General features: G+C 74.3%; 48 protein-coding genes. 24 read left to right on the plus strand and 24 right to left on the minus strand.

All coding sequences use genetic code 11. The features are described 5' to 3' along the window. Window positions 1-126: 126 nt before the first annotated feature. Entirely contained in the window at window positions 127-954 is an 828-nt protein-coding gene (locus AB0L29_RS01200; RefSeq protein ID WP_365822010.1) for an SAM-dependent methyltransferase, read from the minus strand. Between the two features lie 408 nt (window positions 955-1,362). Here AB0L29_RS01200 and AB0L29_RS01205 point away from each other — a divergent pair, with 408 nt between their 5' ends. From AB0L29_RS01205 to AB0L29_RS01215, 3 genes are all read left to right on the plus strand, one after another. Continuing rightward, a complete protein-coding gene (locus tag AB0L29_RS01205; protein WP_365822012.1) occupies window positions 1,363-3,090 on the plus strand; it encodes a tetratricopeptide repeat protein in 1,728 nt (575 codons plus the stop codon). Window positions 3,091-3,233: 143 nt separating this feature from the next. After that, the gene (locus AB0L29_RS01210; RefSeq protein WP_365822014.1) at window positions 3,234-4,028 is read left to right on the plus strand and encodes an SDR family oxidoreductase; all 795 of its coding nucleotides are present in this window, start codon (window positions 3,234-3,236) and stop codon (window positions 4,026-4,028) included. Window positions 4,029-4,163: 135 nt separating this feature from the next. Next, window positions 4,164-5,045, plus strand: a complete 882-nt coding sequence (locus tag AB0L29_RS01215) for a universal stress protein (RefSeq protein ID WP_365822016.1) — start codon at window positions 4,164-4,166, stop codon at window positions 5,043-5,045. A 292-nt stretch (window positions 5,046-5,337) separates the two neighbouring features. On the opposite strand, the gene AB0L29_RS01220 is transcribed toward AB0L29_RS01215, so the two are convergent. Then, a complete protein-coding gene (locus AB0L29_RS01220; RefSeq protein ID WP_365822018.1) occupies window positions 5,338-6,030 on the minus strand; it encodes a GAF and ANTAR domain-containing protein in 693 nt (230 codons plus the stop codon). Between the two features lie 339 nt (window positions 6,031-6,369). Between AB0L29_RS01220 and AB0L29_RS01225 the strand changes: the two genes are divergently transcribed. From AB0L29_RS01225 to AB0L29_RS01240, 4 genes are all read left to right on the plus strand, one after another. Continuing rightward, entirely contained in the window at window positions 6,370-7,842 is a 1,473-nt protein-coding gene (locus AB0L29_RS01225; RefSeq protein WP_365822020.1) for a Y4yA family PLP-dependent enzyme, read from the plus strand. Beyond that, entirely contained in the window at window positions 7,839-9,158 is a 1,320-nt protein-coding gene (locus AB0L29_RS01230) for a pyridoxal-phosphate dependent enzyme (RefSeq protein WP_365822022.1), read from the plus strand. The genes AB0L29_RS01225 and AB0L29_RS01230 overlap by 4 nt, the downstream gene beginning before the upstream one ends. 5 nt (window positions 9,159-9,163) lie before the next feature. After that, window positions 9,164-10,381: an aminotransferase class V-fold PLP-dependent enzyme gene (locus AB0L29_RS01235; RefSeq protein WP_365822023.1), complete on the plus strand. Its 1,218-nt coding sequence runs from the start codon at window positions 9,164-9,166 to the stop codon at window positions 10,379-10,381. Between the two features lie 94 nt (window positions 10,382-10,475). Continuing rightward, window positions 10,476-11,240: a class I SAM-dependent methyltransferase gene (locus tag AB0L29_RS01240; RefSeq protein ID WP_365822025.1), complete on the plus strand. Its 765-nt coding sequence runs from the start codon at window positions 10,476-10,478 to the stop codon at window positions 11,238-11,240. 37 nt (window positions 11,241-11,277) lie between these two features. Here the strand turns inward: AB0L29_RS01240 and AB0L29_RS01245 are convergent, their stop codons facing one another. Beyond that, window positions 11,278-11,607 (minus strand): antibiotic biosynthesis monooxygenase, encoded by a 330-nt coding sequence (locus AB0L29_RS01245; protein ID WP_365822027.1) that lies wholly within the window; start codon window positions 11,605-11,607, stop codon window positions 11,278-11,280. Between the two features lie 199 nt (window positions 11,608-11,806). Between AB0L29_RS01245 and AB0L29_RS01250 the strand changes: the two genes are divergently transcribed. Further along, window positions 11,807-12,283, plus strand: coding sequence for an SRPBCC family protein (locus AB0L29_RS01250; RefSeq protein ID WP_365822029.1), 477 nt, complete (start codon window positions 11,807-11,809; stop codon window positions 12,281-12,283). Window positions 12,284-12,367: 84 nt separating this feature from the next. On the opposite strand, the gene AB0L29_RS01255 is transcribed toward AB0L29_RS01250, so the two are convergent. Continuing rightward, window positions 12,368-13,531, minus strand: a complete 1,164-nt coding sequence (locus tag AB0L29_RS01255) for a S1 family peptidase (protein ID WP_365822031.1) — start codon at window positions 13,529-13,531, stop codon at window positions 12,368-12,370. Between the two features lie 219 nt (window positions 13,532-13,750). Between AB0L29_RS01255 and AB0L29_RS01260 the strand changes: the two genes are divergently transcribed. The 4 genes from AB0L29_RS01260 (at window position 13,751) to AB0L29_RS01275 (ending at window position 16,663) form a co-directional block, all read left to right on the plus strand. Continuing rightward, a complete protein-coding gene (locus tag AB0L29_RS01260) occupies window positions 13,751-13,978 on the plus strand; it encodes a DUF2945 domain-containing protein (RefSeq protein WP_365822033.1) in 228 nt (75 codons plus the stop codon). Between the two features lie 83 nt (window positions 13,979-14,061). Then, window positions 14,062-14,544, plus strand: a complete 483-nt coding sequence (locus AB0L29_RS01265) for an MSMEG_6728 family protein (protein WP_365822035.1) — start codon at window positions 14,062-14,064, stop codon at window positions 14,542-14,544. A gap of 224 nt (window positions 14,545-14,768) precedes the next feature. Then, window positions 14,769-15,599 carry a PP2C family protein-serine/threonine phosphatase gene (locus AB0L29_RS01270; protein WP_365822037.1) on the plus strand — a complete coding sequence of 277 codons (831 nt, stop codon included), beginning with the start codon at window positions 14,769-14,771 and terminating at the stop codon, window positions 15,597-15,599. Window positions 15,600-15,658: 59 nt separating this feature from the next. After that, window positions 15,659-16,663, plus strand: coding sequence for an MASE1 domain-containing protein (locus AB0L29_RS01275; protein WP_365822039.1), 1,005 nt, complete (start codon window positions 15,659-15,661; stop codon window positions 16,661-16,663). A 145-nt stretch (window positions 16,664-16,808) separates the two neighbouring features. Here AB0L29_RS01275 and AB0L29_RS01280 read toward each other — a convergent pair whose 3' ends face one another. The 3 genes from AB0L29_RS01280 to AB0L29_RS01290 all read right to left on the minus strand — a co-directional run bounded on the left by AB0L29_RS01280 (window position 16,809) and on the right by AB0L29_RS01290 (window position 19,359). Beyond that, window positions 16,809-17,969, minus strand: coding sequence for an oxygenase MpaB family protein (locus AB0L29_RS01280; protein ID WP_365822041.1), 1,161 nt, complete (start codon window positions 17,967-17,969; stop codon window positions 16,809-16,811). A gap of 69 nt (window positions 17,970-18,038) precedes the next feature. Continuing rightward, the gene (locus AB0L29_RS01285; protein ID WP_365822043.1) at window positions 18,039-19,094 is read right to left on the minus strand and encodes a polyprenyl synthetase family protein; all 1,056 of its coding nucleotides are present in this window, start codon (window positions 19,092-19,094) and stop codon (window positions 18,039-18,041) included. Then, complete coding sequence (locus AB0L29_RS01290; RefSeq protein ID WP_365822045.1) at window positions 19,084-19,359, minus strand: polyprenyl synthetase; 276 nt, start codon at window positions 19,357-19,359, stop codon at window positions 19,084-19,086. The genes AB0L29_RS01285 and AB0L29_RS01290 overlap by 11 nt, the downstream gene beginning before the upstream one ends. Before the next feature lie 258 nt (window positions 19,360-19,617). Between AB0L29_RS01290 and AB0L29_RS01295 the strand changes: the two genes are divergently transcribed. Further along, window positions 19,618-20,511 carry an oxygenase MpaB family protein gene (locus AB0L29_RS01295; RefSeq protein ID WP_365822047.1) on the plus strand — a complete coding sequence of 298 codons (894 nt, stop codon included), beginning with the start codon at window positions 19,618-19,620 and terminating at the stop codon, window positions 20,509-20,511. A 223-nt stretch (window positions 20,512-20,734) separates the two neighbouring features. On the opposite strand, the gene AB0L29_RS01300 is transcribed toward AB0L29_RS01295, so the two are convergent. The 4 genes from AB0L29_RS01300 to AB0L29_RS01315 are packed head-to-tail and all read right to left on the minus strand — an operon-like array spanning window position 20,735 to window position 25,720. After that, the gene (locus tag AB0L29_RS01300) at window positions 20,735-21,751 is read right to left on the minus strand and encodes a DUF5914 domain-containing protein (protein ID WP_365822049.1); all 1,017 of its coding nucleotides are present in this window, start codon (window positions 21,749-21,751) and stop codon (window positions 20,735-20,737) included. After that, window positions 21,748-22,755 (minus strand): phytoene/squalene synthase family protein, encoded by a 1,008-nt coding sequence (locus AB0L29_RS01305; RefSeq protein ID WP_365822050.1) that lies wholly within the window; start codon window positions 22,753-22,755, stop codon window positions 21,748-21,750. Before AB0L29_RS01305 ends, AB0L29_RS01300 begins: the two co-directional genes overlap by 4 nt. Then, complete coding sequence (gene crtI / locus AB0L29_RS01310; RefSeq protein ID WP_365822052.1) at window positions 22,752-24,293, minus strand: phytoene desaturase family protein; 1,542 nt, start codon at window positions 24,291-24,293, stop codon at window positions 22,752-22,754. The genes AB0L29_RS01305 and crtI overlap by 4 nt, the downstream gene beginning before the upstream one ends. Next, window positions 24,290-25,720: a polyprenyl synthetase family protein gene (locus AB0L29_RS01315; RefSeq protein WP_365822053.1), complete on the minus strand. Its 1,431-nt coding sequence runs from the start codon at window positions 25,718-25,720 to the stop codon at window positions 24,290-24,292. The genes crtI and AB0L29_RS01315 overlap by 4 nt, the downstream gene beginning before the upstream one ends. A gap of 288 nt (window positions 25,721-26,008) precedes the next feature. On the opposite strand from AB0L29_RS01315, the gene AB0L29_RS01320 reads away from it, so the two are divergent. Genes AB0L29_RS01320 through AB0L29_RS01330 form a run of 3 tightly spaced genes read left to right on the plus strand, consistent with a single transcriptional unit; the run spans window position 26,009 to window position 29,594 of the window. After that, on the plus strand, window positions 26,009-27,202 hold the full coding sequence (locus AB0L29_RS01320) for a lycopene cyclase family protein (protein ID WP_365822055.1): 1,194 nt from the start codon (window positions 26,009-26,011) through the stop codon (window positions 27,200-27,202). 44 nt (window positions 27,203-27,246) lie between these two features. Further along, window positions 27,247-28,035 carry a methyltransferase domain-containing protein gene (locus AB0L29_RS01325; protein ID WP_365822057.1) on the plus strand — a complete coding sequence of 263 codons (789 nt, stop codon included), beginning with the start codon at window positions 27,247-27,249 and terminating at the stop codon, window positions 28,033-28,035. Then, a complete protein-coding gene (locus AB0L29_RS01330; protein WP_365822059.1) occupies window positions 28,032-29,594 on the plus strand; it encodes an FAD-dependent oxidoreductase in 1,563 nt (520 codons plus the stop codon). The genes AB0L29_RS01325 and AB0L29_RS01330 overlap by 4 nt, the downstream gene beginning before the upstream one ends. Window positions 29,595-29,684: 90 nt before the next feature. Here AB0L29_RS01330 and AB0L29_RS01335 read toward each other — a convergent pair whose 3' ends face one another. Further along, complete coding sequence (locus AB0L29_RS01335) at window positions 29,685-30,569, minus strand: NAD(P)-binding domain-containing protein (protein ID WP_365822061.1); 885 nt, start codon at window positions 30,567-30,569, stop codon at window positions 29,685-29,687. A 129-nt stretch (window positions 30,570-30,698) separates the two neighbouring features. Between AB0L29_RS01335 and AB0L29_RS01340 the strand changes: the two genes are divergently transcribed. After that, window positions 30,699-31,727: a helix-turn-helix domain-containing protein gene (locus tag AB0L29_RS01340; RefSeq protein ID WP_365822062.1), complete on the plus strand. Its 1,029-nt coding sequence runs from the start codon at window positions 30,699-30,701 to the stop codon at window positions 31,725-31,727. Between the two features lie 104 nt (window positions 31,728-31,831). Then, window positions 31,832-32,329, plus strand: a complete 498-nt coding sequence (locus AB0L29_RS01345) for a hypothetical protein (protein WP_365822673.1) — start codon at window positions 31,832-31,834, stop codon at window positions 32,327-32,329. A 93-nt stretch (window positions 32,330-32,422) separates the two neighbouring features. On the opposite strand, the gene AB0L29_RS01350 is transcribed toward AB0L29_RS01345, so the two are convergent. Next, window positions 32,423-35,698, minus strand: coding sequence for a family 78 glycoside hydrolase catalytic domain (locus AB0L29_RS01350; protein WP_365822064.1), 3,276 nt, complete (start codon window positions 35,696-35,698; stop codon window positions 32,423-32,425). Window positions 35,699-36,073: 375 nt separating this feature from the next. Between AB0L29_RS01350 and AB0L29_RS01355 the strand changes: the two genes are divergently transcribed. Further along, on the plus strand, window positions 36,074-36,355 hold the full coding sequence (locus tag AB0L29_RS01355) for a zinc-ribbon domain-containing protein (RefSeq protein WP_365822066.1): 282 nt from the start codon (window positions 36,074-36,076) through the stop codon (window positions 36,353-36,355). Window positions 36,356-36,966: 611 nt separating this feature from the next. On the opposite strand, the gene AB0L29_RS01360 is transcribed toward AB0L29_RS01355, so the two are convergent. Next, entirely contained in the window at window positions 36,967-37,479 is a 513-nt protein-coding gene (locus AB0L29_RS01360; RefSeq protein ID WP_365822068.1) for an N-acetyltransferase, read from the minus strand. 676 nt (window positions 37,480-38,155) lie between these two features. Here AB0L29_RS01360 and AB0L29_RS01365 point away from each other — a divergent pair. Further along, window positions 38,156-39,217: an N-acetylmuramoyl-L-alanine amidase gene (locus AB0L29_RS01365; RefSeq protein ID WP_365822070.1), complete on the plus strand. Its 1,062-nt coding sequence runs from the start codon at window positions 38,156-38,158 to the stop codon at window positions 39,215-39,217. Window positions 39,218-39,271: 54 nt separating this feature from the next. Here AB0L29_RS01365 and AB0L29_RS01370 read toward each other — a convergent pair whose 3' ends face one another. The 4 genes from AB0L29_RS01370 to AB0L29_RS01385 are packed head-to-tail and all read right to left on the minus strand — an operon-like array spanning window position 39,272 to window position 43,857. Next, a complete protein-coding gene (locus tag AB0L29_RS01370; protein WP_365822072.1) occupies window positions 39,272-40,636 on the minus strand; it encodes a GH1 family beta-glucosidase in 1,365 nt (454 codons plus the stop codon). Window positions 40,637-40,695: 59 nt separating this feature from the next. Then, window positions 40,696-41,535, minus strand: a complete 840-nt coding sequence (locus tag AB0L29_RS01375; protein WP_365822675.1) for a carbohydrate ABC transporter permease — start codon at window positions 41,533-41,535, stop codon at window positions 40,696-40,698. Window positions 41,536-41,542: 7 nt separating this feature from the next. After that, a complete protein-coding gene (locus AB0L29_RS01380; protein ID WP_365822074.1) occupies window positions 41,543-42,544 on the minus strand; it encodes a sugar ABC transporter permease in 1,002 nt (333 codons plus the stop codon). Beyond that, window positions 42,541-43,857, minus strand: a complete 1,317-nt coding sequence (locus AB0L29_RS01385) for a sugar ABC transporter substrate-binding protein (protein WP_365822076.1) — start codon at window positions 43,855-43,857, stop codon at window positions 42,541-42,543. The genes AB0L29_RS01380 and AB0L29_RS01385 overlap by 4 nt, the downstream gene beginning before the upstream one ends. Before the next feature lie 193 nt (window positions 43,858-44,050). Between AB0L29_RS01385 and AB0L29_RS01390 the strand changes: the two genes are divergently transcribed. Next, the gene (locus AB0L29_RS01390) at window positions 44,051-45,364 is read left to right on the plus strand and encodes an ROK family transcriptional regulator (protein WP_365822078.1); all 1,314 of its coding nucleotides are present in this window, start codon (window positions 44,051-44,053) and stop codon (window positions 45,362-45,364) included. Between the two features lie 21 nt (window positions 45,365-45,385). Here AB0L29_RS01390 and AB0L29_RS01395 read toward each other — a convergent pair whose 3' ends face one another. From AB0L29_RS01395 to AB0L29_RS01415, 5 genes are all read right to left on the minus strand, one after another. Further along, entirely contained in the window at window positions 45,386-46,228 is an 843-nt protein-coding gene (locus AB0L29_RS01395) for a class II glutamine amidotransferase (RefSeq protein WP_365822080.1), read from the minus strand. Between the two features lie 189 nt (window positions 46,229-46,417). Beyond that, the gene (locus AB0L29_RS01400; RefSeq protein WP_365822082.1) at window positions 46,418-47,506 is read right to left on the minus strand and encodes a lytic polysaccharide monooxygenase; all 1,089 of its coding nucleotides are present in this window, start codon (window positions 47,504-47,506) and stop codon (window positions 46,418-46,420) included. Between the two features lie 164 nt (window positions 47,507-47,670). Next, window positions 47,671-49,560 (minus strand): glycoside hydrolase family 3 N-terminal domain-containing protein, encoded by a 1,890-nt coding sequence (locus AB0L29_RS01405; protein WP_365822084.1) that lies wholly within the window; start codon window positions 49,558-49,560, stop codon window positions 47,671-47,673. 124 nt (window positions 49,561-49,684) lie between these two features. After that, the gene (locus tag AB0L29_RS01410; protein WP_365822086.1) at window positions 49,685-50,815 is read right to left on the minus strand and encodes a cellulose binding domain-containing protein; all 1,131 of its coding nucleotides are present in this window, start codon (window positions 50,813-50,815) and stop codon (window positions 49,685-49,687) included. Between the two features lie 371 nt (window positions 50,816-51,186). Further along, complete coding sequence (locus AB0L29_RS01415; protein WP_365822088.1) at window positions 51,187-52,209, minus strand: LacI family DNA-binding transcriptional regulator; 1,023 nt, start codon at window positions 52,207-52,209, stop codon at window positions 51,187-51,189. 122 nt (window positions 52,210-52,331) lie between these two features. Here AB0L29_RS01415 and AB0L29_RS01420 point away from each other — a divergent pair, with 122 nt between their 5' ends. The 3 genes from AB0L29_RS01420 to AB0L29_RS01430 all read left to right on the plus strand — a co-directional run bounded on the left by AB0L29_RS01420 (window position 52,332) and on the right by AB0L29_RS01430 (window position 54,163). Next, a complete protein-coding gene (locus tag AB0L29_RS01420) occupies window positions 52,332-52,499 on the plus strand; it encodes a hypothetical protein (protein ID WP_365822090.1) in 168 nt (55 codons plus the stop codon). Between the two features lie 357 nt (window positions 52,500-52,856). Next, window positions 52,857-53,165 carry a transposase gene (locus tag AB0L29_RS01425; protein WP_365822092.1) on the plus strand — a complete coding sequence of 103 codons (309 nt, stop codon included), beginning with the start codon at window positions 52,857-52,859 and terminating at the stop codon, window positions 53,163-53,165. Between the two features lie 260 nt (window positions 53,166-53,425). Next, window positions 53,426-54,163, plus strand: coding sequence for a dienelactone hydrolase family protein (locus AB0L29_RS01430; RefSeq protein ID WP_365822094.1), 738 nt, complete (start codon window positions 53,426-53,428; stop codon window positions 54,161-54,163). A 341-nt stretch (window positions 54,164-54,504) separates the two neighbouring features. On the opposite strand, the gene AB0L29_RS01435 is transcribed toward AB0L29_RS01430, so the two are convergent. Continuing rightward, window positions 54,505-55,563, minus strand: a complete 1,059-nt coding sequence (locus AB0L29_RS01435) for a YihY/virulence factor BrkB family protein (RefSeq protein WP_365822096.1) — start codon at window positions 55,561-55,563, stop codon at window positions 54,505-54,507. Between the last annotated feature and the right edge of the window lie 10 nt (window positions 55,564-55,573).

Here is a 55,573-nt window from a genome sequence, read left to right on the forward strand (position 1 = left end):
GCGGCGCCCCCCGCCGCGCGGCGCCCCCCCCCCCCGCGGCGCCCGCCCCCCCCCCCGCCGCCGCGCCGCCCCCCCCCCCCCCCCCCGGTCCGGCGCGGTTGGTGTGCCGGACGGGGCCGGCGTCGCTCAGCCCCGCGGCGGAATCCGTCCCACTCCGCCGAACTCGATCCATTCATGGGTGAGCTGACGGGGCACGACCTCCGTGTCCGGACGCCAGCCGGACACCTCCACGAGCCCGGGTTCGAGGATCTCCAGCCCCTCGAACAGCTCGGCGACGTCCTTCTCCTCGCGGACGCGGCCCCAGTGGCCCTGGGTCGCCTGGTCCATGAAGTTGGTGACGAAGTCGCGGACCTCGGGGTCCTCGCTGACCAGCTGGCACATCACCATGAAGCTGCCGGGCGCGAGCCGTTCCCGCACCCGGCGGGCCACCGCGAGCGGGCCGTCGGTGTCGCTGTCCGGGATGCAGTGGAACACCGAGTTGAACAGCACGCACACCGGCTGGGAGAAGTCGATCAGCCGCTGGGTCTCCGGGTGCCCGAATATCCCGTCGGTGTCGCGCAGGTCCGCCTGTATGACGACGGTGCGCTCGTCCTGCTCCAGCAGCGCACGGCCGTGGACCAGCACCATGGGGTCGCTGTCGACGTAGACGACGTGCGTGCTCGGGTCGATGCGCTGGGCGACCTGGTGCACGTTGTCCTGGGTGGGCAGCCCGGATCCGTGGTCGAGGAACTGCCGGATCCCGTACTCCTGGGTGAGGATCTTGACCACCCGCTGCAGGAAGCGCCGGTTGTTCAGGGCCAGACGGCGCGTGCTGGGCACGACCTTGTCGAGTTCCTCGCACGCCGCGCGGTCGGCGGCGTAGTTGTCCTTGCCGCCCAGGTAGTGGTCGTACATACGCGCGGCCGTCGGCACGCCGGCGTCGATCCGCGTGGACAGCTGCTTCTCGGTGGGCATCGTTCCCCCTGCTTGGCGCCGCGTCAACTGGACTGGCATGACAGGGAGTACATCCTAGGGAGCCGGACTCGGCAGGTGCCAGTCCATCGCGCGAGCAGACCCCGGCGAACGGCACGGCACGTCCGTTCCCCGGGCGGAGGCAGAGGCAGAGGCGGAGGCGGAGATGGAGGCGGAGGCGGGGACGGGCGAGCGGTTGCCGGGGCGCGTCCGGCGGCCGGTCCGTGCCGCCGGGCGGCCCGCGTCCGCCGCCACGCCCCCGCGTGATCCGCGCGCACTCCACGGCGCGCTTTCCGGCCGAGACCGAGTGGCGGAAAACTGTCAATCCGGTCATTCCCGGCGACATGCGCGAACCGACTATTCTCGTTCTTCACGGCCCCCGGAGGCATGCGTCGCGACGGGAGAAGACCCATGGACGACTACTACGACCTCGGCTCGTACACCCGTCCCGTGACGACGAGGTCCGCCGCGGCCCAGCTCTGGTTCGACCGCGGCCTGATGTGGACGTACGCGTTCAACCACGAGGAGGCGGTCGCCTGCTTCGAGAAGGCGGCCGAGGCCGATCCGGACTGCGCCATGGCCCACTGGGGCATCGCCTACGCCCTCGGCCCGAACTACAACAAGCCCTGGGAGGCCTTCGACGACGACGAGCGGGCCCGCACGGTGGAGCGCACCCACGCCGCGGTCGAACGGGCACACCACAGGGCCGTGCGCGGGACCCCCGTCGAACGGGCCCTCGTCGGCGCCCTGCGGGCCCGCTATCCGCAACCGCGGGCCGTCGAGGACTGCTCCGTCTGGAACGAGCCCTATGCCGCGTCCATGCGCGCGGTCCACGGCCTCGCACCCGACGACCCCGACATCGCCACGCTCTACGCCGACGCCCTCATGAACCTCACCCCGTGGCGGCTGTGGGACCTCAGGACCGGCCGGCCCGCCGAGGGCGCCCGGACGCCGGAGGCGAAGACCGTGCTGGACAGGGCCCTCGGCACGGACGCCGGGGCGCGGCACCCCGGGATCCTGCACCTGTACATCCACCTGATGGAGATGTCCCCGACGCCCGAGGCGGCGCTGCCCGTCGCCGACCGGCTGCGCGGGGCGGTGCCCGACGCGGGCCACCTCCACCACATGCCCTCGCACCTCGACGTGCTGTGCGGTGACTACCGCCGGGTGGTGTCCGACAACAGCCTCGCGATCGCCGCCGACGAGAAGTTCCACCAGCGGGCCGGCGCGATGAACTTCTACACCCTCTACCGCGCCCACAACCTCCACTTCAAGATCTACGGCGCCCTGTTCCTCGGCCAGTCGAAGGTCGCCCTGGACACCGCCGCGCAACTGGAGGCCGCCGTCCCCGAGGCGCTGCTGCGGGTGCAGAGCCCGCCGATGGCCGACTGGCTCGAAGGCTTCCTGGCCATGCGCGTCCACGTCCTGATCCGGTTCGGCCGCTGGGCGGACATCCTGGCCCTGCCCCTCCCGGCCGACCCGGAGCTCCACTGCGTCACCACCGCCATGCTCCACTACGCCCGCGGCGTCGCCCTCGCGGCGACCGGCCGGACCGACCGCGCGCGCACCGAGCGGGAGGTGTTCCGCGAGGCGGTGGACCGGGTTCCGGGGACGAGGATGCTGTTCAACAACACCTGCCGGGACGTCCTCGCCGTCGCGGCGGCCCTGCTGGACGGCGAACTCGCCTACCGCGAGGGCGACTTCGACACTGCCTTCGCCGCGCTGAAGAGGTCCGTCGCGCTGGACGACGGCCTCCCCTACGACGAGCCCTGGGGCTGGATGCAGCCCACCCGGCACGCCTACGGCGCGCTGCTGCTGGAGCAGGGCCGCGTCGAGGAGGCCGAGGCGGTCTACCGCGCGGACCTCGGCCTCGACGACACCCTGCCCCGCCCCCTGCAGCACCCCGGCAACGTCTGGGCCCTGCACGGATTCCACGAGTGCCTGCTGCGGACCGGCAGGACCGGCGAAGCCGCCATCGTGGCCCAGCAGCTCAAGCTGGCCACCGCGCTCGCGGACGTGCCGGTCCGGTCGTCCTGCTTCTGCCGCCTGGAAACCTCTCCCCGGCCGGCGGGTATCCCGTCCGGGGCGGCGGGCGCCCCTCGCCGGCCGGCCCCGCCGGAGGGCGGGCACTGCCACTGAGCCGGGGCTCCGGGCCCCGATCCCGATGATTGCGAAAGGCAGTTGCCTGCGCTTGCGGATTGTGCGCGTGTGCAACTAATTTGGTGCCGCCGGAGGAGGAACGGGTACCCGGCGCATCCGAGCACGCGAGAGGAACTGGGTGTATGCAGATCGATCTGAAGGGCCGCACGGCGCTCGTCACCGGATCCACGCAGGGCATCGGCGAGGCGATCGCCGCCGGTCTGGCCCGGGCCGGCGCCCGGGTGGCCGTCAACGGCCGTACGCCGGAGCGCGTGGAGGACAGTGCCGCCCGGCTGTCCCGGCAGGTGCCCGGGGCCGACCTCGTGCCGGTGGCCGCGGACGTGACCACCGAGGAGGGCGCCGACCGGGTGGCGCGGGCGGTGCCGGAGGTCGACATCCTCGTCAACAACCTCGGCATCTTCGGCGCCGCCGCCCCCCTGGAGATCAGCGACGAGGAGTGGCGGCGCTACTTCGAGGTGAACGTGCTGTCCGCCGTCCGTCTCACCCGCCTCTTCCTGCCGGGCATGACCGAGCGCGGCTGGGGGCGCATCCAGTACATCGCCAGCGACTCGGCGGTGGTGACCCCGGCCGAGATGATCCACTACGGCATGTCCAAGACGGCACTGCTCGCGGTGAGCCGCGGGTTCGCCAAGCAGGCGGCGGGCACCGGGGTCACGGTGAACTCCGTCATCGCCGGCCCCACCCACACCGCCGGCGTCGAGGACTTCGTCTACGAACTGGTGGACCGCGGCCTTCCCTGGGACGAGGCCCAGCGCGTCTTCATGCGCGAACACCGGCCGCAGTCCCTGCTCCAGCGCCTGATCGAACCGGAGGAGATCGCCAACATGGTGGTCTACCTCAGCTCCGAGCAGGCCTCGGCCACCACGGGAGGCGCACTGCGCGTCGACGGCGGTTACGTCGACTCCATCCTGCCGTGACCCCTCGCCCCGGGACGCCGTGACACGGTGACGCCCCACCGCCCTCGCACGCCGCCTCGCGGCCCGGGACAGGAGTCGGGGGGCCGCGGCACGGGAACCAGGGACTGCGGGGGCACAGGCGGAGGAGGCGCTGCCATGGCACACCCGGTCGTCGTCGGAGTGGACGGCTCGCCGGCCGCCCTGGACGCCGTGGAGATCGCGGCGCGCGAGGCCGCCCTGCGCGGCGTGGGACTGCGGCTGGTGCACGCCTTCGGGTGGCCGTCGCGGCACGGGCCGCCCGGCGGGCCACCGTGGCATCCGGCCGCGCCGGGGGTGCGCGAACTGCTGGACGGCACGCTGGGCGAGGCCGAGCGGCGGGCCCGCGCGGCGGCTCCGCGGCTGGAACTCGCACGGGAGGTCACCGTCGGCGAGCCGGTGACGGTGCTGGAGATCGAGTCGCGCACGGCCGCGCTCGTGGTGGTCGGCGGCCGCGGACCGAGCGCCTTCGGCAGCCGGCTGCTCGGCTCCACCGCCGTTCACCTGGTCGCCCACGCCCACTGCCCCGTCCTCGTGGTGCGCGGCAGGCCGGACCCGGCGGGCCCGGTGCTGCTGGCGGTGGACGGCTCGCCGGCGGCCCGGGGGGCCGTCGCCTTCGCCTTCACGGAGGCGGCGCTGCGCGGCGCGGAACTGCTGGCGCTGCACGCGTACACCTCCCGCACCGAACACCCCTACGCCGCACCGGCCGATCCGCCCTTCGTGACGTACGACGGGAACCGTCCGCGCGAGGAGGCGGAGCACGTCCTCGCCGAGGCCCTGGCCGGCCACCGGGAGCGGCACCCGGACGTCGCCGTGCGCCACCGGGCGGTCCGGGGCCGGGTGCGTGCCACCCTCGTCGAGGCGAGCTCCGAGGCCCAGCTGATCGTGGTGGGCGCACGGGGCCACGGAGGATTCACGGGCCTGCTGCTGGGCTCGGTCAGCCAGGCGGTGCTGCACCACGCGCACTGCCCCGTCACCGTGGTCCGCCACGACGGACCGTGACCGCGGCCCGCCCGGCCGCGGCCCCCGGACGGCGCCGGCGGCGGCAGCGGGGCAGGGGCGGCACAAGCGACAGCGACCGCCCCGCGCGGACTCGCCCGCCCGCGGCCGGCGGCCGGCCGGACGGTCGCTGACTTCGAGCGGTGCCGTGGCTGCGGTCCGAACCACGACACCTCACGGAGTCACTTCGCAGCAGCGGCCCCGCGTGCTCCCCGGGTACCCCTTTTCCAGGGCCGCCGCCCCGGAAAGGTGAACCCCGCACACAGTCTTCCGCCCCCGCGCGGGAGGCGGAGGGTCAGCCCTTCCCGGGCGTCCCGGAGAGGATCGTCCGCGCCACGTCCCGGAGCTTGACGTTGTGGTGCTGGGAGATGCGGCGCAGCACGTCGAACGCGTCCTCCTCGCCCAGACCGTGGCGCTCGCGCAGGATCCCCATGGCCTCGCCGATGGCATGCCGTGTCTCCAGCGCGTGCTCGAGCTGGTCCACCGTCCGGGCGCCGGCCAGGGCGACGGCCGCGTGCGAGGCGAGCAGCCAGCCGGCGGTCTCGCTCTCGGCGGTGAAGGCACCGGCGCTGTGGGAGTAGAGGTTCAGGGCGCCGAAGTCCTCCCGGCGGGTGTACAGCAGGAAGCCCATCATGCTCCCGATGCCCAGCTCCCGGGCGGCGGGCGCGAAACGGGGCCAGTCCCGCTGCGGCTGCGAGGTGTCGGCGATCCGGAACAGGCGCTCGCCGTTCGTGCGGCGAGCGGCGTCGAAGCAGGGGCCCTCGCAGAGCTCGCCCTGCAGCCGGTCGGACTCCCCGACCACGTCGCCGCAGGCGGACAGCGTGATGGTGCGCCCCCTGCTCAGGGCCAGGATGCCCGCCGCGTCGCATCCGTCGATCAGTTTGACGGCCGCGGCGGCGATCTCGTCCAGGGTGTCCTGCGTGGACTCCTGTGCCAGCAGGTGCCGGGCGAGCCGCGCCATCCGTTCGGCGAACTCGGACCACTCCATGCCCATCCACCGTCCCGCTCGTAGCACCGTTCCGCACGGGAGGGCACCCGGGTCCGATCGCCGGGACGCGCCCCGGGCCCGGGCGGCCCGGCCGCACCGCGCGGCCGGGTGCCGGCCCGCACACCGGCACGACCACCGTCCTTCGCAGCCTACTCCCCGGCCGTGGCCGCCGCCCCCGCCGCGCGTGACGCCGGCCGGCGCGCCGGCCCCGCCCCCCGGCCCCGTCACCGCAGGGCGTAAACCGACCGGGGGAAGGGAAGGGAGCTATACGGCGAACCGCGGGGAGTGGTCGGCCGTGCCCGGGATGCCGGGCCCGACAGGGTGGGGGAGGGGCGGGGTATGGGCGGGGAGCCCTTGTATCTCGAACCGCGGCTGGACGAAGGACCGCGCTCGCTGCTGGGGACTCCGGGGCTGCTCCACACGCTCGCCGACGCCCTCGGATCCCCCCTGCACGTGGTCCTGCCCGACCAGGTCGCCGCCAACCTGGCGCGGTTCCGGTCGGTGTACGGCAGACACCACCTGTCCGGCCAGGTCTTCTACGCGCACAAGGCCAACCGCTCCAGTGCGCTGCTGCGGCGGCTGGCCGCCACGGACGCCGGTGCGGACGTCGCCTCGCTGGGCGAACTGCAGCACGCGCTCGGCGCCGGTTTCACCGCCGACCGGATCGTGGCGACCGGTCCGAAGAACCCCGAGTTCCTGTGGCTGGCCGCCCGCACCTCGGTGACGGTCGGCGTCGACTCCCGGGACGAGCTGGAACAACTCGCCGCGCTGGTGCGCGCACACGCACTGCCGCGCGTCCGCGTCCTGCTGCGCTTGTCGGGGTTCGAGACACCCGGCGTCCGGGTGCTGAGCCGGCGCAGCCGCTTCGGGTCGCCCGTGCGGGAGCTGGCGCCGCTGCTGGACGCCGTCGAGCGGCACCGTGACGTGGCCGACCTGACGGGCGTGGCGTACCACCTGGACACGACGAGCCTCACCGAGAAGGCGGCGGCGTTCGAGGGCTGTCTGCGGGTGCTGGAGGAGTGCCGCAGCCGGGGGCTGCGGCCCCGGGCCGTGGACATCGGCGGAGGATTCGGCGTCGGCTACCTCGCCGACGGACAGCAGTGGGAGCGGTACACGACCGAGCTCACCGCCGCCGTCCTCGGCACACGCCCGCCGCTGACCTGGGGCGGATACGGCTACGGGCTGCGCGCCGAGGCCGGCACCCTGCGCGGCACGCTCGGTCTCTACCCGGCGCACCGGCCGGTCGCCGGCGCCCGCTACCTCGACGAACTGCTCGCGCACCCGGCCGCCTCGCTGGACGGCCGCCCCCTGGCAGCCTTGCTGCTGGAGCACCTGTACGACCTGTACGCCGAACCCGGCCGGGCGCTGCTGGACCAGTGCGGGCTGACCCTGGCGAAGGTGCTGGAGGTGCGCGAACAGGACGCCGGCGGGCCGCTGTGGGTGCGCCTGGCGGCCAAGGCCGACGACGTGGCGCTGGAGGAGCACGGCGTGCTCGTGGACCCCGTCGTCGTCCCGAGGGACACGGCAGGCGCCGGCGGCCGCGCACGGCCCGTGGCCGTCCACCTGTTCGGCGCCCTGTGCCTGGAGACCGACCTGATCACGCGGCGCACGGTCTTCCTGCCCCGCCGCCCCGTGCCCGGTGACCTGCTGGCCTTCGCGAACACCGCCGGCTACTGCATGGACTTCCACGCCACACGCGCCCAGCACCAGCCCGCCGCGCGCAAGGTCGCCGCCTGGCGGGAGGCCGGCACCTGGCGCTGGTGCCTGGACGATCAGTACTGGCCGATCACATCTGCCGGGGAGGCGCAGTGAGGTACGACAGCATCACCGAGGCGATCGGCAACACCCCGCTGGTACGCATCGACCCGGCCGTCCACGGCCTGCGCCACATCGACCTGTACGCCAAGCTCGAGCTGCTCAACCCGTTCGGCTCCGTCAAGGACCGGGCCGCCTGGAACATGGCGCGCCCCCACCTGGCCGCGGCGGCCGAGACCGGCAGCCAGGTCGTGGAGCTGTCCAGCGGCAACACCGCCAAGGCCCTGGCCGTCCTGGCGGGCATGCACGGCCTGACCTTCAAGAGCGTCACCAACCGGATGCGGGTGCCGGAGATCAAGGACCTGCTGCTGCTGCTCGGCGCGGAGATCGAGGAACTGCCCGGTCAGAGCGAGTGCCTGGACCCGACCGCCACCGACGACCCGCTGACCCTCTTCCACCGGGCGCTGTCCGAACCGGGCGGCGCCTACCTGCACACCGACCAGTACTTCAACCCGCGCAACACCGAGGCCCACCTGACCGGCACCGGACCGGAGATCGTCAAGGACCTCGACGGCCGGGCCCCGGACTGGTTCATCGCGTGCGTGGGCACCGCCGGTTCCTCGACGGGCGTCGCGCGCGTCCTGCGCGAACACGACCCGGCCGTACGGGTCGTCGGGCTGGTCGCCGCCAAGTCCGACTTCATCCCCGGCATCCGCACCATCGACGAGGCGCGCGAGGTGGGCCTGTTCGACCCGGACACCTACGACACGATCGAGGCGGTGGGCGCCGACGACGCGATCGAGGGGATGCTGACCCTGAACCGCCGCTGCGGCATCCTGGCCGGACCCACCGGAGGGGCCGCCTACTTCGGCGCCGTCCGCCGGCTGCGCGAGGCCGACGCGGAGTCGACGCGGCGCCGGACAGCCGTCTTCATCGTGTGCGACCGCGTGGAGAGCTACCTGAGCTACGTCCGCCGGCGGCGCCCCGACCTGTTCGGCCGGCCCCAGCGCCGCGACTCCCCGGCCGACGTGTCCGACGCCGAGATGCGCGAGGCCCCCTGTCTCGACGTGGCCGACGCCCGGGCGTGGATCGCCACCGGCCGGCCGCTCGTGGTCGACCTGCGCAGCCCCTTCGCCTACGCCGCCCTGCACATCGACGGATCGGTCAACATCGTCGACGAGCTCTTCGAGGAACTCCTGCGCGGCGGGCTGCCCTTCAGCCGCAGCCGCCCCGTCCTGCTGGTCTGCCCGGTGGGCGAGAAGTCCGCCCGCTACGCGGCACTGCTGACCCGGATGGGGCACCCGGACGTCCGCAGCCTGGCCGGCGGCGTCATCGCCTGGCGCGACGCGGGCGCGCCCCTGGTGCGGGAGTGACCGGCATGACCTCACCCGGGATCCGCGCCCAGGGCCGCGCCGCCGTCGACGAGCTGAGGGAATGGCAGCGGGGGCTGCGCGCCCAGTTCCCCATCATCACCGGCCGGCCGGAGCTGGCCTACCTGGACAGCGCGGCCACCGCCCAGAAGCCGCAGGCCGTGCTCGACGCCGTCCACACCTACCTCACCACGACCAACGCCAACGCCGGACGCGGCACGTACACCTGGGCCAACCGCACCACGGACCTGGTCGAACAGGCCCGTGACCGGATCAAGCGGTTCCTGGGCGACCCGGCCCCGGACCGGTCGGCCGTGCACTTCACCAGCGGCACCACCGAGGGCCTGCGCACCATCGCCCGCGACTGGCTCCCGGCGTTCCTGGAGGACGGCGACGAGATCGTCGTCCCGGTCGCCGACCACCGGGCCAACATCGAACCCTGGCTGGAGGCCCGGCAACTGCTGGCCCGCCAGGGCGTGCACGTGCACGTCCGCCCGATGCCGTACCAGCGGGGCTCCGGCGACTACGACCACACCGCCCTGGCGGACCGTGCCGGAGCGCGCACCCGGTTCGTCGCCGTCACCCACGTCCACCACGTCTACGGCGGCGACATGAACGTCCACCGCATCCGCCGGGCCGTCGGCCCGGACGCGGTGATCTGCCTGGACGCCGCCCAGAGCGTCGGTCACCTGCCGGTGTCCGCGGCCGAGCTGGACGTGGACTTCGTCGTCTTCTCCGGGCACAAGGCGATGGCCCTGCCCGGCACCGGCGCCGTGTGGGCCCGCCAGGCGCGCGGTCCTGCGTTCGCCCCCGGCGGCTGGTCGGGCACCCCCAACACCGTCGGCATCGCCTCCCTGGCCACGGCGCTGGACTGGCTGGACGCCGCCGGCACCGAGCGCATCGAACGGTGGACGGTCGCCCTGGCGGCCCGGCTCACCGACCGGCTGCGCCACCTGGACGGCTACGAGATCCTCGGCTGCCGCGCGAGCCTGGCCGCGGACTCACCCGTACCGCACCGCCGGGGCATCGTCACCTTCCGGCACCGCGACATCCCTTCGGGCGACCTCGGCTTCGTCCTCTTCGACCACGGCTTCATGGTCCGCTCCGACAGCCACTGCCAGGGCGGCGCGGGGGAGAAGACCGACTCCGTACGGGTGAGCCTGCACGTCTACAACACCGTCGAGGAGATCGACCGGCTGCTGGCCGTTCTCGCCACGATGACCTGACCGGGCGAGCAAGAGGGGAATGGGAACCGTTTCCACCTGTAAGGTCTGTGCCGGAAGCGGCAACCGGCACGAGACGGCGAGGTGGCACGACCGGATGGGGCTGAGCCTGGAGACGGCCGAGCGGTGGGTGACGCGCTGGGAACGCCAGCAACAGCGGTACGCCGTCGACCGCGAGGAGCGCTTCACGGTGATCGCCGACATCGTCGAGCACATCACCGCGGGCCGCACGGCCAGGCCCCTGGTCGTGGACCTCGGCTGCGGACCCGGATCGCTGGCGGCCCGGCTGGCCCGGCGGCTGCCGGACGCCGACATCGTGGCCGTGGACCGCGACCCGCTGCTGCTCGAACTCGCCCGCACCCACCACGCGGACGCGGCCCGCTACGTCGACGCGGTGATCGGCGAGACCGGCTGGACCGGAGCCCTCGGCCTCGACCGCCCGCTGGACGCGGCCGTGTCCACGACGGCGCTGCACTACCTCGGCGCGGACGCGCTGCACCGCACCTACCGGGAGCTCGCCGCGCTGCTGCGGCCCGGCGGCGTCCTCGTCAACGGTGACCACCTCCCGCAGGACGCCCCCGTGCTCGCCGAGGTCTGCCGGTACGTCGGCCGCCGCCACGCCGAGCGGCGGCGGGTCTTCGCCCACGAGGACTGGGCCTCCTGGTGGACGGCGGCGGCGAGGGACCCCGAACTGGCCGACCTCCTCGCCGAACGCCGCCACCGGCAGCCGGCGGCCGGCTCGGACGGCGCCGCCGGGCTGTCGCTGTCCGAGCACGTGGGGCTGCTGCGGCGGGCCGGTTTCGCACAGGCCGGCGCCGTCTGGCAGTACGGCGACAGCTGCGTCGTCGTCGCCGTCCGCTGACCCGGTCCTCCGCTGCCTCCCGGCGGGGCGCCGCCCGCTAGGCGTTCTTCGGGCCCGCCTGCTGGACGACCTCGAAGGACCACAGCGTGGACCCGCTCGCCGCCGGCCTGGGACGGTCGCCGCCGTCCGCGCCACCGCCCTGGTGGGCGGCCTTCATGGGGCCCTCCATCCAGGCCTGGAAGGACTCCTCGTCGCGCCAGCGCGTGTAGACGAGGTAGGTGTCGGTGCCCTCGACCGGCCGCAGGAGCTCGAACCACTCGAATCCGTCGGAGCTCTCCACGGCGTGGGCACGGGAGGCGAAGCGCTTCTCCAGCGTCTCCCGCTGCTCGGCGGGAACGGTCAGTACGTTGATCTTGACTACGCTCATGGCCCCATCCTGCCGCACGTCCACCGGTGGGCGGCGAGCGGCTCGTGGGGGACCGCCCGCGGCCCTCGCGCGCCGGAGCCGGGGCACGAGAACGCGCGGTCGTGAACCGGGCCACCCCGGGTACTCGTCGCCCCGGGCCCGAAGCGCCCGTGGGCCGAGAGGCCTCCCGCAGTCGACCGGTGAATACGGAGACACGCAGATGAGCACGGTCAAGGAAACGGTGGAAGTCGACGTCCCCGTCCACACCGCCTACAACCAGTGGACGCAGTTCGAGGACTTCCCCCAGTTCATGGAAGGCGTCGAGGAGGTCAGGCAGCTGGACGACCGCCACAACCACTGGATCACCAAGATCGGCGGAGTCCGGCGGGAGTTCGACACCGAGATCGTCGACCAGCTCCCCGACGAACGCATCACCTGGCGCACCACCTCCGGCGACACCCATCAGAAGGGCACCGTCCGCTTCGAGCGCGTGGACGACACGCACACCCGGGTGGAGCTCGTGATGGACGTCGAGCCCAGCGGAGCCGTGGAGAAGGCCGCGGACATGCTCGGCACGATCGACCGGCGCGTCAAGGGCGACATGAGGCGCTTCAAGCAGTACATCGAGGAGCACGGCGGCGAGTCCGGAGCCTGGCGCGGACGCATCCGGCCGGGTGGCACCGGACCCTCCCTCTGACACCGCGACCGTTGCCCGGCCGCCCCCGGCGGCCGGGCAACGGAGGGCCCGCCGGAGACCGGCGGGCCCCGCGCACGACCCCGCTCAGGCGGTGTGGAGGGTCAGTCCGTAGCGGTTGAGGATCTCGTTGACGGGCTGGAACCAGGTCTCGCCGCCGCTCGAGCAGTTGCCCCAGCCGCCGGAGGTGACCCCCTGCGCCTGGTCGCCGCTGATGAACGAGCCGCCGGAGTCACCGGGTTCGGCGCAGACGCTGGTCTTGGTCATCTGGTGCACCGCGCCCTCGCTGTAGTTGACCGTCTCGTTCTTGGCCAGCACGGTGCCGCAGTGCCAGTGCGTGGTGGAGCCGGAGCGGCAGATCGAGGCGCCGACCGGCGCCTCGGCCGATCCCCGGACGAGCTGGTCCGGGACCGTGCCCCAGCCGAGCACGACCGGCACCGTCCACCAGCCGCTGCCCACGCTGACCCACGCGTAGTCGTTGTCCGGGAACGACGAGCCCTGGAACGTCCCGATGTAGGAGCGGTCCCAGCCGCTCACCCCGGCGCCGGCCCGGCCGCAGTGGCCGGCGGTGACGAACCCGCCGTGCACCGAGAAGCCGATGGAGCAGCGGACGTTGCCCGTGTAGTAGGGGTCGCCGCCGACCGTCCCGGCGGCGAAGGTCCGCGGGGCGGCGGGTGCCGTGCGGACGGTGACCGGCCCTGCCTCCCGGGCCTTGGTGAGGAACTTCTTGACATCGGTGTCCGCGCGCTTGTCGCGGACGACGTTCACCACCACCGTGTTGGCGGCCGGGTCGACGTGCCAGCTGCTGACGCCCCGCGGCGCACGCAGGCGGTCGATGCGCGCCTTGGCCGCGTCGAGGTGGCGCGCGCTGTGCTCGGCGGTGCGGACGTGCGCGCCGGTGGAGCGCACGGCGCGGACCGTCGCGGCCCCGGCGTCCTTGGTGACGGCCACGGTCAGCTTCCCGCTCCCGGCGTCGAACCACGAGCCGGCGTAGGAGGCCCCGGCGGCCCGGCGTGCCTCGGACTCGATGCCGGCGGCCCGCTGCTCGGCGGCCAGCCGGGCTTCGGCCTGGGACCGTGACAGGCCCAGGTCCCGCTGCATCGCCTGCAGCAGGCCGGGGGAGGCGGGTGCGGACGCGGTGGAGCCCGGGGAGGGCTCGTGTGCCGCGGCCGGCAGGGTGCCGGCGGCGGTCCAGCTGCCGAGCAGGAGGAGGGCGGCCACGCCGGCGTGCGCGAGTTTGGTGCGTCTCATGGGAGTTGACCCTTCGTCGTTCCCGTGGTGGGGGTGGAACAACCGTGATCTGAGAGCGCTCTCATCGGAGCGGGGCAGAGCCTAGCGGCGTTGGTATGTCAGGTCCATACCAAAGAGCGGATCGTCCTCGGCTCCGCGGGCCGGTCTAGGAGATGCCCTAACACTCGGGAGAGGGCACCGTGGAAGAAACGGGCAGCCGAGCGGTGGGGAGCGGAACCGATGGCGAAGGACGGCGGGAAGCCCCAGGAGTTCCACGAGGGCGACCGGGTCGCCTGGAAGAGCCACGGCGGTGAGGCCGAGGGCCGGGTGGAGAAGAAGATCACCGAGCGCACGGAGGTGGCCGGCCGGACGGTGGACGCCTCACCGGAGGACCCCCAATACCAGGTGCGCAGCGAGAAATCCGGCAAGTCCGCCGTGCACAAGCCGTCCGCCCTGCGGAGGAAGTGACGCGGACGTGACCGGCGGCGTACGGCGCGCCCGGACGAGGAGACGCGGGGGCGTGCCGGGCCCCGCCCGGAACGGACGGGACGATGCAGACCTTCCTGCCCTACGCCGACTTCACGCGGTCGGCCGCGGTGCTCGACCGGCGCCGGCTGGGCAAGCAGCGGGTGGAGGCGCTGCAGGTCCTCAGGGGGCTGATCGTGCCCGGCTACGGGTGGCGCCACCACCCGGCCGTCCGCATGTGGGCGGGGTACGAGGAGGCGCTCGTCCGGTACGGGCTGGACGTCTGCCGGGTGTGGCGGGAACGCGGCCACCAGGACAGCTGCGCGGCCACCCTCGTCGCCGACCTGGCGGCGTTCCGCCCGGGTCCGGTGCGCGGCCAGCGGGAGCTGGAGGCCGCCGGGGAGCTCCCGCCCTGGCTGGGGGACGACGCGCTGCACCGCAGCCACCAGTCCGCACTGGTGCGCAAGGACCCGGACGCGTACGCGCCCCTGTTCCCCGGCGTGCCGGACGACCTGCCGTACGTCTGGCCGGCGTCCGACCGCGGCTCGGCCGCGCGTGCCGACGGGTGACCTCCCCGGACGGCCGGGCCACGGGGTGCGGGGCGCCGCCCGGCCCGCCTGCCGCCCGGCCCGCCTGCCGACCCGCCCGCCGGCCGTCTCCCGCCCGTCTTCCGTCCGTGGCGGCCCGCGCGCCCGCGCCGGACCCGCCACGCTCCCCATGCGCCGATATGTCACTCAAAGATAGAATTCTGGGATTTGAGGTGGAAAGGTCTATCGGTCTGCCGGAGTGATCGATGTCCCGCAAGCGCCCGACCGACGACGGCGACGAACTGCTCGCCCGGCTCGGCGAGCTGACCGCGCAGGCCCGGGAGCGCGCGGAGCTGCAGCGGTCACGGGTCGAGCTGGCCGTCGCCCTGCAGCGCGGCATGCTGCCCGCGAGCCTGCCGGCGGCCCGCCGCTTCCGCCTGGCCGTCGAGTACGCGCCGGCCTGCCACGGTCTGAGCGTGGGGGGCGACTGGTACGACGCCTTCACGATGCCCGACGGCTGCATCGGACTGTCCATCGGCGACGTCCAGGGCCACAACATCGAGGCGGCCGCCTTCATGGGCCAGGTCCGCGTCGGACTGCGCGCCCTCGCCTCCGTCACCAGCGAGCCGGGCGAACTCCTCGCCCGCACCAATGACCTGCTGCTGTCCCTGGGCACCGACCTGTTCGCCACCTGCACCTTCGTCCGGCTCGACCCGTCGACCGGAGTGCTGGAGAGCGCCAGGGCCGGGCACATACCCCTCGTCTGGGCCACCGCGGACGGCCGGTCCGGCCTCGTCGAGGACGACGGCGGGCCGCCCCTCGGGATCCTGGCCGGGACCGAGTACCCGGTGGCCCGGCACCGGCTCGCGGCGGGCGACGTGTTCGTCCTGGTCACCGACGGTGTGGTGGAGGGCCCCGCGCTGAGTCTCGACGAGGGACTCGACCAGGTGGTGCGGCTCGCGGGCGTCGCCGCCGTCGCAGGCCTGGAGGCGTCCGCACTGGCCACCGCGGTGATCAAGGGCGCCGAGCGGGTGGGGCACGCCGACGACGCCGCCGTGCTGGTCGTCGGCCACGACGGGACCGGCACTCAGTCGTAAGGCCGGATGCGGCCCCGTTCGCCTCGCCGATCGAGCGGCGCCGGTGTCTGATGGCTGCTGTGGTGCGTACCGAGGATCTGCGTCGAGCGGCCGTCCACGGCCTCCAGACGCTGGCCGTCGCCGCCTGCTACTACGCGGCGGGACGGCTGGGGCTCCTGCGGCCGCTCGTGGTCGGGGATGCGGTCTTCACGCCCATCTGGCCGCCCACCGGCGTGGCGGTCGCCGCGCTGTTCGTCCTCGGACTGCGCGCCTGGCCGGGCATCGCGCTCGGCGCCCTCCTCGTCGTCATGTCCCTCACCTCGCTGCGGCCCGTCGTGCTCGGCAACGTGGCCGGCAACACCGCGGCCCCCGTCTGCGCCTACCTCATGCTGCGCAGGGCGGGGTTCCGCACCGGCCTGAGCCGCTTACGGGACGGCCTGGCACTGGTGTTCCTGGGGGCCCTGGCCGCGATGCTGATCAGCGCGACGGTCGGGGTCGGCCTCCTCGTCCTCACGGGCCGACTCGGCACGGACGGCTTCTGGCCGGTCTGGCTGGCGTGGTGGGTGGGCGACGCGATGGGAGTCCTGCTCGTCGCCCCCGCCCTGTTCCTGCTGCGGGAGGCGCGCCGGCCGCCGAGCCTGGCCCGGTGGCCCGAGGCCCTGGCCCTGGCCCTCGTGGCCACGGTCCTCCTCCCCCTGGCCACGCGCAGCCCCATCAGCCTGCTGTACCTCGTCTACCCCCTGCTGATCTGGGCGGCGTTGCGCTTCCAGCTCGCGGGCAGTGTGCTGTGCGCCCTCTTCGCCTCCGTCCTGGCCACCCTCGCGGCCACGGACGGCGTGGGCCCGTTCGCGGGGCTGACGCGTGTCGAGGTGATGGTCAAACTGCAGACCTTCAACGGCTCGATGGCCCTGACCGCCCTGCTCCTGTCGGCCGTGATCATCGAGCAGCACCACACCCGGCGTTCCGTGGAACGGGCCTGCCAGGAACTGGTGGAGGTCCTGGAACACCTCACCGCGGGGGAGGCCCCGCCCGACCGGGCACCGGCGGACGGCGACGGACCGCCGGGGCGGCACGAGGGGCGCTGACCCGCCGCCCCTCCTGGTGGACCCGCCGCCCCTCCCGGCGCGGGACGTCCGCACCGGGGACGGCGCGGGCCCCGGGCCGCGGCGGCGGGCGGTGCGGCCCGCCCGGCGGCAGGCGGTGGCCGGACCGGCCGCGGCGGCCGCGCGGTCAGCCGACCGTGGGCGCCGGCGGGGTCCACCGGCGGGAGCGGGGGACGGTGCCCGGGACGCCGAAGTCCTTCTTGAGCTGTTCGGGGATGGCGTAGTGCATGACGCGTCCACGGGTGAGGGAGGACAGTTCCAGGACGGTGGTGAGGTGGCCCAGGCGGTCCAGGGCCCAGGCGCCGAGCGGGGAGCGGTCCTCGATGTCCTCCAGGACGCCCAGCAGGCGGGGGACGGCCCTGACGAGCGTGTCCCACGGGGTGCGGGGGACCTCGAGCCAGTCGGCGCAGGTGTCGCCGACGAGGTGGCGGATCAGGGCGGAGACGACCGGATCGAAGAAGGTGCCCGGGACGACCTCCTCGTAGAGGTCGATGAGCTGCCGGGTCAGGTGGGCGCCCTCCGGGGACGGGCCCATGTGCCGGATCATGTACAGGTCCAGGAACCGGCGCGCGTCCTCCAGGGTCGCGGGCACGGCGTCCTGGTCGACGCCGAGCATCGCGCCCACCACCCGCCAGGCGTAGAAGTACGCCCGCGCGCCCTCGGCGCTCATGTGGACGCCCAGCCGGTGCAGGCTGTCCAGGACCAGCAGGGAGAAGAACATCTGCCCGCCGATCATGTCCTCCTGGCAGATCGGCACGCCCAGCGCCCCGGTGTCCCAGAGGTTCTCGCGCCGGAGGTGGTGGCGGATGGAGGCGTGCAGCAGGCGGACCTTCTGGGCGGCCGGGATGAACCGGCTGCCGGCCTCGAACGCGTCGGGCCGCATGAGGTGGACGGTGAACTGCCCCGTCTCCGCCATGCGCTTGGAGGGGTACGCGAGGCCGTGCGTCGCCGACAGCAGCCGCGCCACGTGGGGGACGACGTAGCAGGCGGGCATGGCGGCGAAGGACAGGGCGGTGGAGATGTGCACGTTGTTGTCGAGGAAGAACAGCCGGGCGCGCTCCATCTCCCCCCAGTCCACCCAGGACGGTGGTGCGGAGGTCAGCCGGAGGTATTCACGGGCGGCGTCCGGCAGCCCGTCCGGCAGGGGGGCGCCGGCGGTGGAGACGTACCGCATCAGGGTGTTGAACGTGCCCACCTCCCCGCGCTCGAAGAGGGTGGCCACGGTGGCGTCGGCGAGGTCGTCACCGGCCTGCCGCAACGCGTCCATCGACGCCTCGGTGCAGCTCATCACAGGGCTCCTTGTCTCCACGGCGTGTGCGGCGGGAGGCGGCACGGCCACCGTGCCGCCGGGGCGGGGTCAGTGCCGGCGGACCGCCGCCGAGTGCGCCAGCGCGGTCAGGGCCGCGGCGGCGTGCGCGGGCACGTCCAGCCCGTCGAGGGCGTCCAGGGCCTGCTCGACCCGGGCGGCGACCATGCCCTCGATCCGGTCGGGTGTCTTGAGCCCGCGCATGACGTCCCGCACCGCCCGCAGGCCCTCCTCGTCCAGGTCGCGCCGTCCCAGCAGGGCCCGCAGCCGGTCCCTCGTCTCGTCGTCGGCGAGGCGCCACGTCTCCGCCAGCAGGGCGGTGGGCCGCCGGCCGCGCAGGTCGTCGAGGTTGGCCTTCCCGGTCCGCTCCGGGTCCCCGAACAGGCCGAGCAGGTCGTCCCGCAGCTGGAACGCCTCGCCCAGCGGCAGCCCGTAGGCCGAGTAGCCCTCGCGCAGCCGCTCGCCGGCACCGGCCAGGGCCCCGCCGATGAGCAGCGGGTGCTCGACGGTGTACTTGGCGGTCTTGTACCGGATCACCTTCAGCGACGCCGACAGGTCCGGGACGGTGCCGGTGCGCAGGATCTCCAGGCACTCGCCGGCGACCAGCTCGCGGGCCAGCGCGGCCCACCACGGGCGGGCCCGGCCGAGGTAGGCGGCGGGCAGGCCACTGGTGACGAACAGCTGACCGGCCAGCGACATCAGCAGATCGCCCACCAGCATGGCCAGGGACCGGGCCGCCGCGGCGGCGCGCGGGCGGCGCCCCAGCGCGCCGCGCAGGGCGACATGGGCCGTGGGCCGGCCGTGCCGGAGCGGACTGTCGTCGATGAGGTCGTCGTGGACGACGGCGGCGGCGTGCACCAGCTCCATGGCGGCCGCGGCGCGCACCAGGGCGTCACTGTCCGGCTGGCCCACCGCGCGCCAGCCCCAGTAGCAGAACGCCGCCCGCAGCCGCTTGCCGTCGGCGACCACCGCTTCCGTCTGCCGCGCCACCGGAGCCAGGTCCTCGTCGACCGCCACCAGCCGGTCGGCCTCCCCGGCGACGAAGTGGCGCAGCACCTCGTCGACACGGCGCTTGAACGCGGCCGCGTCCCACCGCTCAGGCGTCATCGCCGGCCCGCCGCGCCAGGGCGTGCCGGGCGAGGACCTCCAGGTGGGCGGGTGCGGCCGCGTGCCGGTCGAGCACCAGGCGCCCGCGTGCCATCAGGTCCTGCCCGGCCTGCGCCGCCAGCTCCGCCGTGTCCGGTCGGCGCAGCAGTGCGCGCACCGCCCCCACGGCCGAGCCCAGCGTGCCGAACGCCAGGTCGGCCAGCCCCGCCGCCAGTGCGACGGCCTGTTCCTCCAGGCCTCCGCGATCTCCGTGCTGCCCTGTCATCGCGTTCCCCCTCCCCGCGCACCCGGGCGGCGCCGGTCGTACGCCGCCGTCCCGAGCATGGCGGCGCGGCACGGGAAAGAGCGGAGGAAGCCACCGACGAGTGAAGGGTTCGCCGGTATGTGCGAATCGCGCCGCCGGGCGGCCCGGGACCCGGCCGTCCCCGGCGCGACCGGGTCGCCGGAACGCCTCCGGACGGGGAACCTGGGCAGAAGCAGGTGTGGGAACGCGACCGGTCGTGGCACGGGCCAGGAGGACGCGATGGCGACGAGACTTCTCCCCGGACTTCTCCCGGACGGCGGTGCCTGGCTGCGCGACCGGCTCGGCAGGGCGATCTTCACCCGGGTGGCGGGGCCGCAGGGCCCGGACAACCGCGCCCGCATCCACGGCGCGCCCGGCCCGCGCTGGTTCGGCCCGGACCGGCCCGTCCGGCGCGTGCACGGGGACGCCGCGATGTTCATCGGCGGTCTGTCGGCCCTGCTGCTGCAGTCGCTCCACCCCCTCGCCATGGCCGCCGTGGCCGGGCACTCGGGGTTCCGCGGGGACCCCTGGGGCCGGTTGCAGCGGACCAGCACCTTCCTGGCCGTCACCACCTACGGGCCGGCCGAGGGCGCCGAGGAGGCCTGCGCCCGGGTACGCGCCGTCCACGACACGGTGCGCGGCACGAGCCCCGACGGGCGTGCCTACTCCGCCGCCGACCCCCACCTGCTGTGCTGGGTGCACATCGCGGAGGTCGACAGCTTCCTGCGCGCCCACCAGCGCTACGGGGCCCGCCCCCTGGACGACGAGGAGTGCGACGGCTACGTGGCCGACATGGCGCGCGTCGCCACCGCGCTCGGCGTCCCCGACCCGCCGACGAACCGCGCCGGACTCGCCGCGCGACTGGCCGCCTACCGCGGCGAGCTGCGGGCCACCGCCGAGGCGCGCGGCGCGGCCCGCTTCCTGGTGCTGAACCCGCCCGTCCCGCTCGTCGCCCGCCTTCCGTACGGGATCGTCGCCGCCAACGCCGTCTCCCTGCTGCCGGTGTGGGCCTCACGCGCGCTGTGGCTGCCCCGGGTCCCGCCGGCCGAGGACCTGTGCGTCCGTCCGCTCGGCACGGCGGTGACCGCGGGCATCCGCTGGGCGCTGACACCGCCGTCTCGCGACGCGGTCTGACCCCGGCGCGGGCAGCGGCGGCCCGGGCCCGGCTGCCCGCGGGCCGGAGGACCGCTGCCGCGGCCGGCGGACCGGGGCGCCGCGGGTGCGCCGGTCCGCCGGCCGCGGACGTCCCGGTCGCCGGACCCGCGGACCCGTGCCGCGCGGACGTCCCGGGCGGCGGCGCACCCCCGGCCGCCGCACCCCCTCGGCCGCTGCGCGGCACGCCCGGCGGCCGAGGCGGTCAGCCCGGGAAGCGCCCCGTGGAGCGCAGCTCCCAGCGGCGCTCGGCGTAGGCGAGGTCGTCGCGCCACAGGCGCCCGGCGGCGGTCCGGACGAGAGGCCGCAGCAGCGGGGCGGCCCTGCGCGCCACGGCGAACCCCGCCCGGTCGGAGACGGCCACCACGGCCTCGACGACCGCCGTGCGCGGCCTGCCCCGGCCGTCCCGTCCGAGCGGGGTGGCGTGCGTCTCGACGACGGACCCCTCTCCCTCGCCCTCGGTGATGCGCATGACGACCGTGCGCGGCCCGGGAGCCGTGAACACCGCCCGGACCGGCACGACCAGGCGACCCGCGACCTTGAAGGACACGTCCACGGTGAATCCGTCGCCGACGCCGTTCCCGTCGCCGCCGGGCAGGCCGGCCACGGTGAGGTCGACGAACGCGTAGGGGTGGAACCAGGCCCCGTGCCAGGGGTCCAGGCGATTGGCCAGGACGTCCTCGGGCTCGCACGTCCCCGCACCGACGTAGACGGCCGACAGGGCCCGCGCCCGTTCCGGCCTCGGGGGCACGAGCGGCGCGTCCAGGGGCGGCTCGCCGCCGGCCGCGTCGAGCCGCACCCACACCAGGACGCCGTCGTCGTGCACGGGCAGCGGCTCCCACCCCGCGAACGGGGTGCCCTCCAGGGCGAGTCCGTGCCAGTGGCATACCAGGGTGCCGCAGCGCACGGGGCTGTTCCCCAGGGGCGCCCCCAGATGCGGGCAGATCCCCGGCCCGGCGACCGGGCGGCCGTCGGCGCCGCGCCAGACGACCACCTCCTGCCCGGCCACGGTCCGCGCCAGCGGGCGGTCGTCGCGCACGTCGCGGGAGCCGCCCACCACGTACCAGTTGCCGGACGGGCGCGCCCGGGCACGCTTCAGGGCCTCGGCGATCACGGCGGGGCGGGCCTCGCGCCAGGTGGGGCGCTGGCGCTCCCACGGCACCGGGCGCCTGCGCAGGGAGAGGGGCAGGCGCCTGCGCCGGCCCGGGGGAACGGGGTTCACGCGACCTCCTCGTGGACCGGCGGGCACGGGGTACCGGACGCGGGCCGCGGCGCGGGCCCCGCAGGGCGCGCCGCGGCCCGCGCGCGCAGCCGTGCGGCGGCCACCCGGGCGAGCCCCGCGGCGGCGACCGCCGCGCGGCGCCGCCGGGGCACCACCGCGCGGCGGTGCAGCACCGCGTAGCCGTCGCGGGCCACGGCGTCCAGGATGCCGCCGTACAGCACGAACGCGGTGCGGATGCACGGGCGGGAGACCGGGTCGAGCATCCCGAGGCCGGGCGCCGCCTCCCGGTAGACACCGCGCGTCAGCGCCTCGAACTCCCGCAGCGCGGCGGTGATGCGCCGGTCGCGGCGCCCGGTGTCCCGGCTCCAGCGCAGCAGCCCCCGGTCGGCGCCGTGGGAGCCGAGCAGGTCGGCGGGCAGGTACACGCGGCCGCGGTCGAGGTCCTCGCCCACGTCCCGCAGGAAGTTGGTCAGCTGGAAGGCCACGCCGAGCGCGGCCGCGTGCGGCTCGGCCTCCTGGCGGGGGACCACCGTCCCCAGCACCGGAAGCATCTGCAGGCCGATCACCGCCGCGGAGCCGTGCATGTAGCGGCGCAGCTCGGCGTAGGACGCGTAGTCGGTGACCACCAGGTCGGAGCGCATCGCGGTCATGAAGTCGGCGAAGTGCCCGTGGTCGATGGCGTGGCGGCGTGCCGTGTCGGCGAGGGCCCGCACCACCGCCTCGCGGCTGTCGCCGTCCCGCAGTCCGTCGTCCAGGCTGCGCTGGAGCGCGGCCAGCGCCGCGCCGCGCCGGCCGGCGCCGGCGCCGAGCGAGTCCACGATGTCGTCGGCCCAGCGGGCGAACCCGTACAGGGCGTGCACGGCCGGTCTGCGCTCCGGGGGCAGGAGCCGGGTGGCGAGGAAGTACGTCCTGCCGTGCCGGGCGTTGAGGCCGCGGCAGTGCCGGTAGGCCGCGCGCAGCGCCGGGTCGGTGATCCCCGCGGCGTCCAGTTCGCGGTCGGTCATGCGGAGGCCTCCTGCCGGTGCTCGGGCGAGGTGCGGGGGCGGGCGGGGGCACGTCGGGTGCCCCCGGTGATCCGGGCCGCGGCCAGCTTGCCCGACAGCAGCACGGTCGGCACGCCGACGCCGGGTGTGGTGCCGCAGCCGGCGAGGACGGCGTTGGCGGTGCCCCGGACCAGGTTGCGGGGCCGGAACGGGCCGGTCTGGGCGAAGGTGTGGGCCGCGGAGAAGGGGGTGCCCGCGGCGTGCCCCAGGGCGTGCCAGGTGGCGGGCGTGACCAGGCACTCCGTCTCGATGGCGGCGGCGATGCCGTCGAGGCCGCGCCGCTCCAGTTCCCTCAGCAGGCCGGCGCGGTAGCGCGGGGCGAGGTCCGTCCAGGCGGCGGCCGCGGGCCCGATGTCGGTGTTCGGGCAAGGCGCCAGGATGTAGTGCAGATGACGGCCCGGGGGCGCGAGCGAGGGGTCGGTGGCCGTGGGCCGGGTGATGAGCAGGGAGGGGTCGCTCATCAGCCGTCCGGTCCGGGTGAGTTCGCGGAACGTGCCGCTCCAGGCCGCGCCGAAGGAGAGGGTGTGGTGGGCGAGCTGCGGCCAGGTGCGGTCCGTTCCCGCGTGCAGCACGACGGCGGACGGGGAGTGCCGCAGCCGCAGCGGCCGCCTGGGCGCCCGGCCCAGGAGGGCGTAGGCGAGCGGCAGGTCGGGGGTGAGGACGACCGCGTCGCAGGGGATGCGCTCCCGGTCGGTGACGACGGCGGTGACGCGGTCGCCCGACCGCTCCAGGCGGATCACCTCCTGCCCGAACCGCAGGTCGGCGCCCGCGTCCCGGGCCGCGTCCGCCATGGCCCGGGGCAGGGCGTGCATGCCGCCGCGGGGGAAGTACACGCCGGCGACGGTGTCCATGTAGGCGATGACGGCGTACGCGGCCCGGGCCCGGGCCGGCGGGACGCCCGCGTACAGCGCCTGGAAGGAGAAGACGCGGCGCAGCCGTTCGTCCCGCAGGAAGCGGCCGATGCGGGCGTCCAGCCGGCCGAACCCGCCGAGGGCGGCCAGGCGCGCGAGGTCGGGGTGCAGCAGGCCCAGCGGCGAGTCGAAGTTGGCGTCGATGAAGCGGCGCATCTGGACGCGGTGGAGCCGTTCGAGCCAGTCGCGCAGCCGGCGGTAGCCGGCCGCCTCGCGGGCGCCGGCGAAGCGCTCGACCTCGGCGGCCATCGCGTCGGCGTCGGTGTGCACGTCGAACGTGCTGCCGTCGGCGAAGCGGGCCCGGTAGGCGGGGTGCAGCGCGATGAGCTCCACGCGCTCGCGCAGGCTGTCCCCGACGGCGGCGAAGGGCTCGTCGGCCAGGTCGGGCATGGTCAGCACGGTGGGACCGGTGTCGATCCGGTAGCCGCCGAGGTCCATGCGCCCGGCCCGGCCGCCGGGCAGCGCGTCGCGTTCGACGACGGTGACGCGGCGCCCGGCGCCCAGCAGGTGCAGGGCGGCCGACAGCCCGGCCAGTCCGGCCCCCACGACCACGACGTGGTCGGTGCGTCCCGGCAGGGTGCGGCTCATCGGAGGGTCTCCTTGTCGCGGGGGGCGCGGTCGCGGGGGGTGGGGTCGCAGGGGTCGAGGCGGCGCGGGCCGGGGTCGTGGGCGCCGGTGTCGCGGGAGCCGCGGTCGTGGGACGCGGGCAGCGGGACGGACGCGTCGGGGGCCGCCGCGGGGGCGTGGGCGTCCCCGGCCGCCGCCCGCGGGCCGGCCGCCGCGGAGACGAGCAGGCGGCGCAGGCGCCTTCCGCCCCCGGGGTCCAGGAGGGCGCCGTCGAAGTGGCGCAGTCCCTGCGTCACCAGCCGGCCGATCCTGGCCTCGACGGCGTCCCGGGCCCCGGTCCTCACCAGGACGTCCCGCACCTGCTCCAGGCCCGCCTCCGGCAGTTCGGCGCGGCCGAGCGAGCGGTCCAGCACCGCCAGCGCGTCACGGTCGCCGGCGGCCTCGGCCCGGGCCCGGGCCAGGGCCGCCAGGTAGGTCGGCTTGCCCTCGCGGACGTCCCCGCCGGAGGGCTTGCCGGTCCGGCGGGGATCGCAGAAGACGTCGTCGAGGTCGTCGCGCAGCTGGAAGGCCATGCCGACGCAGCGGCCGGCCGAGCACAGCGCCCGCAGCGTCGCGTCGTCGGCTCCCGCGAGGACGGCACCGAGCGCGAGGGGCCGTTCGACGGAGTACAGGGCGCTCTTGAGGCAGGCGGTGCGCAGCGCGCGCGGCAGGGAGCGGGACGCGGTGGCCTGGCCGTGGACGTCCAGGTACTGGCCGGCCACCATCTCCGTGCGCAGGTCGCTCCAGAGGCGGCGCACGGTGGTCGCGGCCCCGGGCGGAAGCACGGTCTCCGCCACCACGTCGTCCGCCCACGCGAGCGCGAGGTCGCCGGCGAGGATGGCGGCCGCGCTCCCGAACCGCCCGGCACCCGGCGGCGGCGCGGCGCCGGCGTACTGCGCGGCGACGTCCGTGTGCAGCGCCGGCCGGCCCCGGCGCAGGGCGGAGCCGTCCATCAGGTCGTCGTGGACGAGTGCGCAGGTCTGGACGAGTTCCAGCGCGGCGCCGATCCGCAGGGCCGCCGCGGCCGACGCGTCACCGCCGCCGCAGGCGCGCAGCGCCCCCCACACGAGCCGCGCCCGCATGCGCCGCCCGCCGCGCTCGGTGAAGCGCGCCACCCGCTCGGCCAGGTCCTGGGCGAACAGCGGGTCCACGGCCCGGGCGCGGTCCAGACGTTCCGTCAGCACATGGCCGAGCACGCGGCCGACGGCGGCGTCCGCGTCCTCGTCGACGGCGTGTGCGTCCCCGATCCCCGGCGGCAGCGGCGCCGGTCCGGCGACCGCCGCGGCGGCGGGCGGCCCGTCCGCCGCACCGTTCGGCCGCACCCGTCCGGTGGATCCCGGCAAGGACACCAGGCGCGGGACGGACGGCGGGTCCGCCGCGGGGTGATCCTTCGCCTGTGTGGGGCGCATCCCGGTTCCTCTCGTCGTGATCGCAGAACGCTTCGTCACCAACGGCCTTCCGGCCGCGGGCCGGACGCGGATGCGGCCCGGACCGAAGAGCGGGCCGTGCGGCCGGTGCAGGACATCCCTTCCACGGCTCGGCCGTTCCGCATCGGGACACACCCGGAGCCGTCCGGGTGACCTGCGTCCGATCGGGCACACGGGCGGGAATGCCGGTGGCGGGCACATGCCGCCGGACGAGGAAGGACGAGGAAGGACGAAGAGGGACGAGGAAGGACGAGAAAGGAGGAAGCCGCCGTGGTCGAGGCCGATGTCGCCATCGTCGGCGCGGGGGCCGCCGGACTGTCCCTGGCCCATCGCCTGTCCGAGCCGGCCCCCCGCACGCGCGCCCTGTCGGTGGTCCTGCTGGACGCCCCGCCCGGCCCGCTGCGGCCGCCGCGCCGGACGTGGTGCTTCTGGGAGCCGGGCCGGGGCCGCTACGACGCCGCCGTCACGGCCGCCTGGCGGCACCTGCGGGTGCGTCCCGCCGCCGGGGCGCCCATCGAGGCGGACATCGCGCCGCTGCGTTACAAGATGATCAGGTCGGACGACTTCGAGGCACTGGTCGGACGCGACCTGGCCGGCCGTCCCGGCCTGCGGCGTGTGGAGGCGATCGTCGAGACCGTGGAGGACGTCCGCGGCGGGGCCCTGCTCGGCCTGCGCGAGGCGGACGGGCGACGGCGCGTCCTGCACGCCCGCTGGGTGTTCGACTCGCGCCCGCCGGGCAGCCTGCCGGCCGCCCGCACCACGCTGCTGCAGCACTTCCACGGCTGGTACGTCCGCACCGCCCGGCCGGTGTTCGACCCCGGCACCGCCGACCTCATGGACTTCCGCACCCCGCAGCCCGGCCGGGGCCTGTCGTTCGGCTACGTCCTGCCCACCGGACGCCACGAGGCACTGGTGGAGTACACCGAGTTCTCCCCGCGCGTGCTGTCGGCGGGCGGCTACGAGGCGGCCGTCCGGCACTACGCCCAGGACGTCCTGCGCCTGGGCGACCTGGAGGTCCGCTCGACCGAGACGGGGGTCATCCCGATGACCGACGCGCCGCTGCCCCGGCAGGTCGGCGCGTCGGTGTTCCGCATCGGCGCCGCCGGCGGCGCGACCCGCCCGTCGACCGGCTACACCTTCGCCGGCCTGCAACGCCAGACGCGGGCCGTCGCCGCGGCCCTGCGCCAGGGCCGCCGGCCCGTGCCGCCCCCCGCCCACTCGGCCCGTTCCCGCGCCATGGACGCGGTCCTGCTGCGGGCCCTGGACAGCGGCCGGGCCGACGGTCCCGCGCTGTTCACGCAGCTGTTCGCCCGCGTGCCGATGAGGCGGCTGCTGCTCTTCCTCGACGGCCGCACCCGCCTGCACGAGGACCTCGCCGTCGGTCTGCGCGCCCCGGTCGGGCCGATGCTCCGCTCGGCGGTGGAGCTGCCCCTCCTGCCCCGCCGTCCCTTCGACGGCCCCTGACCCCACCGCACGCCGACCACCGCCCCGCCGAACCGGGAGACCGCATGACCCTGCTGCGCGACGACGGCCTGGCCGCCGCGTTCGACCACGCCGCCCGGAGTTACGACTCCCTGGTGGCGGCCAACCCGGGCTACCGCGCCCAGCTGCGCCGCTCGGCGCGCCGCCTGGGCCTGCCCCGCGGCGACGAGGGGCTGCGGGTGCTGGACCTCGGCTGCGGCACCGGGGCCTCGACCGCGGCGCTGCGCGCCGTGCTGCCCGGCGCGCGGATCACGGCCGTGGACGCCTCCGCCGGCATGCTGGAACGGGCCGCCGCCAAGGCCTGGCCCGGCGGCCGGGTGACGTTCGTCCACGCGCCGGCGGAACGGCTGGCGCGGGCCGGGGTGCGGGGGCCGTTCGACGCGGTGTTCGCCGCCTACCTGCTGCGCAACGCGTCCGACCCGGACGCCGTGCTCACGGCCGTGCGCGGGGTGCTGGCGCCCGGCGGACGGCTCGGCGTGCACGAGTACGCCCTCGGCGGCCGCCGCACGGACCGGGCGGTGTGGACCCTGGTGTGCCGCGGCATCGTGCAGCCGGCGGCCACCGTCCTGGGGGACGGCGAGCTGTACCGCCATCTGTGGCGCAGCGTCGTGGAGTTCGACACCGCCGGCCGCCTCGCCGGCCGGGTCCGTGCGGCCGGGTTCGACCGCGTCCGGGTCCTGCCCCTGCCCGGCTGGCAGACCGGCATCGCCCACACCGTCGTCGCCCGCCGCGCCGACACCGAGCGGGGGGCCGGCACCGAGTGGCGGGCCGGCACCGAGTGGCGGGCCGGCATCGAGCGGCGGGCCGGACGATGACCGCCGCGAGGCGGGCGGACGGCACGCGCCCCGGCCGGGACCGCCGGGCCCGCCTGCTGCCGGCCCGGCCCGGGGCCGCGCGGATCGACGGCCCGCGCCCCACGACCGCCGTCGTCGGCGGCGGCATCGCCGGCCTGGCGGCGGCGACCGCACTCGCCGAACGCGGCGTCGCCGTGACGGTGTACGAGCGTCAGCCCTACCTGGGCGGGCGCGTCGGCGGCTGGCCGACCGAGCTGGCGGACGGCACCGCGGTGACCATGAGCCGGGGCTTCCACGCCTTCTTCCGCCAGTACTACAACCTGCGGGGACTGCTGCGGCGCACCGATCCCCGGCTGGAGCGGCTCACCCCCCTGCCGGACTACCCGCTGCAGCACGGCGGCGGACTGCGGGACAGCTTCCGGCACGTCCCGCGGACCCCGCCGTGGAGCGCGCTCGGCTTCGTCGCGCTCAGCCCCTCCTTCCCCCTGCGGGACCTGTGCCGCATGAACCCGGTCGCGGCCCTGCCGCTGCTCGACGTCCGCGTCCCCGACGTGTACGCGCGCCTGGACGGCACCAGCGCGTACGACTTCCTGGAGGCGGTGCGTTTCCCGCCCAGCGCGCGCCACCTGGCCTTCGAGGTGTTCTCCCGCAGCTTCTTCGCCGACCCGCGGGGCCTGTCGGCGGCCGAGATGGTGCTGATGTTCCACGTCTACTTCCTCGGTTCCGCCGAGGGCCTGCTGTTCGACGTGCCCCGCGAGCCCTTCCCGGCGGCCCTGTGGGACCCGCTGGCCGCGTACCTGGCGGGGCACGGCGCCCGGGTGCGCACCGCCACGGCCGTGGAGGCCGTCACGCCCACGGCGGACGGCGGCTACCGGGTGGCCACCGCGCACGACGAGCGGCGGCACGACACCGTCGTGCTCGCCCTGGACACCCCGGGCCTGAGGTCCCTCGTCGCCCGCTCCGGCCGGCTGGGCGACGCCGCGTGGCGCGAGCGGATCGCCCGGCTGCGCAGCGCCCCGCCGTTCCTGGTCTCCCGGCTGTGGCTGGACCGGCCGGTCGCCGCCGGCCGGCCGGGGTTCCTGGGCACCAGCGGGTACGGCACGCTCGACAACATCAGCGTGCTGGAGCGCTGGGAGGGCGAGGCGGCCCGGTGGGCGGCGCGCACCGGCGGATCCGTCGTCGAACTGCACGCCTACGCGCTGCCCCCGCAGGCGTCCCGCGAGGTCGAGCAGAAGCGGCTGGTGGACCAGTTGCACCGGATCTGGCCGGAGACGCGCACGGCCACGGTCGTCGACGCCCGCCACGAGTGGCGGGCCGACTGCCCCCTGTTCCCCGTGGGCGGCCACGCCGGCCGGCCGACCGTACGCACCCCGCAGCCCGGCCTGGTCATGGCCGGCGACCTGGTGCGCACCGACCTGCCGGTGGCGCTGATGGAGCGCGCCGCGACGACCGGCTTCCTGGCCGCCGACGCGCTGCTGGAGCGCTGGGGGGTGCGGGGGCAGACGCTGTGGACGGTGCCCGGCCGGGGGCGCGGCGCCCTGCTGCGCGGGCTGGCGAAGTGGGGGGCGTCCCGCGGGTAGGCGGCCGGGCGGCCGGCGCCCCGGCCGCCCCCGCGCCGTGACGCGGCGGGCCCCGCCGTGGCGCCCGGTCCCCGCCCGGCGCCGGCGCGGTCACCCGCGGCCGGCCCGCCCCCTCAGGACCTCGATCACGCTCGCGAAGCTGTCGGAGCCGTGGCCCGCGTCCCTGGCGCTCTCCATGGCGGACCTCAGGAGTTCGGGCAGGGCGGTGTCGACGCCGCGCAGCGCCGCCGCGTGGACGAGGTGGCCGATGGCGGCGATCTGCACGTCGACGGTGGCGTCGTCGCCCGGGTACCGGCCGGCGTCCACCTGCGGTGCGTACGTGGTCAGGAACTCGGTCACCGTGGTCAGCCAGCGGATCGCGACGGGCGTGAAGTCCGTGGCGGGCGTCTTCTCCGCGCCGACCAGTGCCGCGCCGTGCAGCCAGCCGGTCATGGTGGACCACATCAGGCCGAGCAGCGCGGCGTCGTACAGGGACGCCAGGCCCGCGTCGGCGCCCAGGTACAGCGGGTCGCCCAGGGCCGCCAGTGTGGGGCGGTGCGCTTCGAAGACGGTGGAGGAGCCGCTGTACAGGAACATCTTCTCGGGGCTGCCGACACCGGGCGGCGTGGTCATGATGGCGCCGTCGAGGTAGCCGGCGCCGTGGCCGCGGGCCCACGCGAGGGCTTCGTGGGCCTGCTCCGGGGTGCCGGAGGTGAGGTTGACCAGGGTCCTGCCCGCCAGGGCGTCGGCGACGGGGTCGAGGACGGTGTGCAGGGCCTCGTGATCCAGCACGCAGGCGATGACGAGAGGGGCGGAGGCGACCGCCTCCCGGGGCGTCGCGGCCGGGCGCGCGCCCCGCTCGACGAGGGGACGGGCCTTGTCCGCGGACCGGTTCCACACGGTGGTCGGACGGCCCCGGTCCAGCAGGGCGCCGGCCAGCGCCGATCCCATCGAGCCCAGTCCGAGGACGGTGACGGCCTGGTGTCCTTCGTTCATGCCACAACTCCCTTGCGTGGTCCGTTGCGTGACGAGTGATCACGTACGGACCACGTTCGCAGCGCGCGGCGGACCGGAACAGTGACAGCAGTGCCGGTGCCCACCAAATTCCTGCCATATCCTTCCGGCATGAGTGCCGGTTCCGTCGCCGTGGTCGTCACCGAGGAGATCGGGGTCCCGTCCTGGGACCTGTACGAACTGAGCATCCCCTGCACGGTCTTCGGGAAGCCGCAGCCCGACCTGGCCGACCCCTGGTACGAGCTGCGGCTGTGCGCGGCCGGGGCCGGGGAGCGGGACGGCGCGGCGGCCGGGCACGGGCTCACGCTGCGGACCCGCTACGGACTCGACGACCTCGTCGGTGCCGACACGGTCGTCGTGCCCTCGGTGCCCGACGCGTGCGTCGAGGAGGGCAGACCGCTGCCGCCGGAGCTGGTCGCCGCCCTGCGCCGCGCCCACGACGCGGGCGCCCGCATGGTCTCCCTGTGCACCGGCGCCTTCGCCCTCGCCGAGGCGGGGCTGCTCGACGGACGCCGCGCCACCGCTCACTGGATGCACACCGCCCTCCTGGCCGAGCGCTACCCGAAGGTGGAGGTCGACGCGTCCGTGCTGTACGTGGACGACGGCGACGTCCTCACCAGTGCCGGGCTGACCGCCGGCCTCGACCTGTGCCTGCACCTGGTGCGCCGGGACCTCGGCGCGCACGTCGCCAACCAGCTGGCCCGCCGGATGGTGGTGCCCGCCCACCGGCCCGGAGGGCAGGCGCAGTTCATCGACCTGTCCGTACCGGCCACGGACGACCAAGGGCTGGCGCCGGTCCTGGCGTGGGCCCGCGCGCACCTGGACCGGCCGCTGACGGTCGACGAACTGGCCCGGCGGGCCGCGATGAGCCCGCGCACCTTCTACCGGCGGCTCCAGGCGGCCACCGGGACGACCCCCCTGCGATGGCTCCTCGACCAGCGCCTGGGACGGGCCCGGATCCTGCTGGAGTCGACGGACCTGCCGGTGGAGAAGATCGGCGAGCTGAGCGGCCTGGGCACGGCGAACAACCTGCGCCACCACTTCCTCAAGCACCTCGGCGTGTCGCCGGGCCAGTACCGGCGGGCCTTCCCCCGGGCCGCCCCCGACCTGTTTCCGACGCCCACTGGCGGACGCGCGTAGAACTCGGGCACCATCTCCCTGCACCACCTGCACGGTCACCCCACAGGACGCATGACTCATCGCAGGAAGGGTTCCCTATGAAGGCCTACAAGGCCCTGGCGGCCATGAGGATCCGCTCGCTCCTCACCGCGCTCGCCCTCGTCGTCGCCCCCGCGGTCGCCGTGGTCGGCAGCGCCGGTGACGCGTTCGCCGTCACCAAGATCAGTCACGCCACCGCGGCCTCGATGTTCCGGGAGGCCGGCATCACCTGGTCCTCCTCGGGCAACTGCTCGGACCGCAACAACTCCACGTGCACCTCCTTCGAGCAGCTCAACCTCGCCACCGCCCAGGGCGCCCAGACCCTGAAGCGGGCCAGCGGATGCGCGCTGAACATCACCGGCGGCACGGAGACCGGCCACGCCTCCGGGACGTACTCGCACTGGAACGGCTACAAGCTCGACTACAGCAAGTACACCTGTATCGGGAACTACATCAAGAACACCTTCACCTACATCGGCCTGCGCGGTGACGGCGCCCCGCAGTGGCGGTCCGGCTCCGGCAACGTCTACGCCGACGAGGGCAACCACTGGGACGTCCTCTACTACAACTGCGGAGGCTGCTGACCGGCCCCGCACACCCGGCCTCGCGGGCCCCGTCCGCCGACGGGGTCCGCACGGGCCGGCCGCGCTCCGCGCGGGACGGCCCGGACGGGACCGTCAGGCGTCCTCCCCGGTGAACTCCCAGTCGCCGTGCGGCACCCGGAACACCGCGAACTCCGTGTCCGCCCGCAGGAACCGCGCACCCCTCGGTGCCGCGATCCGTGACCGCTCCGGGCCCGGCACGTGCACCTCGGCGGCCGAGCCCACCGGCACCCGTACCGTCAGCCGCAGCCGGCGGTCGATCCGCGACCAGGACACGGCGGCCTCCCCGCGCACGGTCCGCACCGAGGTGCGCGCCCAGTCCACGCCGGTCCGGGCGTCCGGCCGCACCACGAACGTGCGGTAGCCGCCGTCCCCGGGGCGCAGACCGGCCACGTTCTCGTACAGCCACTGCGCGACCGTCCCCTGGAAGTAGTGGTCGCGGGAACGGGAGTCCAGGGGCCACATCTCCCACATGGTGTCGGCGCCGTTGTCGTGCCAGTACCCCCAGCCCGGGTACGTCCGCTGCGTCGCGACGGCGTGCGCCACGTCCGCACGCCCGTGCGCGCACAGCACCCGCAGCAGCACACTCGTCCCCAGCGCCCCGGTGTTGAGGTGTCCGCCGCGCTCCTCGATGTCCCTGACCAGGCTGTCCAGGACGGAGGCGCGGGCCCCGGGCGGCACCAGCCCGAAGGCCAGCGGCACGGCGTTGGACGTCTGCCGGTAGCCGGGGTCCTTCGCCGTGCGGTAGTGGCCCTCGGGCCCGAGGAAGGCCGCGTTGAAGGCGGACTTCAGGCGCTCGGCGGCCTCGCGGTAGCGCCCCGCGGTCCCCGTCTCGCCGAGCAGGCCGCCCAGCTCGGCGGTGTGCAGCAGCGCGCGGTACAGGTACGCCGTCGCCGTCAGCCGGGTGTCCTCGGGCGGGTTGCCCCCGTAACCGGGCGGCAGGTAGTCGCCGAGCGCGGTGACCGCCAGACCGTCCCGGAGCCGGGACAGCTCCCAGTCCAGGTAGCCCACCAGCGCCGCCCAGTGCTCACGGGCCGCCCGTTCGTCGCCGTACACCCGGTACATCTCGCGCACCACGAACGGGTAGACCGTGGTCCACTCGGGCGAGGGGCCCAGATCGCCGTAGCCCCAGCCGCCGCTCGGCACGATCACCGGCAGCTGCCCCGCCTCGGTCTGGCTGTCCGCCAGGTCGCCGAGCCACTTGGACAGGAACCGGTGCACCCCGAAGGCGTACGCCATCACGGGCGCCCCGAGCTGCGCGTCGCCGGTCCAGCCGTTCTTCTCGTACATGGGGGTGTCGGTCGGGATGCCGTGCAGGTTGTTCAGCACCGTGCGGCGCATGGCCCGGTCCAGCCACTCGTAGAACGGCTCGGAGCAGGCGAAGGAGCTCACCTCCTCGACCCGGGTGTGCACCACCCGGCCGAGCAGCTGGTCGGGGGAGGGGCGCGCCGGCAGCCCGGCGACCTGCACGTAGCGGAATCCCTTGTAAGAGAACGAGGGTTCCCAGACCTCCTCCGCACCGCCCGCGCACACGTACTCGTCCGTCTGGAAGCGGCCCGGGACGTGGTCGGTCCCGGCGTGCACGCTGCCGTCGGGATTCAGTTTCTCCCCGTGCACCAGCCGGACCACCGTGCCCTCGGCGGCCCCCCGCACGGTCAGGCGCGTCCACCCCGCCATCGTGCGGCCCATGTCGGCCACCCACACGCCGGGACGCAGCTCGCTGATCCGCGTGGGACGCACCGTCTCGACGATCCCGATCGGGTCGTGCGGCTGGGCGCGCAGCGTCCCGGCCGGCGCCCGCTGCACCCCGGCCGCGCGCCAGCCGCCGTCGTCGAAGCCCGGGGCGGTCCAGCCGCCGGGTGCCAGCCGCGCGTCGTAGGTCTCCCCGGCGTACAGGGAGTTGGTCAGGGTCGGGCCTTCGGCCAGCCGCCAGTCCCCGTCGGAGACGACGGTGGTGCGGGAGCCGTCCGGGTGGTCGATCTCCAGCTGGGCGAGGAGCCGCGGCTCGCCGTGCCACGGCGGGCGGTGCCAGTTCCAGACGTTGGGGGTGGTCATGCCGAAGAAGCCGCGGCCGAGGGTGACGCCGATGGCGTTCTCGCCGCGCTCCAGCAGCGCGGTCACGTCGTGCACGGCGTACAGCACGGTCTCGTCGTAGTCGGTGAAGCCCGGGTCGAGGACCTGCCGGCCGACCCGGCGGCCGTTGATCTCCGCCTCGTAGTACGCGAGCCCGCTGATGTACAGCCGCGCCCTGGAGATCCTCTTGCGCACGGTGAACGCCCTGCGGAGCAGGGGAGCGGGCTGTTCCGGCACGGCGACCGTCACCCCGGACCCCCAGGGGCCCTGCCCGTAGGGCGCCAGCACGGCCGCCCGCGCCCATCCGCCGTCGTCGAAGTCCGCTTCCCGCCAACCCGGTTCTTCCCTCTCAGCGGTGCGCCAGCCGGGCCCGGTGACCAGTTCGTGCCGCGCCCCGCCGGCCGCGTCGACGACCAGGCGCGCCAGCAGACCGCCCGGATTGACCGAGGCCCCGCCCCGGTTGGTGGCCAGCACGGCGAGGACGACGTCCCCGCCCGCTCCCGGCCCGCCGGCCGCGGCCCGCACCTGCGCGGTGACGTCCGCCGCCCGGCCGGTGCGCCAGCCGTCCGTCTGCTGCGGGGCGTGCAGCACCGGCTCCCCGGCGAGATACAGCGTGAAGTCGTCGTCGGCGGTCGCGGCCACCGTGGCCCGCTCCACCACCGTCCCGGCGGGAAGCGCCAGCCGGGCCCGGAACCACCGCGCTCCCTCGGGCGCGTCGGAGGGCGAGGCGCCGGGCGACCAGATCCACGCGGCGCCCGAGAGGGAAGGGGGCTGCGGGGGAGCGTCGGCCCCGATCCAGTGAGCCCGCCAGTCGCCGGGAGACAACGTTGTCTCCCACCAGCGCGGCTCGCTCCAGCGCGAGGCGCGGCCCGCCGCGTCCCACACCCGCACCCGCCAGAAGTACCGGGTGCGGGGGCGCAGCGCGGGGCCGCCGTACGCGATGCCGACCGTCCGCTCCGAGGCGACCTTCCCGGAGTCCCAGACCGGCCGGCGGCCCCACTCCGCGCGGTCGCGGGCCACCTGGACGCGGTACGCGCCCTGGCGGACGCCCCGGCCGGGCGCCGCCAACTCCCAGGACAGGCGGGGGCGTTCGACGTCCGTGCCGAGCAGCGTCCCGGCGTACTCCACGCTGGTGCGCACGACGCGCAGTCCGTCCTCCCGCGGCGCCCGCGGCGGTCCGGCCGCCGCGGGGCCGCCCGGGGCCAGCGCGGTGACGCCCGCTCCCGCCGTGGCCGCGGTGCCCTGCAGGAAGACCCTGCGGTTCCATCCTTCACGCATCGTCGCGTCCTTTGCTCGCCCTGCCGTCCCTGACCAGCGAACCTCGCGTCCGAAGCGCTGGAAGTCCGCGCGCAGCCGGATGCTGAAACGTTTCAGTCCGCTTCTCCGGCGATCCTATGGACCAGAGGCGAGGCGCTACAAGAGGTGCGGCAGGAGGGAAGCGGGTGATGCCGGGCGGTGCCGTCCGCGGTTTCGTGCCGGACGCCGCCGCCGCGCGGTGCGGCCCGATCGGATTCCCGGGCGCGGGTACACGCCACCGCAGCGGCACATCGCCCGCCTGGCCGCGCACGACGTGCTGGAGACTGGGACCGGTGACTGCGTTCGGCCGATCGCCGGCGGTGTGCCGGCAGGCTCCGACCCGGGAAGGACCACCACATGATCATCTTCGGTACCAAGGGATACCTGTACCAGCTCGCGATGCTGACGCTGGTCTGCGGGCGGTGCGGCAATCCCGCCGCGCACGCGCTCAGGAAGCGCGTCACGAAGTTCACGCTGTTCTTCGTGCCGCTGTTCCCGTTCTCGACCAAGTACATGACCCAGTGCACCTTCTGCGGCGCCGAGCAGAGCGTGAGCAAGGAGCAGGCGGAGCACCTGCGGGCGCAGAGCGCGAACGACCCCGCCCACGGGCAGCCGCACCGGCAGCCGTACCGGTCCTGAGCCGGTCCTGAGCCGGTCCGGGCGCGGCTCGCGCGGTTCCCGGCCGTCCTCGTCGGCGCCCCGCCTGTGCCGGGGCCCGGCCCGGGCGCGGCCTCCCGCCGCGCGCGTCGGGGCCCTTCCGGCGCCGTGGGGGGGGCTCCGCCCGGCTCATGGCGCCCCGGCACCGCGCGGACGCGTTCCACGGCCGGGACGAGACGGCCGCGCCGGGCACGCCGGGCGTTGCGGGGCGGGGCGGGCGTTGCGGGGCGGGGCGGGCGTTGCGGGGCGGGGCGGGCGTTGCGGGGCGGGGCGGGCGTTGCGGGGCGGGCCGCTCGGCCCTCGACGCGTCCCGCGCCGGTGACGGTCCGCGCCGCAGGTATCGCGATGACCGTGAAAAGTTCGGCCTCATCCGTCCTCGGCCCCGGAGCACCGGCCGGCCGACCGCGCCGCCCCGTCCGCCGAGGGACGTGAGCAGTGACCACGGCCGGACGCCCGTACCGGGGACGCACCCCGCGTCACCGTCGTACCGCTGCTCCTCCTCGTGCCGGCCACGGCCCGCCGGCCGTCTTCGGCCTCGTCACCAGGCGGCGACGGCCGGGCGGGGAGGGGGCCTCCCCGCCCGGCCGCCCGGGTCAGACGCCGAACGGCGCCGCGTAGCGCACGGTGCCGCGCGGCAGCGGCCGGGCGGCGTCCAGGGTGAGGGCCATCAGGGCCTCGTCCGGAACGTCGAAGGCCACGCCGATGCCGTGGGCGGAGGCGCGGGTGAAGCCGAACCGCGGGTAGTACGCGGGATGCCCGAGGACGACCACGTGGAACTCGCCCCTGGCCCGGGCCGCCTCCAGCGCGGCCCGGATGACCGCGGACCCCGCGCCGCCGCGCTGGTGCTCGGGCCGGACGGCGCACGGCGCCAGGCACAGCGCCGGACGGTCACCGATGTGACAGCGGGTCAGCAGGGCGTGCGTGACGGGCTCACCGGCGGGGGGCGCGGCGACCAGGGACAGGCCGTCGAGCCACGCGGTCCCGTCGGCGCGCAGCGCGTCGACGAGGTCCGCCTCCAGCGCGGTGGGGAAGGCGGCGAGGAGGATGCGGCGGATGGCCGGGATGTCGGCGCCGGTCTCGGCGCGTGTGATCCAGGTGTGTGACATGGGGGATGGGATCCGTTTCCGGTGGTGTTCGTGCGGCGCCGCCTCGCGAGGACGTGCTCCCGGCGAGGGCGGGCAGGACAGGATCAGGCCGCGGCCCGGGGGACGAAAAAGACCCGGGCGCCGTGCGCGGCGGTCCTCGGCGCGGTCATCAGCCCCACCTCCCCGACGCTCCGGCCCCCGGCCGTGAGCGGTGTGATCCGGCACGAACGGACCCCAGCGTACAGGGGGCGCGGGCGGCCGGGCCCTGTTCGGGCCGGCGGACCGGTCGGGCGCGGGCGACGGGGCGGGCGCGGTCGGGCCCGGGTGACGGGGCCGGACCGGTCGGGCGCCGACGCGGGGCCAGGACTCCCCGGCGGCGGGCGAGTCCACGGCCCCGGACGGTACGCCCGGCCACCGACACCCCTCCCTGCCGGAGCCGCGGCAGGCGGTGAGGCGGCGAAGCGGCGAGGCGGTGAGGCGGTGAGGCGGCGCACCGGTACCGGAGCCACTGCGTCAGGATCCGGCCGATCTCGCGAATTCGGCGTACGGCGGGGCCGGCGGCGCAGGACAATGGTCCGGGCCCGGCGACGCTCGTGCCGGGAAGGGCGCGGGCGAGGCCGTCCGGCGGGCAGGGCCCGCAGCCGCGACCACTGTCCTCGCGGCGGACCCCGGCGCGTCCGGAACGGAGGACTGACCCATGGCCACCCCGCTCACCGCCGCCCGGCTCGTCGCCGCTCTGAAGGCCGAGGGCTGCACCGTCCACGAGGTCGGCGACTGGCGCACCCACAACCGCAACCACAAGGGCCCCTGGGGGCCGGTGCACGGCGTGATGGTCCACCACACCGTCACCGGGCCCGGCACGGACGTCGTCGGGCTGATCTACCGCGGCCACAGCGCCCTGCCCGGTCCGCTCGCCACCGGGTGCATCACCAAGGACGGCGTCGTCCACCTGACCGCCAACGGCCGCGCCAACCACGCCGGCGGCGGCGACGGCGACGTGCTCGACGCCGTCATCGGCGAGTCCTACGGCGCCTACCCGCCCCCGACGCACGAGCACGACGGTTCGGCCGGCGCCGTCGACGGCAACGCCCGCTTCTACGGCTGGGAGTGCGAGAACGCGGGCGACGGCAGGGACCCGTGGCCGCTCGCCCAGTACGCCGCCATGGTCAGGGCCACCGCCGCGCTGTGCCGCGCGCACGGGTGGGGACACCGGAGCGCGATCGGCCACCTGGAGTGGAGCGACCAGAAGCCCGACCCGCGTGGATTCGACATGGCCGACTTCCGCCGTGACGTCGCCGACTGCCTGGCCCGCCCGGCGGGCCAGTGGGAAGGAAAGGACCCCATGCCCCAGTACGTCAACCTCGGCATCGCCGAGCCGTACCAACTGGCCCCCGGCGTCTGGGACTCCGTCGAGTTCACCACCGAGTGGACCGACGAGACCGGCGACCACGCGACCGGCGGCAGCGTCTTCGTCCGCGGCCCGGCCCGCTTCACCGGAACCGTCAGCCTGCGCGTCGACGGTCTGCCCGTGGGCGCCGTCGTCCAGGCGCGCATGGCGGAGTTCGAGGGCGACCGGCACCGCGCGGACCACCCGATCCACGAGATCACCGGGACCGCGGGCGGCACGTTCGCGGTCGTCCCCCTGACCAAGCGGCTCGCGTCGGGCCGCAGCATGCGGGTGCGGCTGCTGAACCAGGCCGGTCTCCCGGTCACCGTCACGAGCGCCGTGCTGACCGCGATGGTCTGGAAGGAGGCCTGAGCCACGCGGCGGGCGGGGCCCCGGGGCCCCGCCCGCCGCGGCCGGCGGCGTGTCTCAGGCGGCCTTGCGGTGCCGGGCCCGGTGCGCGCTCACGATCTGCGCGTAGCGGTGTCCGCTGCCCTTGATGGTGCGGGCCTGGGTGCGGTAGTCGACGTGGACCAGGCCGAAGCGCTTGTCGTAGCCGTACGCCCACTCGAAGTTGTCCAGCAGCGACCAGGCGAAGTAGCCGGCCAGCGGGGCGCCCTGGCGGGCGGCGTCGGCGCAGGCGGCCAGGTGCCGCACCAGGTAGTCCTCGCGTTCGGGGTCGTCGATCGTGCCGTCGGGGCGGACCACGTCCGGGAAGGCGGAGCCGTTCTCGGTGACGTACAGCCTGCGGGCGCCGTACTCGTGGGTGAGGCGCAGCAGCAGCGTCTCGATGCCGCTCGCGTCGATCTCCCAGTCCATGCCGCTGCGGGGGACGCCGGGACGGCGCACCGCGCGGACGCGGGGCGCCGGGCCGGCGGGGTCGTCGGCGACGGTCTGCGGGAAGTAGTAGTTCAGGCCGAGCCAGTCGAGCGGTGCGGCGATGATCTCCGGATCGCCCGGCTTCTCCGGCAGGTCGACGCCGTAGACCTCGCGCATGTCGGCGGGGAAGCCGCGGCCGTGCACCGGATCGAGCCACCAGCGGTTGGTGTGGCCGTCCATGCGGCGGGCGGCCGCCTGGTCCTCGGGGCGGTCGGAGGCGGCGTGCACGGTGGAGAGGTTGTTGACGATGCCGACCTCGGCGGACGAGGTGGCGGCGCGGATGGCCCGGGCGGCGAGGCCGTGCCCGAGCAGCAGGTGGTAGGAGGCGCGGACGGCGGCCGTCAGATCGGTCCAGCCGGGGGCCATCTTGCCCTCCAGGTGGCCGATCCAGGCCGAGCACAGGGGCTCGTTGAGGGTGGCCCAGTGGGTGACGCGGTCGCCGAGGCGCTCGGCGACGACCGACGCGTACGCGGCGAAGTGCTCGGCGGTGTCCCGCTCGGGCCAGCCGCCCCGGTCCTGCAGGGCCTGCGGCAGGTCCCAGTGGTACAGGGTGACGGAAGGGGTGATGCCCGCCTCCAGCAGGCCGTCGACCAACTCGTCGTAGAAGGCGAGGCCCTTGGCGTTCACCGGGCCGTCGCCGCCCGGCACGACGCGCGGCCAGGCCACCGACAGGCGGTAGGCGTTGGTGCCGAGCCGCCGCATCAGACCGATGTCCTCGCGCCAGCGGTGGTAGTGGTCGCAGGCGACGTCGCCGTGGTCGTCGTTGTCGATCTTTCCGGGGGTGTGGGAGAAGGTGTCCCAGATCGACGGCGCGCGGCCGTCCTCGGCCACCGCTCCCTCGATCTGGTACGCCGAAGTGGCCGTACCCCACAGGAAGTCGTCGGGGAGAGCGGCGAGGTCGATGGCGTCGGACACGGAAGTCCTTTCGGGAAGGGGGTGGTTGGTCACGTCACCGCCGGTCACGTCACCGCCGGTCACTTCACCGCTCCCGCGGTGAGCCCGGCGACGAGGTAGCGCTGCAGCAGCAGGAAGCCGGCGACGACGGGGACGCTGACGACGAGGGAGGCGGCCATGATCTGGTTCCAGTACACGTCGTTCTGCGTGGAGTAGCCCTGCAGGCCCACGGCGAGCGTGCGGGTGGTGTCGTTGGTCATCACGGAGGCGAAGAGCACCTCGCCCCAGGCGGTCATGAAGGCGTACACGGCGACGGCGACGATGCCGGGGACCGCGGCGGGCACGACGACCCGGAACAGCGCGCCGAGCGGGCCGCAGCCGTCGACCATCGCCGCTTCGTCCAGGTCGCGCGGCACCGAGTCGAAGTACCCGATGAGCATCCAGATCGAGAACGGCAGCGAGAAGGTCAGATACGTCAGGATCAGTCCGCCGCGGGAGCCGAACAGGGCGATGCCGGTGGCGTTGCCGATGTTGACGTACAGCAGGAACAGCGGCAGCAGGAAGAGGATGCCGGGGAACATCTGGGTGGACAGCACCGTCACCGTGAACACCCGCTTGCCGCGGAAGCGGTACCGGCTGACCGCGTAGGCGGAGAAGACCGCGATCACCACCGAGCAGACGGTCGCCGCGCCCGCCACGATCAGGGAGTTCACGAAGTACTCGGCGAGCGGCACCGTGGACCAGATGTCGATGTACGGGCGGATCGTCAGACTGCTCGGTATCCAGCGGAACCCGGCGGTGACGTCCGCCAGCGGCTTCAGGGAGCTGGAGACCATCACGTACACCGGCACCAGGACGAAACCGGTGAGGAAGGTCAGGAAGATCCGCCGGGACCACAGGAAGGACCGGGGCGGGGCCATCGGGGACCTATGCATCGGAGGCCCTCCGTCCACGTGAGGTGAGCGCCAGGTACACGCCCGTGACGACGAGCAGGAAGAGCAGCAGCAGGACCGACATCGCGGATCCGGCGCCGAAGTTCCAGGTGACGAAGGAGGCCTGGTAGATGTGGACCGAGATGAGGTCCGCGGCCTGCGGGGCGGCCCTGCCGAACAGGACGAACGGCGTGTTGAAGTCGTTGAACGTCCACAGGAACAGCACCAGGACCAGCACCTGGTTGACCGGCCGCAGCGACGGCAGGGTGATGCGGCGGATCTGCTGCCACATCCCGGCGCCGTCCAGGGCGGCCGCCTCGTACAGCTCCCGGGGGATGTTCTGCAGCCCGGCCATCACGATGAGGAAGGCGAACGGCCAGCCCTTCCACACCGACACCGTCAGCAGGGCGACGAAGCTGTTGTCGCCGATCAGCCAGAAGGACGGCTTGTCGGTCAGACCCAGCTGGTCGTGCAGGACGTGGTTCACCAGGCCGTTGTCGTGCTGGAACATGAACACCCAGGTGATGACGGCCGTGTAGACCGGCAGCGCGTACGGCACCAGGAACAGGGCCCGCAGCAGGCCCCGGCCGCGGAACGCGTCCTGCATGCAGATCGCGGCCGCGGTGCCGATCAGCCAGCACAGCCCGACCGACAGCACGGTGAAGGCGACGGTGACCAGGAAGGAGTGGAGCAGCGCCTCGCCGACGGGGGCGTCGAAGTCCACCGACACGCGGTAGTTGTCGAAACCGGACCAGGGCGCGGCGCCCCAGTCGCGGATGTAGAACTGCGTGAGCTCCTTGAAGCTCATCACGATGCCGATCACCATCGGCACCAGGTGGACCAGGAGTTCGAGCAGCAGGGCGGGCAGGAGGAACAGGTACGGCAGGGCGGCGCGGTGGAACCGCCCGGTGCGGCGGCGGAGGCCGCGCGCCGCACCGGGGGTCTTCTCGTGCACCGGCGGCCTGCCGGTTTCCACGGTGGTCGTCATCGTGCTCACTTCGTCGGCATCTGCTGCTGGGCCTTCTCGAGCCGGGCCCTGACCGAGGCGGTGGTCACCGCGCGTCCGGCGGCCGCGTCGGCGAACAGTTCCTTGACGGCCGTGCCGACCGCCGTCTCGAACTGCGACTCGTCGGCGACCTGCGGCAGCGCGGCGGCGCTCGTGGCGAGGGTGTTCTTCAGGACGGCGTTCGCCGGGGTGTTGAAGGCGGGGTCGGACTGGGCGGCCTTGACCGGCGGGATGGTGCTGTAGGCCTTGTTGAGGATCTTCTGCTCGGCGTCGCCGGTCATGAACTTCACGAACTTCGTGGCGCCGTCGAGGTTGTCGGTGTTCTTGAAGACGGCCATGTTGATGCCGGCGACCATCGAGTTGACCTGCGTGCCCGCGCCCGGGGTGCCGGACTGCACGGGCACGGGCGCGACGCCGTACCGGTCCTCGCTCATGCCCTGCGACTTCAGGTTCGCCGACGCCGACTGCCACAGCAGCATCGCCGTCCTGCCCTTGGCGAAGTCGGACACGGACTGGTTCTGCGCGTACTCGGCGTTGCCCTGCGGGATGACCTTGTCCTTGGCCATCAGGTCGACGTACTGCTTGACCGCGGTGACCGCGCCGTCGCTGGTGAAGTCCGGCTTGCCGTCGGCGGTGAAGAAGTCCGCGCCGTGCTGCTTGGCGAAGACGAAGACGTGGTGGATGTTCTCGGAGAGGTTGGAGCCCTCGGCGCCCAGGACCTGCTTGCCGCGCTGCCGGATCTTCTCGCCGGCGGCGGTCAGTTCGTCCCAGGTGGCCGGGGGCTTGGAGACACCTGCGTCGGCGAGGATCTCCTTGTTGTAGTAGAGGGCGTACGCCATGGAGTACAGCGGGACCGCGGCCGGGTCCTCGCCCTCGGCGCCCGTCGAGGCGAGGGCGGAGTCGACGAAGCGGTCCTTGCCGCCGATCTTGGCGAAGTTCTCGGCGTCCCACGGCAGCAGCGCGCCCGTGGCCTGCAGGGAGGCGCTCCAGGTGTTGCCGATGTTGAGGACGTCGGGGCCCTGGCCGGAGGTGGCCGCGGTGAGGATCCGGTTGAGCAGGTCGGACCAGGGGACGACCTCCAGCTCGACCTTGATCCCGGTCTGCTTCTCGAACTTGTCGAGCTCCGGCTGCAGGACCTTCTTGTCGACCTCGATGCTCGCGCCCTGGTTGGTGGCCCAGTACGTGAGCGTCCTGGGCGAGTCGTTCGACCCGCCGCCCGTCGACGAACCGCCTCCGCAGGCCGTGGCGGCCAGGGCGAGAGACAGGGTGACGGCACCTACGGCCGCGGCTCGTATGCTGCGCATGGCTCCTGGTGTCCCTTTCCGGGAGTCGAGAACCCGAGGGCGGCTCCCGAAGCCGACACCCGTTCGACTTCCAAAGCCCCTCATGGCTTAATTTAGGACGTGAGTTAAGCCGTGCGGAAAACGTCCGTCAAGGGATCCGGCAGAAGTGCCCGGGAAGGTATCTTGCGGGCAGACGAGCACCAGAGGGGGTCCAGTGGGAACGCGCAACGGCCGGACGGTCCGTGACCTGCGGCGGGAGAACCGCGCCACCGTGCTGCGGCGGCTGTTCTTCGACGGACCGATGAGCCGCAACGCCCTCGGCCCCGCGACCGGACTGAGTTCGGGCTCCGTCAGCAACGTCGTCACCGAGCTGCTCGCCGACGGACTGCTGGAGGAGGCCGGCAGCGTCGAGTCCGACGGCGGCCGCCCCCGTATCCTGCTGCGCGTCGCCCCGCACGGCGGGCACATGATCGGTGTGGACGTCGGCGAGACCCGGGTCCGCGTCGAACTGTTCGACCTGTCCCTGGCCGAACTCGCCCGCGCCGAACGGCCGCTGGCCACCGGCCGGAACGGACGGCGGGGCCGCTACGACGACGAGCTGATCGCCGGGCACATCAGCGACGGCCTCGCCGAGGTCATGGACGCCGCCGAGGTCACCCCCGACGCGCTGCTCGGCGTCGGCATCGGCGTACCCGGCATCGTCGAGCGCACCGCCGAGGGCGCGGTGGTGCACGGCCAGACCATCGGCTGGGACGCCGTCCCGCTGGAGCGGATGCTGCGCGCCTCGGGCCGGCTCCCCGAGGACGTGCCCTACTTCATCGACAACGGCGCGCGGACCCTGGGACAGGCCGAGATGTGGTTCGGCGCCGGACGCGGCGCGCGCAACGCGGTGGTCGTGCTCTTCGGCTCGGGCGTCGGCGCCTGCGTGGTCGCGGACGAGGCCGAGGGCGGCCGGGCCGTGGAGTGGGGGCACCTCACCGTGCGGGTGCGGGGCCGCCGCTGCCGCTGCGGGGCGCTGGGCTGCCTGGAGGCGTACGCGGGGGCGGAGGCGCTGCTGGAGCGCTGGCAGGAGGCGGGAGGACGGCCCCCGCGCGAGGTCGACGAGGAGACCGCGCTGACGGCGATGCTGGCGGCCGCGTACCCCGACGGCGGCGGCGAGCCGGACCCGGTGGCCACCTCGGTCCTGGCCGAGACGGCGGAGTACCTGGGCGCGGGCCTGTCCGACCTGATCAACCTCTTCCAGCCCGAGCGCATCCTCATCGGCGGCTGGGCGGGCCTCCAGCTCGGCTCGCGCTTCCTGGAGTCCGTGCGCGCCCACGCGCTGTCCCACGCGTTGCGCTACCCCGCCGAACGCGTCGGCATCGAGCTGGGCAGGCTCGGCCCCGACGCCGTCACCGTGGGCGCCGCCACCCTGCCGCTCGCCGACTTCTTCGCCCGCGGCGGCCGCCGCTCCCGGCCCGCGGCACCGGCCGCCCTGCCGGACCGGTCCCCGGCCTGGCGTGCGACGGTGGGCGGCCGGCTGGCGTGAGTGCGCGCACGGCGTCGCGGGTCAATACACCTGGAGCGCGACCGGGGTGAACTCACGGAGTTCGTCCGTGCCCGGCTGCACCACGAAGCAGCTGCCGTCGGGGACCTCGGTCCACGCGCCGGGCAGGTCGCCCAGGGGTTCGGAGACGACCAGGCGGGTCTCGTCGGACACTTCCCGCAGGAACGTCACGTCCGGGTGGAGTCTGCGCAGCGTCTCCACCCGGTTGCTGAAGAAGAGCGAGCGCGAGACGCCTTCGCTGGAGTGGCGGAACGCCCAGGTGCGCAGGCCGTCGGTGACCGCCACCGTCATCTGCAGGGGGAACTCCACGCCGTGCTCGTGACCGAGCCGTTCGACGAAACCGGCCATCCGGGCGACGGCGCCGGGCGGGTCCTGGTCCAGCCCGAAGGTGAGCGCCAGGTGGAACATGATCTCCGAGTCGGTCGAGCCCTCGATGCCCGAGAAGAGCACCGGATCGACGGCCAGCGCGAGGTCCCGGCGCAGCCGGTGGAAGTCCGTGACCGCCCCGTTGTGCATCCACATCCAGCGGCCGTGCCGGAAGGGATGGCAGTTGGTCTGCTGGACGGCCGAGCCCGTGGAGGCCCTGATGTGCGCGAAGAACAGCGGGGAGCGCACGTGCGAGGCGATCTCCCGCAGGTTGCGGTTGTTCCAGGCCGGGCTGGTGTCCCGGACGACGCCCGGGCTGTCCCGGGAGTCGGTGTACCAGCCCACCCCGAACCCGTCGCCGTTGGTCGTCTCCGCGCCGAGCCGCGCGTGCAGGCTCTGGTCGATCAGCGAGTGTCTGGGCCGGTAGAGAAGCGTCTCCAGCAGCACGGGCGTACCCGAGTAGGCGAGCCACCGGCACATACGACGCACCCTTCCTCGCTGCGGTCCCTCCTCCCCACTGTGCGCCGGTGGGGGCCACCCGGCGACCGCGGCCCGGCCGGAGCACGCCGGGCAGGCCCGTGACGACTCGCCGCGCGCAGGGGGAAGGCGCCGCACAGGGGAAGGCGCCGCGCAGGACCGCGCGGCGCCTCCCGGTCGGCGGGGCGGGGACTACGGCGTCACACAGTCGATCGTCCCGGCGGGGAAGTCGTTGCCCGTCGAGGTGGCGGTGAAGCCGAACGTCACGCTCCCGTCGGCGCCGATCACGCGGTTGTGATCGGCGTTGCGCACCGTCACCGTGCCGTCGGAGCCGGTGGACACCGAACCGTTCCACACACTGCCGATCCGGGTCCCGGAACCGGGCTTCCACTGCACGGCCCAGCCGTTGAGCGGGGACGCGCCGTGGTTCATCACCTCGACGGTGCCCTGGAAACCGCCGTTCCAGGAGTTCGTCACGTTGTAGACGGCCATGCACCCGGTGTGCGGGTCGGTCGGCGTGGGCGTCGGGGTCGGGGCCGGGTCCGGGGCCGGGGTGCCGCCCGAGCCGCGGATCCCGGTCACCTCGCCGTTGCCGCCGTCGAAGACGACGTCGGAGCAGGAGAAGAAGTTCTCCTGGCTGTCCGAGCGCACCCACTGGATGAACATCACCGCGTTGCCCGAGCGGCCCGAGGGCAGCTTCAGGTCCCAGTAGTAGTGGCCGCTCTCGGAGCCCACCGACCCCGACTGGGGCGGGTTGGTGACCGTCTGGATCAGCTCCAGGTCGGCCCAGCCCAGGGGGGAGGTGGGCGAGTAACCGGGCTTGGACAGGTACACCCGGAAGTCACCCGGGTGCGCCGCCCAGTTGCTGTGCCGGACCCTGATCGTCGCCCCGGAGGTGAGATGCGTCCGGGGCCAGTCCGCGCGGGCGGCGTTGTAGCCGGTGAAGTTGTACGGGGAGCGGTCGCCGGCGCTGCACAGCTTGCCGTCCGGGACGTAGCCCGGACCGCGTCCGCCCGCGTTGGAGTCGAGCACGGCGAACCAGTTGTACAGCGACGACGCGCCGCTCTGGTCGAGCGCGGCACGGCACGCCGGGTTCGTCGGGTTCAGCGATCCGGTGCTGGTCTTGGCGTCCAGGTAGCAGAGGTAGGTCCGCGACCCGGGCATCATCGTCACGCCGTGCGCCTGCGCGCTGCCCTGGCCCAGCAGGGCCAGACCGATTCCGCCGAGCAGGGTCGCCAGTACCGCCGCCAGCGAAACCAGTCGTTTCTTGCGTCGAGCCATGGTGTCTCCTGTGCCTTCGTGGGGATCGTTCCGGGGCTTTCTTCCGGGGCTTTCTTCCGGGGCTTTCTTCTCTCCTCGCGGCTCACCGTCCGGTGGTGGAGCCCCCGCCCGTCCGGGGAGGACGCCGCCGGACGGGCGGGGGAGCGTGGGGAGGGGCGCGCGGCTCAGGCGGGCGGCGCGCCCCGGGCCGGCACGGTGCCGTAGGACAGGCCGTGGCCGTACGGGAAGAGCGGGGTCTTGCCGTCGCCGTCGTTGACCGGCTGCTGGGAGGCGCTGCGCATCCACGTCACGGGCAGCCTGCCGGTCGGGGCGTGGTCGCCGAACAGGACGTCCGACACGCCGCCTCCCTCGGTGCCGGGCAGCCAGGCCGCCAGCAGCGCCTTCCAGTCGGGCAGCTGGGCGGCGATGTCGAGCGGACGCCCGGAGACCAGGACCACGACCACCGGCACGCCGCTCGCCTTCAGCCGGGCCAGGGTCTGCAGGTCCTCCTGGTCCAGCCCCATGCTCCCGGGCCGGTCGCCGCGCCCCTCGGCGTAGGGCGTCTCCCCGACGACGGCCACGGCGGCCGCGTAGCCTCCGTCGATGCCGTTGCCGTAGCGGTCGTACGTCACCCGGGACGGGTCGGTGACGGCGGCGCGGATGCCCTGCAGGATGGTGGTGCCCTCGGTGACGGGGCCGCTGCGGCCCTGCCAGCCCACCGTCCAGCCGCCGCTCTGGTTGCCGATGTCGTCGGCGGACTTGCCGGCGACGAACAGCCTGGCGTTCTTCGCCAGGGGCAGGACGCCGCCGTCGTTCTTCAGCAGCACCTGCGAGGCCCGTACGGCCTGCCGGGCCAGCGCCCGGTGCTCGGCGGAACCGACCTCCGGGGTGCGGGAGCGGTCGGTGAGGGGCCGTTCGAACAGGCCGAGCTGGAACTTCTTGGTGAGGATGCGGCGGTTGGCGTCGTCGACGCGCGCCATGGGGATCCGGCCGGCGCTCACCTCGCCGCGCAGCAGGCTCAGGAACTTCCTGTAGTCGTGCGGCACCATCACCATGTCGACGCCCGCGTTGACGGCGGTGGTGATCTCGGCGGCGGTGAAGCCGCTCCGGCCGTCGAGCTGGTCGATCGCCGCCCAGTCGGACACGACGAACCCGGTGAAGCCCAGCTCGCCCTTGAGGACGTCGGTGACCAGGTACTTGTGGGCGTGCGACTTCACCCCGTTCCAGCTGCTGTAGGAGAGCATCACCGAGCCGACGCCCCGCCGCACCGCCTCCTTGAACGGCGGCAGGTGGATCGCGCGCAGGTCGGCCTCGGACAGCTCCGTGTTCCCCTGGTCGACGCCGCCGGTGGTGCCGCCGTCGCCGAGGTAGTGCTTGGCGGTCGCGAGCACCGAGGCGGGGTCGGCGCCCAGGGTCTCGCCCTGCATGCCGGTGACGAACGTGGTCATGGCGGCGGGAAGTTCGGGTTTCTCGCCGAACGACTCGTAGGTCCGGCCCCACCGGTCGTTGCGGGCCACGCACAGGCAGGGGGCGAAGGACCAGTCGATGCCGGTGCCCGCCACCTCCTCGGCGACCGCGCGGCCGACGCGCTGCACCAGCGCCGGGTCGCGGGTGGCGCCCAGAGCGATGTTGTGCGGGAAGACCGTGGCGCCGCGGACCGCGTTGTGCCCGTGCACGGCGTCGATGCCGTAGATCATCGGGATGCCCAGCGGGGTGCCGAGGGCGGTGCGCTGCAGCGAGTCGTAGGTGTCGGCCCAGGTCCGGGCGTTGTTGGGGCTGACCGTGGAGTCGCCGCCGGAGAGCACCGAGCCGATGCGGTACGTGGCGAGGTCGGACTGCGGGACGAGCGCGTCCTTCTCGATCTGCGTCATCTGGCCGATCTTGTCGTCCGGCGTCATCCGGGACAGCAGGTCCTCGACGCGGTCCGCCACCGGCAGCGACGGATCCTGGTAGGGCAGGGCGGCGGAGGACTGCTCCGGCGGCGGGGCGGCGCCGGTCAGGCCCGTCAGGGACAGGGCCACGGCACACAGGGTGGCGAGGATCGCCGGGCGGCGGGGCAGGGGTGGGCGGCTCATGCGGACAGGCCTTTCCGGGGACGGTCCGTCGGTGGGGGGAGACCCGGGGCCCGCCCTGCCGGCGCAGGGAGGAAGAGCGGGCCCCGGAGCGGGGGGACGCGGCGGGTGCGGCCCGCCGCTCGCGTCACGCGCTCGTGCAGGCGGTGCCGTTGAGGCTGAAGCCGTCCGGCCGCGCGAAGGTGCCGCTGTAGGTGCCCTGGAAGCCGAAGCTCTGGCTGGCGCCGGGCGCGATCTGCGCGTTGTGGCCCAGCCCGCTCGCCGTCACGGCGCCCGAGGCGGAAGGGACGGAGGCGTTCCAGGAGTTGGTGATGCGCTGCCCGGAGGGCAGGGTGAAGGCGAGCTTCCAGTCGTCGACGGCGGAGGAACCGGTGTTCTTCACGGTGACGTCGGCGGTGAAGCCGCCCTGCCACACGTTCGTCGCGTACGACACCGTGCACGCCGCCGCCGGGTCACCGGGGTTGCCCGGGCCGGTGCCGCCGGTGTTGACGGTCGAGGAGAAGGAGTTCACCGCCAGCCCCGCGCCGTTCTGCCACGGCTCGAAGCCCGCCTGCACGCTCGTCAGGTACCAGTCGTTCTGCGCCATTCCGCGTGTGACGGCCTGGCGGACGAAGTCCATGACGTCGAAGCTCCAGCTGCTGATCGCCGACGGGGCGACGAAGGAGATCACGTCGTTGGAGCCGTTGCTGCCCGTCCACACCTGCCAGGTGCGGCCGCCCACGGTGGCCGTGCCGACCTGGGAGCCGATCGGCTGGATCGGGCCCACCTTGTTGAACCAGATCATGATCTCGGTCCGGTTCACCCCGTCGGTCCGGGGCGTCGGGTCGAGCCAGATGTCGTACGAGGCGTTGTACACGGCGTCGCCGACGTAGCCGTACGAGATGCTGCTGGGCGCGCTGGAGATGCCGCTGATCCGCGCCGGGAGGTTGGTGCCCGGCGAACAGTTGGTGTAGTGGCAGCCGTTGAAGACCGACGGGTACGACTTCGGGGCGCCGTTGGTCGGCACCGAGCCGTCGGCCTGTGCGACCCTGAAGCCGGTGTCCGTGGCGGTGACGCACTGGGTCGCGCTGCTGCCCCAGCGGTTGTTCTGGACGACGTAGCGCCCCTGGACGGTGGTCGATCCGAACGGTTCGCAGATCGTGGTGTCCGCCTGGGCCGGCGCCGTCGCGGTCACCAGCGCCGCGACCACGGCGACAGCGGTGAGCAGGGGTGCGAACAGGCCGCGCAGGGCGCGGAGTTGGTGCGGTAACCGTCGCATTGCGGGGGGACCTCTCCAAGAGGGTTCGGGGACGGACCGGTGGAGCGTGCGGGAGCGCTCCCCTCTCCCCACTGATGGGAGCGCTCCCATAAACCGGTTCGGGATGGGACTGTAGAAGCCTCACATGTCCCTGACAAGGCTGTGGGCGGGGCCGGGTCGAATCAATTTCGAAGCCGCAGGTCACCGGGGGCGGGGTGAGAAAGGGGAAGCGCTTTTGGGAGCGCTCCCGAAACATTCGGTGGCCGGCGCCCGCGGGACGGACGAGGGCGCGTCGAGGAGAACGGCGCACCAGGGACGGGAGCGCGGCGGAACGGGGGAGGGGAGCGCGGCGCACCAGGGACACGAGCGCGGCGCAACGGGGGAGGGCCGGGTCAGGCGGAGTCCCGGAGGACCAGCTCCGTGCGGAGGATGACGTGCCGCCAGGCCACCGCCGAGTCCTCCATCTCCTCCAGCAGCAACCGCACCATGGTCCGGCCGATCTCCTCCAGCGGCTGGCGCACCGTCGTCAGCTTCGGATCCGTGTGCTGGGCGAGCGGGAAGTCGTCGAACCCGATCACCGCGACGTCCTCCGGTACCCGGCGGCCCGCCGCGCGCAGGGCCTTCAGCGCTCCGGCGGCCATGGTGTCCGACGCCGCGAAGACGCCGTCGATCTCCGGGGCGCGCTCGACGAGCCCGGCCGTCGCCCGGCGCCCGCTCTCCTCGGTGAAGTCGCCCTCGGCGATCCAGGAGGGCCTGACCTCGATGCCCGCCCGCTCCAGCGCCTCGCGGTAGCCGCGCAACCGGCACTGGGCCACGTACATGTCGAGCGGTCCGGTGACGGTCGCGATCGTGCGGCGGCCGTGCCCGAGCAGGTGCGCCACGGCGGTGCGGGCGCCGCCGGCGTTGTCCGCGTCGACGTAGGTCACGCTCTCCTCGCCCGAGCGCCGCCCCAGCATGACGGTGGGCAGCCCCACGTCCGCGAGCATGTCGGGCAGCGGGTCCTCGGCGTGCACGGACATCAGCATCACGCCGTCGACCCGGCCACCGCGCGCGTACTCCACGAAGCGCTGCCGTTCGGCGTCCGTGCGGACCAGGGTGAGCAGCAGCTGCACCTTGGTCTCGGTCAGGGCGTCCCCGACGGAGCGGACGATCTCCGAGAAGAACGGCTCGCCGAACAGCCGCCAGTCCGGTTCCGTCATGACCAGGGCGACGGCGTCCGCGCGCCGGCCGGCCAGCGAACGGGCCGCCAGGTTGGGCACGTAGCCCAGTTCGGCGATGGCGCGCTGCACGGCACGGCGCGTCGAATCCTTCACGCCCGCCGCGTTGTTGATGACACGGGAGACGGTGCCCCGTCCCACACCGGCGAGCGCGGCCACTTCCTCCAGTGTCGGTGTGCCGGGACGCTGCCTGCTCATGACCACCCCCCACGAGATCACTAGATACTACGACCACATCCGCGGGCGGACGATCGGTCTCGGCCTGCTCCCGGCGCGGGGCCGGTGCCCGTGGTGAAGGCGGAAGTCCGGTGCGGTGCCCGGTGCCCGCGACCGCCTCCTCCAGGGCGGCGCTCGACCTGGGCGTGTCCTGCGTCCTGGCCGCGCTCTCCGGATGGAAGGCGTTCGTCCGTCGGACGGTGCCCTGCCGGCTGCCGGCCCGCGCGGTCTCCGCCCTGGCGGTGACCGGCGGCCGCGCCCCGGCGTTTTGACACTGTCGGCGAATCCTGGGGCTGAACGTGACGTCGGCCTTCACGACCCGTTGTGGTCGTGAAGGCCGACGTTGTGTCGGGGAGGGTGTCGGTGTCGTTGCACGCCGGGAAGATCGACGGGGTCCCCGAGGAGACGGCCCGGGTGGTGCGGGCTGCGTTTCCGAAGGGCAGCCTGGCCATGCGGACCCGTGACGAGTCGGGCGAGCTGTTCTCGGACGCGGACTTCACCGAGCTGTATCCGAACAGGGGGGAGCCGGCGTGGTCACCGGGCAGGCTGGCGCTCGTCCCGGTCATGCAGTTCGCCGAGGACCTGTCGGACCGGCAGGCCGCGGACGCGGTGCGCGGGCGGCCGGGGACATGGGCCGTCGGGTCACCCTCCGTCCGCAAGCGGAGTACGAGGCGATCCAGCAGGCACGAGCCCAGGAAGACACTCAGGAGTGGAAGGAGCAGTACGCCCACCGGGCTGGTGTCGAAGGCACCATCTCCCAAGGTGTTCGAGCCTTCGGTCCGCGGCGATGCCGACAGCACGGCCTGGCCAAGACTCGTCTGCGGCATCAGCTCACCGCGGCCGCGATGAACTTCCACCGCCTCGATGCATGGTGGACCGACACCCCGAGAGCCCGCATTCGCACATCTCACCTGGCATCCCTCCGGCCCGCCCAGTAAGACGCGGCCGGCCTGCGTCCACCGCGAAGTGGCCATCAGTCCCATGAGTTGCGAGTGGTGCGCCAGGAGTCTCCGGCCGCTGTCTCGTGCGCCGTCGGGCCTGCGAGGGGTGTGACCGGGATACGCGCCAAAGGGGCAACGAGATGATCTCGAAGCCCTGAGCGCCGGGCCCGTCCCGTGTTCCAGAGGACACCTACGCTGTTCTGCCAGCGGCAGAACACCGGCCGGACCGGGCTCGACGATCACTACAGTCCAGTCCCATGACGACGATCACGGCGCGTACGGTCGAGTACCCGGCCGACGGTTTGACGATGATCGGGCACCTCGCGCTCCCGGCCGGTGTCGACCGCCGGCCTGCGGTGCTGCTCGGACCAGAGGGCATGGGGCTCAGCGACGTCGAGCGCCGCCGGGCCGATGCTCTCGCCGAGCTGGGATATGTAGCGCTGGCCTTCGACCTTCACGGCGGGCGCTATCTGGGTGACCCCGAGGAGATGCTGGCCCGTTGCATGCCACTGCTCGCTGATCCCGACCGGATGCGGCGCATCGGCCACGCGGCACTCGACGAGTTGCGCACCGAGCCCCGGACCGACCCCGACCGGATCGCCGCCATCGGCTACGGCACCGGGGGCGCCATTGCGCTGGAACTCGGGCGAGGCGGCGTCAACCTGCGCGCGATCGGGACAGTCAACGCAACCACCACGGGCCGACCGGGCGAGGCAGCGCGCATCCGCTGCCCGGTGTGGGCCGGGGTCGGCTCGGAAGACCCGATCATGCCGCCCGCGCAACGAGACGCGTTCACCGCTGAGATGCAGGCCGCGGGCGTCGACTGGCGCCTCGCGATCTATGGCGGCGCCTTGCACGCCTTCCACCACCCGCCGGTCGACCACCCCGTGGTCCCCGGTGTCGGCTACCACCCACAGCACGCGCAGCGAGCCTGGCGCGACGTCGTCGACCTGCTCGCCGAGTGCCTGCCCGTGACGGAGGACCTGGGGGCATGACCCAGGCAGGCATGGATCCGTAACGAGCCATCGACGCCGAAGAGGTCCTCACCGGAGCCGGACGGGCGCCGCCCATCTGCTGCATCGGCTCGATCGAGCCGACACCGCCGGGCGACAACCAGGGCCGACGTTGCTTGATACTGCACTAGTGATCACCAACCTCCGTTGGCACCGGAAATTCGCCAACGGTGTCGCTTTTTCGGTGTGGGTCTGCGGGAAGGGCTCGGCGCGGTGGCGGCGGGCGCGGCCCTCCGCCGCGAGGGGCGGTGCGTCCCCGGCCCGTCGGCACCGGCGGACCGGCCCGGTGGCCGGGAGCGTCCCGGCGCGGCCGGCGGGCCCGGTCAGGCGTCGCCCAGTCGGCGCAGGTCCTCCTCGTCCCACTTCCTGGTGTCGCGCGGCTGGGTGTACGGCTCGGCCTCGGGCGGATGGCCGCCGGCGATGGCCCGCTGCCGTGCGATCTCGGCGTCGAACTCCAGGCCCAGCAGGATCGCCAGGTTGGTGATCCACAGCCAGACCAGGAAGACGATGACGCCGGCCATGGTGCCGTAGGTCTTGTTGTAGGAGGCGAAGCCGGCGACGTAGAACGCGAACCCGGCGGAGGCGGCCACCCAGATCAGCAGGGCCAGGAAGCTGCCCGGGGTGATCCACCGCAGGCCCTTGACCCTGGCGTTCGGGCTGGCCCAGTACAGGATCGCGATCATGACGGTGACCAGGACGACCAGGACGGGCCACTTGGCGATCGACCACACCGCCAGCGCGGTGTCGCCGAGGCCGAGCACGGCGCCCGCCCGGCGGGCGATGCCGCCGGTGAAGACGACGATCAGCGCGCTGACCACCGCGAGCACCATCAGGACGACCGTCAGCGCGATCCGCACCGGCAGGACCTTCCACACCGGGCGCCCCTCGGGCATGTCGTAGACCCTGTTGGCCGAGCGGATGAACGCGGCGACGTACCCGGAGGCCGACCACACCGCCAGCACCAGGCCCACGACGGCCATGACCGAACCGGTACCGGCGTTGCCCTGCAACTGCTCCACGGCCCGGGTGAGGATGTCACGGGCGGCGCCGGGGGTGAGCTGCCCGAGGTTGTCCAGCACCTTGTCCGTGGCCGACTTCCCCGTGATGCCCAGCAGCGACACCAGCACCAGCAGCGCCGGGAACAGCGACAGCACGCCGTAGTACGTCAGCGCGGCGGCCCGGTCGGTCAGTTCGTCGTCCTGGAACTCCCGTACCGCGCCCTTGAGCACGGCACCCCAGGCCCGCCTGGGAAGTTCGGTCGGTGTGCCCGGTGCCCGCCGTTCCACCTCGGGGCCGGGGCCGGCCTCCTCGGGCGTCGGCACCCTGCGGGTGGGCCCGCCGCCGGCGTGGTGGTTCTTCCGTCCCGGAAGAGGCAGTCTCATGCCCACCGGG

Origin of the sequence: Streptomyces sp. NPDC052701, from assembly GCF_040678355.1 — a bacterium.
Lineage (GTDB): Bacteria > Actinomycetota > Actinomycetes > Streptomycetales > Streptomycetaceae > Streptomyces.

Coding starts and splice junctions, on each gene's coding strand:
- AB0L29_RS01200 (WP_365822010.1), bottom strand. CDS start 954: ATGCCCACCGAGAAGCAGCTGTCCACGCGGATCGACGCCGGCGTGCCG.
- AB0L29_RS01205 (WP_365822012.1), top strand. CDS start 1,363: ATGGACGACTACTACGACCTCGGCTCGTACACCCGTCCCGTGACGACG.
- AB0L29_RS01210 (WP_365822014.1), top strand. CDS start 3,234: ATGCAGATCGATCTGAAGGGCCGCACGGCGCTCGTCACCGGATCCACG.
- AB0L29_RS01215 (WP_365822016.1), top strand. CDS start 4,164: ATGGCACACCCGGTCGTCGTCGGAGTGGACGGCTCGCCGGCCGCCCTG.
- AB0L29_RS01220 (WP_365822018.1), bottom strand. CDS start 6,030: ATGGAGTGGTCCGAGTTCGCCGAACGGATGGCGCGGCTCGCCCGGCAC.
- AB0L29_RS01225 (WP_365822020.1), top strand. CDS start 6,370: ATGGGCGGGGAGCCCTTGTATCTCGAACCGCGGCTGGACGAAGGACCG.
- AB0L29_RS01235 (WP_365822023.1), top strand. CDS start 9,164: ATGACCTCACCCGGGATCCGCGCCCAGGGCCGCGCCGCCGTCGACGAG.
- AB0L29_RS01240 (WP_365822025.1), top strand. CDS start 10,476: ATGGGGCTGAGCCTGGAGACGGCCGAGCGGTGGGTGACGCGCTGGGAA.
- AB0L29_RS01245 (WP_365822027.1), bottom strand. CDS start 11,607: ATGAGCGTAGTCAAGATCAACGTACTGACCGTTCCCGCCGAGCAGCGG.
- AB0L29_RS01250 (WP_365822029.1), top strand. CDS start 11,807: ATGAGCACGGTCAAGGAAACGGTGGAAGTCGACGTCCCCGTCCACACC.
- AB0L29_RS01255 (WP_365822031.1), bottom strand. CDS start 13,531: ATGAGACGCACCAAACTCGCGCACGCCGGCGTGGCCGCCCTCCTCCTG.
- AB0L29_RS01260 (WP_365822033.1), top strand. CDS start 13,751: ATGGCGAAGGACGGCGGGAAGCCCCAGGAGTTCCACGAGGGCGACCGG.
- AB0L29_RS01265 (WP_365822035.1), top strand. CDS start 14,062: ATGCAGACCTTCCTGCCCTACGCCGACTTCACGCGGTCGGCCGCGGTG.
- AB0L29_RS01270 (WP_365822037.1), top strand. CDS start 14,769: ATGTCCCGCAAGCGCCCGACCGACGACGGCGACGAACTGCTCGCCCGG.
- AB0L29_RS01280 (WP_365822041.1), bottom strand. CDS start 17,969: ATGAGCTGCACCGAGGCGTCGATGGACGCGTTGCGGCAGGCCGGTGAC.
- AB0L29_RS01285 (WP_365822043.1), bottom strand. CDS start 19,094: ATGACGCCTGAGCGGTGGGACGCGGCCGCGTTCAAGCGCCGTGTCGAC.
- AB0L29_RS01290 (WP_365822045.1), bottom strand. CDS start 19,359: ATGACAGGGCAGCACGGAGATCGCGGAGGCCTGGAGGAACAGGCCGTC.
- AB0L29_RS01295 (WP_365822047.1), top strand. CDS start 19,618: ATGGCGACGAGACTTCTCCCCGGACTTCTCCCGGACGGCGGTGCCTGG.
- AB0L29_RS01305 (WP_365822050.1), bottom strand. CDS start 22,755: ATGACCGACCGCGAACTGGACGCCGCGGGGATCACCGACCCGGCGCTG.
- crtI (WP_365822052.1), bottom strand. CDS start 24,293: ATGAGCCGCACCCTGCCGGGACGCACCGACCACGTCGTGGTCGTGGGG.
- AB0L29_RS01315 (WP_365822053.1), bottom strand. CDS start 25,720: ATGCGCCCCACACAGGCGAAGGATCACCCCGCGGCGGACCCGCCGTCC.
- AB0L29_RS01325 (WP_365822057.1), top strand. CDS start 27,247: ATGACCCTGCTGCGCGACGACGGCCTGGCCGCCGCGTTCGACCACGCC.
- AB0L29_RS01330 (WP_365822059.1), top strand. CDS start 28,032: ATGACCGCCGCGAGGCGGGCGGACGGCACGCGCCCCGGCCGGGACCGC.
- AB0L29_RS01335 (WP_365822061.1), bottom strand. CDS start 30,569: ATGAACGAAGGACACCAGGCCGTCACCGTCCTCGGACTGGGCTCGATG.
- AB0L29_RS01340 (WP_365822062.1), top strand. CDS start 30,699: ATGAGTGCCGGTTCCGTCGCCGTGGTCGTCACCGAGGAGATCGGGGTC.
- AB0L29_RS01345 (WP_365822673.1), top strand. CDS start 31,832: ATGAGGATCCGCTCGCTCCTCACCGCGCTCGCCCTCGTCGTCGCCCCC.
- AB0L29_RS01350 (WP_365822064.1), bottom strand. CDS start 35,698: ATGCGTGAAGGATGGAACCGCAGGGTCTTCCTGCAGGGCACCGCGGCC.
- AB0L29_RS01355 (WP_365822066.1), top strand. CDS start 36,074: ATGATCATCTTCGGTACCAAGGGATACCTGTACCAGCTCGCGATGCTG.
- AB0L29_RS01360 (WP_365822068.1), bottom strand. CDS start 37,479: ATGTCACACACCTGGATCACACGCGCCGAGACCGGCGCCGACATCCCG.
- AB0L29_RS01365 (WP_365822070.1), top strand. CDS start 38,156: ATGGCCACCCCGCTCACCGCCGCCCGGCTCGTCGCCGCTCTGAAGGCC.
- AB0L29_RS01375 (WP_365822675.1), bottom strand. CDS start 41,535: ATGGCCCCGCCCCGGTCCTTCCTGTGGTCCCGGCGGATCTTCCTGACC.
- AB0L29_RS01385 (WP_365822076.1), bottom strand. CDS start 43,857: ATGCGCAGCATACGAGCCGCGGCCGTAGGTGCCGTCACCCTGTCTCTC.
- AB0L29_RS01395 (WP_365822080.1), bottom strand. CDS start 46,228: ATGTGCCGGTGGCTCGCCTACTCGGGTACGCCCGTGCTGCTGGAGACG.
- AB0L29_RS01400 (WP_365822082.1), bottom strand. CDS start 47,506: ATGGCTCGACGCAAGAAACGACTGGTTTCGCTGGCGGCGGTACTGGCG.
- AB0L29_RS01405 (WP_365822084.1), bottom strand. CDS start 49,560: ATGAGCCGCCCACCCCTGCCCCGCCGCCCGGCGATCCTCGCCACCCTG.
- AB0L29_RS01410 (WP_365822086.1), bottom strand. CDS start 50,815: ATGCGACGGTTACCGCACCAACTCCGCGCCCTGCGCGGCCTGTTCGCA.
- AB0L29_RS01415 (WP_365822088.1), bottom strand. CDS start 52,209: ATGAGCAGGCAGCGTCCCGGCACACCGACACTGGAGGAAGTGGCCGCG.
- AB0L29_RS01425 (WP_365822092.1), top strand. CDS start 52,857: ATGGGCCGTCGGGTCACCCTCCGTCCGCAAGCGGAGTACGAGGCGATC.
- AB0L29_RS01430 (WP_365822094.1), top strand. CDS start 53,426: ATGACGACGATCACGGCGCGTACGGTCGAGTACCCGGCCGACGGTTTG.
- AB0L29_RS01435 (WP_365822096.1), bottom strand. CDS start 55,563: ATGAGACTGCCTCTTCCGGGACGGAAGAACCACCACGCCGGCGGCGGG.